This is a genomic window from Lysobacter solisilvae (assembly GCF_016613535.2).
Taxonomy (GTDB): Bacteria; Pseudomonadota; Gammaproteobacteria; order Xanthomonadales; family Xanthomonadaceae; genus Agrilutibacter; species Agrilutibacter solisilvae.
The window spans coordinates 2,558,811-2,616,481 of record NZ_CP071518.1; the positions used below are offsets into that span (position 1 = coordinate 2,558,811).

The following is a 57,671-nucleotide window of genomic DNA, read 5'->3' on the forward strand; positions in this document are numbered from 1 at the left end:
CAGGGCCTGCTGATCTGCGAAGTGGGCGAGGCCGAGCAGGCGCTGGTGGCGCTGCTGCCCGAACTGCCGATGGCCTGGGTGGAGTTCAAGGTGGGGCAGATGGGGATCTTCGTCGTCGAGCGCAGCGACCTGGTCGAGCATCACGAGAAGATCAAGGCGCTCGCCGACGCCCGCTGAGCCCGGGCGCGGCACGCCGCCGGCGCCCGCGACGCTGGATTTCATGCCGTCTCGTCATGAGTCCCGCGTCCCGGCGCTCCATCCGGGGGCGGGTTTTCCCGTATATTCCAGCGCCTTGCATCGTTAGCCGATTGCCCCCGTGCAGCCGGCGCCTTCCCAGGACCCCGCGTGGCCAGCAACACCTTCGGCAGGCTGTTCGCAGTGACGACCTTCGGCGAAAGCCATGGGCCGGCGATCGGCTGTGTCGTTGACGGGTGTCCGCCGGGCCTGGCCCTGTCGGCCGCGGATTTCGCCGCGGACCTGTCGCGGCGTGCCACCGGCAAGACCCGCCACACCTCCGCCCGGCACGAGGCCGACGAGGTCGAGATCCTCAGCGGCGTCTTCGAAGGCCTGACCACGGGCACCCCGATCGCGCTGCTGATCCGCAACACCGACGCGCGCAGCAAGGACTACGCGGCCATCGCCGCCCAGTTCCGGCCGGGCCACGCCGACTACACCTACTGGCAGAAGTACGGCACCCGCGATCCCCGTGGCGGCGGCCGCTCGAGTGCGCGCGAAACCACCATGCGCGTGGCCGCCGCGGTCATCGCCAGGAAGTGGCTGCGCGAGCGGCATGGCGTCGAAGTGCGGGGCTACATGTCGCAGATCGGCGACGTGGTCCCGCGCGACTGGAACCCGGACGCGATCGACTGGGCCACGGTGGAAGCCAACCCGTTCTTCTGGCCCGACGCCGGCCAGGTGCCCGAGCTGGAGCGCTTCATGGACGCGCTGCGCAAGTCCGGTGACTCGGTCGGCGCGCGCGTCGACGTGGTCGCCACGGGCGTGCCGCCGGGCTGGGGCGAGCCGATCTACGGCAAGCTCGACGGCGAGCTGGCGGCCGCGCTGATGTCGATCAATGCCGTCAAGGGCGTGGAGATCGGCGACGGATTCGCCGCCGTCGCCCAGAAGGGCAGCGTCCACCGCGACCAGATGACGCCGGCGGGCTTCCTGTCCAACCACGCCGGCGGCGTGCTGGGCGGCATCAGTACCGGCCAGGCGCTGCGCTGCTCGACCGCCTTCAAGCCGACCTCGAGCCTGCGCCTGCCGGTCGACGGGCTGGATACGCGGGGCCAGGTGGTCGAGATCGTCACCACCGGGCGCCATGACCCGTGCGTGGGCATCCGCGCCACGCCGATCTGCGAGGCCATGGTGGCGCTGGTGCTGATCGACCAGGCGCTGCGTCACCGCGCGCAGTGCGGCGACGTGGGCCCGGTGGAGCCGCGCATTCCGGCCGAGCCGGGAGTTTCCAGGCCGCGCCGCAAGGAGCCGGGCGCGTCACGTACGGACGCCACCGCCCGCAAGGGCCGGTCCGACGCCACAAGGAAGGTGAAACCCGCGGCTCCCGCCGCCTCCGCGCGCCCCGCGAAACCGCGCGGCAAACGATAGCGGCCGGCCGCGAAGTCCCCCGGATTGCCGCAGGGGGACGCTGTTGCCCGCGTGCCGCGCCGCCGTTCCATGAGGCGCCCCCCATCTCCAGCCGGCTTGCCGCACAATCGTGCCGCGCCCGCCGGCGCAACCCCCACAGGAAAATCCCGAGTCATGAGCAAGACCGCCTACAACGTTGCCGTCGTCGGTGCCACCGGCGCCGTCGGCGAGACCATGCTGAAGATCCTCGCCGAGCGCGACTTCCCCATCGCCAAGCTGCACGTGCTGGCCAGCGCGCGCTCGGCAGGCGGCAAGGTGGACTTCGGCGCGCGCCAGCTGGTCGTGCAGGACCTGGCCACGTTCGATCCCACCGGCGTGGATTTCGCACTGTTCTCCGCCGGCGGCAGCGTCTCGCGCGAATACGCGCCGAAGTTCGCCGCCGCGGGCGCCGTGGTGATCGACAACTCCTCGGTATTCCGGGGCGACGCGGACGTCCCGCTGGTGGTGTCCGAGGTCAACCCGGAAGCGGCGCGCAACCGTCCGCGCGGCATCATCGCCAACCCGAACTGCTCCACGATGCAGCTGATGGTCGCCCTGGCGCCCATCCACCGCGCGGTGGGCATCGAACGGATCAACATCGCGACCTACCAGTCGGTCTCGGGCACGGGCCGCAAGGCGCTGGAGGAACTGGGCCGCCAGACCGCGGCGCTGCTCAACTTCCAGGACCCGCAGCCGGAGGTGTACCCGGTGCAGATCGCCTTCAACGTCATCCCGCATGGCGGGGACTTCCTCGACAACGGCTACACCAGCGAGGAAATGAAGCTGGTGTGGGAGACGCGCAAGATCCTGGGCGACGACAACATCCAGGTGAATGCCACCGTCGTCCGCGTCCCCGTGTTCTATGGCCACTCCGAGGCCGTCCATATCGAGACCCGCGAGAAGATCACCGCGGCACAGGCGCGCGCGCTGCTGGAAAAGGCACCGGGCGTGGAAGTGGTGGACGAGCGCGTCGGCGGCGGGTATCCCACCCCGGTGACGCACGCCTCCGGGCGTGACCCGGCGTTCGTGGGGCGCATCCGCGAGGACATCTCGCATCCGCGCGGCCTCGACCTGTGGGTCGTCTCGGACAACATCCGCAAGGGCGCGGCCCTCAACGCAGTGCAGCTGGCCGAACTGGTCATCGCGCAGGGATGACCGGCGGACGGCCGGGATGCGCTGCATCCTGGCCGTTCAGCCCCATTGACGCGACCGGAAATCCGAAACAGGTCAGTCATTTGCGGAATGTTCATTGCAAGTTGCCTGCACTGGGGGATAGAGTCCCGGCCAAGGGGACAGGCATGAGACCGGTCGTGAAAGCAATCGCGGGCACCGTATTGGCACTGATGGCGGCCCTGGCCAGCTTCAGCGCAGCCGCGCTCGGGCTGGGGCAGATCGAAGTCAAGTCCAGCCTCGGCCAGCCACTGCTGGCCGAGATTCCCATCGTCACCAGCGATCCGACCGAGCTCGAGCAGCTCCAGGCGGTCCTCGCCTCACCGGAAACCTTTGCCCGCATCGGCATGCTGCCGCCGACCGGCGTCGTGGCCGACCTGCGGTTCACGCAGGCGCTGGATGCCCGCGGCAATCCCATCATCCGCGTCACCAGCGTCGCGCCCGTCACCGAGCCGTTGCTGACCTTCCTGGTCGAGGTCGACTGGGGGCAGGGGCGGCTGGTGCGCGAGTACTCGGCGCTCGTGGATACGCCGCGCACCGTGTCCGCGCCGCTGCAGCCGAGCATCCAGGCCCCGTCCGTGGAAGCGCCGGCGGTGATCGAACGCCCGGCCGCCGCGCCGCCGCCCGCCGCCGAGGACATCGCGGCCGAGGAACTGCCACCGGAAGAGGTGTCCGCCGACGGCGCCGCCCCCTCCGATGCGCCCGCCCCGAGCCCCGACGCGATCGCCGCCAGCCCCGACATCCCGCCGCCTCCGGTGGCCACCCCGGTGCCGTCGCCGGTGGCGCCGTCGCCGACGGAAGCCGGCGAGTTGCAGGTGCGCCCCGGCGACACGCTCTCCACCATCGCAGGCCGGGTGGGGCAGGGCGGCACGCTCGACCAGACCATGATCGCGCTGCTGCGGGCCAACCCCGAGGCGTTCATCGACGGCAACATCAATCGCCTGCGGGCCGGCGCCGTGCTCCGCGCGCCCGGTGGCGATGCGCTCAACGAACTCGATCCGCGCCAGGCCAGCGCGATCGTCAATGCACAGATGCAGGAGTGGCGCGACGCGCGCCGCGCCGTGCCGCAGCCGGCGCTGGACGCCGAGCCGGCCCGTCCTGCGGCCATCCGCAATACCGCGACGCCGGCCGCCGCCGGTGCGGCCGCACCGCGCGTCGCGGGTGCGCGGCTGGAAATCGTTCCGCCAGGCGCCAGCGATGCGACCCGGGCGGGTACACAGTCCGGCGTCAGCGCCGGTGGCGAGGGGGCGATGCTTCAGCAGGAACTGGTCCAGACGAAAGAGACGCTCGCCGCACGCGAGGCGGAAGCGCAGGAACTGAAGAGCCGCGTCGCGGAACTTGAGAAGCTGCGGCAGCAGCAGGACCAGCTGATCCAGATGAAGGACAGCGAGCTGGCCGCCGCGCAGCAGCGCCTGGCTCAGGCCCAGAGCGAGCAGACCCAGGCCAGCCTGATGCCCTGGGTGTTCGCCGGCGTCGCCGCGCTCGCGCTGGGGCTGCTGATGGCCTGGGTGATGCGCCGTCGCGACCAGTCGGCCCCGAAGTTCCGCAACCCGGCCACCGTGCCCGCACCCGCGCCGTCCATCGCGGACGCGTTCGGTCCGACCGTGGGTGCCGCCGCGGTGGCCGCCGAACCGGAGCGTGCACCCGAACCGGAACCGGAACCGGAACCGGAACTGGTCCTCGAACCCGATCCCGTCCAGCCGCCGCCGCCGGTGCGCAAGCCCGAGGCGCCGCGCACGGCCGTCCCGGCCTGGCACACCGGCAACACGCCAGCCCAACAGCGGCCGGACCCCGGCGCGCAGGCCGCGTACGAACGCATCGAGCTGGCCCAGGCCTATCTCGACGTGGGCGACATGGCGAGCGCACGCCAGCTGCTGGGCGAAGTGGTCATCAATGGCGACCATGCCGCCCGCCAGCAGGCGTCGCGCATGCTCCGCGAGCTCGAATGATCCGCGCCCGCCGGTCGAGTGACCGGCGAGCGTCCCCGTAGACAGACCGAGGTCCTGCCGCCGTCGCGGCGCGTTGCCCATGTCCAGCGATCCGCCCGCGGCTGCCGCCGGCCATTCCGACCCCACCGCCGGTCCGTCCGCCGCGCCGGCGCCGGTGCAGCGCTACGCCATGGGGATCGAGTACGACGGCTCGGAGTTCAGTGGCTGGCAGCGGCTCAGCAAGCACGGCGAGCCCGAACGGGAAGGCGAGATCACCCTGCAGGGCACCCTGGAGGCGGCCCTGTCCTTCGTGGCCGGCGTGCCGATCGAGACGATCTGTGCCGGTCGCACCGACGCGGGCGTCCACGCTAGCGGCCAGGTGGTCCACTTCGACAGCCCGGTCCGGCGCGATCCGCGGGGATGGGTGCTGGGCACGACCTCCAGGCTCCCGCCAGCGATGTGCGTGCGCTGGTGCGTCCCGGCCGCGGCGGATTTCCACGCGCGGTTCTCGGCCCGGGCACGGCGCTATCGCTATCGACTGCTCAACCATCCGGTGCGTCCGGCGCTCCAGCGCCAGTACCTGAGCTGGGAGCGCCGCCGCCTGGATGCCGACGCCATGCACCGTGCCGGCCAGGCGCTGCTCGGCGAAAACGACTTCTCCGCCTTCCGTACCGTGCACTGCCAGGCGCCCCATGCCCGGCGCGACCTGCAGTCCCTGCGGGTGTGGCGGGATGAGGACGTGGTGACGGTGGAGGTGCAGGCCAACGCCTTTCTTCACCACATGGTGCGCAACATTGTCGGAAGCTTGCTGGTGGTAGGGCGTGGGGAAGCGCCCGAGGCATGGATCGCCGAACTGCTGGCCGGCCGGGACCGGACTGTCGCCGGGCCCACCGCGCCACCCCAGGGGCTTATATTCCTGGGGCCGCTCTACCCCGATCAAACCTGTGCCCTGTCTGGACTGCCCAAGGACGTGAGCCTGTGAAGCCTGGTTTCTTTCGAACCCGAATCAAGATCTGCGGCATGACCCGACCCGGTGACGTGCGCCTGGCCAGCGAGCTGGGCGTGGACGGCGTGGGTTTCATCTTCGCCCGCCGCAGCCCGCGCCGCGTGGAACCCGAGGAAGCGCGCGCCATGCGCAACGCGATGGCGCCCTTCGTGGATGCCGTCGCCTTGTTCATGGACAACCCGCAGGCCGAGGTGCGCGAGATCATCCGCCATGTCCGGCCGACCCTGCTGCAGTTCCACGGCAGCGAGGAAGACAGCTTCTGCCGCAGCTTCGGCGTGCCCTACCTGCGGTCGGTCGCGATGGGCGAGCCGGGCGCGCCGAGCGACCAGGTGCTGCGCACGCGCTATCCCGGCGCCGCCGGCTTCCTGTTCGACAGCCATGTGCCCGGCGAGCAGGGCGGGACGGGGCAGCGCTTCGACTGGTCGAGGATTCCCCGTGACCTGGGCAAGCCCTGGCTGCTGGCCGGAGGCCTGACTCCGGAAAACGTGTTCGAGGCGATCTGCGGCACCCGCCCCTGGGGCGTGGACGTGGCCAGCGGCGTGGAGGTGGAACCCGGCGTCAAGGACGGCGACCTGATGCGCCGTTTCGTCGAGGAGACGCGGCGCGCCGACTGTCACAGCGAGTGATCCCCGGCAGGCCGCAGGCCACATGCGGATTGTTCACTTCGTCGCGGTGGCCGATGCGCCTTAGACTGGAGGGCCGCATCGCCGCCACGCGGCGGCTTCCACGGTAGTGCGCGCACCGATGTCTGCCCCGTCCTCTTCCGCTTCCGGAACCGCGCCCCACGCGGTCGCCGACTTCCACGCCTATCCCGACGCCGCCGGCCACTTCGGCCGGTTCGGCGGGCGCTTCGTCGCCGAAACCCTCATTGGGCCGCTCGACGAACTGGCCCGGGCCTATGACGCCGCCCGCGTCGACCCCGCCTTCATCGAAGCCTTCGATCGCGACCTGGCCCATTACGTCGGCCGCCCCAGCCCGATCTACCACGCGCAGCGCCTGAGCGCGCACGCAGGCGGCGCGCGCATCCTGCTCAAGCGCGAGGACCTGAACCACACGGGCGCGCACAAGATCAACAACACCATCGGCCAGGCGCTGCTCGCCAGCCGCATGGGGAAGAAGCGGATCATCGCCGAGACCGGCGCGGGCCAGCACGGGGTGGCCAGTGCCACCGTCGCCGCGCGCCTGGGACTGGAATGCGTGGTGTACATGGGCGCGACCGACATCGAGCGCCAGAAGATCAACGTGTACCGGATGAAGCTGCTGGGCGCGACCGTGGTGCCCGTCACCAGCGGGTCGGCGACCCTGAAGGACGCGCTCAACGAGGCGATGCGCGACTGGGTCACCCACGTGCAGGACACTTTCTACATCATCGGCACCGTGGCCGGGCCCGACCCGTACCCCCGCATGGTCCGCGACTTCAACGCGGTGGTCGGCCGCGAGGCGCGGGCGCAGATGCTGGCCGAGCATGGCCGCCTGCCGGATGCGGTGACCGCCTGCGTCGGCGGCGGCAGCAACGCGATCGGCATCTTCCACGCCTTCCTCAACGACCGCGACGTGCGCCTGGTCGGCGCCGAAGCGGCCGGCGAGGGCATCGCCAGCGGCCGCCATGCCGCCTCGCTCGCCGCCGGGCGCCCGGGCGTGCTGCATGGCAATCGCACCTACGTGCTGTGCGACGACGACGGCCAGATCATCGAGACCCATTCCGTGTCGGCCGGCCTGGACTATCCGGGCGTGGGTCCCGAGCACGCGTTCCTCAAGGACACCGGCCGCGCTCAGTACATCGGCGTGACCGACGAGGAGGCGCTCGCGGCCTTCCACCTGCTGGCGCGAACCGAGGGAATACTGCCGGCACTGGAGTCCAGCCACGCCATCGCCCAGGCCATCAAGCTGGCCCGCGACATGCCGCGCGACGGCATCGTGCTGTGCAACCTGTCCGGGCGTGGCGACAAGGACGTGCACACCATCGCCGGGCGCGAGGGCATCACGTTCTAGGGTGGTGCTCCAGGGCGAGCGTTCCGGGCGGCGCCGGCGGAACCTGCGGCCGCGACTGCCGCTCCCGCATCCGTCCATTCCCGGCGCCACGCCGGAAATGCCTTGAAAAGAGGCCTCCGCGGCGCGTGGCGAGGGCGCCGGCCGGGTCGCCTACATCCTCCATTCAACTTTGTGCTTGCAAGGAAATTTCGGAGCAGTCATAATTCCGCTCCTGATGCGGGGTGGAGCAGTCTGGCAGCTCGTCGGGCTCATAACCCGAAGGTCGCAGGTTCAAATCCTGCCCCCGCTACCAGCTTCGGCTGGGAAAGGCCTCCAAGGAGGCTTTTCTTTTTTGCCGGAAGGCTCGGGCTTTGCAGTGGTGTCGGCGACGGCACCGTTGCACCGAAATCCAGTGGTAACGGACAAGGGGCCCATCGGGCCCCTTGTTGTTTTTGCGTTCTGGATTTCACGTTTTTTCCACGCTTGCGTTTTTCCTGCGTTTCCATTTTCGCGATTGTTTTTTGCGCTTCGCTGCGCGGCTGCCATTCCGGCGCTGCATCCGTCGTCCGCCCGCTGGCGCAGCCCGAAAGAGAACAGATGACAGACAAGGCTCACGAAATCGCTGCGCTGCTGATCCCGACGGTTTCGTCGCTGGGATTGGAACTGCTCGGCGCCGAGTACCTGCCCTCGGCGGGCAGCGCGATGCTGCGCCTCTACATCGACGTGCCGGCCGACGCGTCGGGCCAGGCGCCGCGCGCCGTGACCATCGAGGACTGCGAAGCGGTCAGCCGGGAAGTATCGGCCCAGCTCGACGTCGAGGATCCGATCACCAGCCATTACACGCTGGAAGTCTCCTCGCCGGGCATCGACCGCCCGCTGTTCACCGCGGCCCAGTTCGCCCGGTTCACCGGGGAATCGGCCAAGGTCGCGCTGCGCCTGCCGCAGGAAGGCCGTCGCCGGTTCCAGGCGCGTATCGTGCGCGTGGACGGCAACGAGATCACGTTCGGCGTCGACGCCGCCGACGGCAAGGCGACCGAACTGGTCGTGCGCGCCGACAACATCGACAAGGCCCGGCTGGTTCCCGACTGGGCGGCCCTCGGCCTGAGCGCCGAAAAACCCAAGCCGGGCCGGGGCCCGCGCAAGGACAAGTCCAAATCCAACCACAAGCCGGCGGCCGACAAGCCGTCCCGTGCGGAGTAAGTAAAAGATGAGCAAGGAACTGTTGCTGGTCGTCGACGCGGTAGCCAACGAGAAGGGCGTGCCGCGTGAAGTGATCTTCGAGGCGATCGAGGCCGCGCTGGCGTCGGCGGCGAAGAAGCGCTACCACGAGCAGGATGTGCTGGTGCGCGTGGCGATCGACTCCAAGGACGGCAGCTATGAAACCTTCCGCCGCTGGGAAGTGGTGGCCGACGACGTGGTGATGGAGTCGCCCGACCGGCAGATCCGCATGATGGACGCCGTCGACGAGGCCGAAGGCGTCGAGCTGGGCGACTACATCGAAGAGCAGATCGAGAATCCCGAGTTCGGCCGCATCGCGGCGCAGGCCGCCAAGCAGGTCATCGTGCAGCGCGTGCGCGAGGCCGAGCGGGCGCAGGTCGTCGACGGCTGGAAGGACCGCGTCGGCGAACTGGTCACCGGCGTGGTCAAGCGCGCCGAGCGCGGCAACATCTACGTCGACCTGGGCGGCAATGCCGAGGCGATCATCCCCAAGGACAAGGGCATCCCGCGCGACGTCCTGCGCGCCGGCGACCGCGTCCGCGGTTACCTGTTCGACGTGCGCACCGAGCCGCGCGGCCCGCAGCTGTTCATCAGCCGCGCCGCCCCGGAATTCATGATGGAGCTGTTCAAGCTCGAAGTGCCGGAAGTCGGCCAGGGCCTGGTCTCGATCAAGGCCTGCGCGCGTGATCCGGGCGACCGGGCCAAGATCGCCGTCCAGGCGCACGACAACCGCACCGATCCGATCGGCGCCTGCATCGGCATGCGCGGCTCGCGCGTCCAGGCGGTGTCGAACGAACTCAATGGCGAGCGCGTGGACATCGTGCTCTGGTCGGACAACCCCGCGCAGTTCGTCATCAATGCGATGGCGCCGGCCGAGGTGCAGTCGATCATCGTCGACGAAGAGAAGCATTCGATGGACCTGGCTGTCGCCGAGGACCGTCTGGCCCAGGCGATCGGCAAGGGCGGCCAGAACGTGCGCCTGGCCAGCCGACTGTCGGGCTGGCAGCTCAACGTGATGACCCAGGACCAGGTGACCGCCAAGTCGGAGGCCGAGCAGACCACCGCCCGCCAGCTGTTCATGGACAAGCTGGAAGTCGACGAGGAAATCGCCGGCATCCTGGTGACCGAAGGCTTCAACACGGTCGAGGAAATCGCCTACGTGCCGGTCGGCGAACTGCTGGCCGTCGAGGGCTTCGACGAGGACATCGTCGAGGAACTGCGCTCGCGTGCCCGCGACGCCCTGCTCAACGAGGCCCTGGCCGCGGAAGAGGAGATCGACGAGCACCAGCCGGCCGCCGACCTGCTGGAACTGGACGGGATGACCGAGGAGCTGGCGTTCACGCTCGCCTCCCGCGGTGTGGTGACGCGCGACGACCTGGCCGACCTGGCCACGGACGAGCTCACCGACATCGAGGGCATGGACGAGGAACGCGCCCGCACGTTGATCATGGAAGCGCGCAAGCACTGGTTCGAATAAGCGGCGCGCCGGCGGGCCCGGCCCGCCACGCGTGGTTGTCCGGCAGGTCCACGCCCGCCCTACAATCGCAATACCACGCGCGGGATGCGTCCCGCGCCTCGAGGACACGGAAACCGAATGTCGCAGCAAACCACCATCCGCAAGCTCGCTGAACTGGTGAACACGCCGGTCGAGAAGTTGCTGGAGCAGCTGGCCGAGGCCGGCATGAGCTTCAGTGGCCCCGACCAGGTCGTGACCAGCATCGAGAAAGTCAAGCTGCTCGGCTTCCTCAAGCGTTCGCATGGCAAGGCCGAACAGCCCGAAGCCAGCGAAGCGACGAAGAAGATCACGCTCAACCGCAGCCGCAAGCAGGAGCTGACGGTGGGCGGCGGCAAGAACCGGACCACGGTCGACGTCGTCGTGCGCAAGAAGGTGACGCTGGTGAAGCCGGCCGACCAGTCCGACGGACCGGTGACCGACGAGCGTGCCGAGATCCTGCGCAAGCTGGAGGAATCCAAGCAGCGCAACCTGGCCGAGCAGCAGAAGCTCGCCGAGGTCGATCGCCGCCGCGCCGAGGAAGGCGAGCGTGCACGCCAGGAGGCCGAGGAACTGCGGCTCAAGGCCGAAGCCGAAGCCCGCGCCGCCGTGCAGGTCGTGGCCGCCGACGAGGATGCGCCCGCCGTGGTGCGCAAGCCCGCGCCGGCCCATGGCCACGGCCATGGCCATCCCAAGCATCCGGCTCCGGTCGCACCGCGCGCCGACGCCCACAACGCGCCCAAGCACAAGACGCGTGGTTCCCACGCCATGGTCGCCGGCGTCGAGGACGACGACGCGGCCAGCCGCTTCGCCGGCCAGCTGCACCTGAGCGCCTCCGAACGCGCCCGCCGCACCACCGGTGCCCGTGGCAAGCCCAAGCCGCGCCGCCACATGGAGCAGGCCCGTTCGGGCGGCGGCGCGCACGGGTTCTCCCGTCCGACCGCGCCGATCGTGCGCGAAGTGTCCATCGGCGAAACCATCACCGTGGCCGACCTCGCCGCCAAGCTCGCCCTCAAGGGCGGCGACGTGGTGAAGGCGCTGTTCAAGATGGGCGTGATGGCCACCATCACCCAGAGCGTCGACCACGACACCGCCGCGCTGGTGACCGAGGAACTCGGCCATACCGTCGTGCGTGCCAGCGAGAACTCCGCCGAGGACGCACTGCTGGCCCACGTCGAGGACTCGCAGAGCGACCGCGTCACGCGTCCCCCGGTCGTCACGATCATGGGCCACGTCGACCACGGCAAGACCTCGCTGCTCGACTACATCCGCCGCACCAAGGTCGCCACCGGCGAAGCCGGCGGCATCACCCAGCACATCGGCGCCTACCACGTCGAGACGCCCAAGGGCGTCATCAGCTTCCTCGACACCCCCGGCCACGCGGCGTTCTCGCAGATGCGTGCGCGCGGCGCGAAGCTCACCGACATCGTGGTGCTGGTGGTGGCCGCCGATGACGGCGTCATGCCGCAGACCCGCGAGGCCGTGCAGCACGCCAAGGCGGCCAAGGTGCCGCTCATCGTGGCGATCAACAAGATCGACAAGTCCGATGCCGACCCGCTGCGCGTGAAGAACGAGCTGCTGGCCGAGGACGTGGTCGCCGAGGATTTCGGCGGCGACACCCAGATGGTCGAGCTTTCGGCCAAGACCGGCGTCGGCGTGGACAACCTGCTGGACTCGATCCTGCTGCAGGCCGAAGTGCTCGAGCTCAAGGCCGTGCCGTCCGGCCGCGCCAGCGGCGTGGTCATCGAATCCTCGCTCGACAAGGGCCGCGGTCCCGTGGCCACCGTGCTGGTGCAGCAGGGCGAGCTCAAGAAGGGCGACTACCTGGTGTGCGGCGTGCAGTACGGCCGCGTGCGTGCGCTGTTCGACGAGACCGGTTCGCAGGTCGAAGGCGCCGGCCCGTCCATCCCGGTCCAGGTGCTCGGCCTGTCGGGCGTTCCCGACGCCGGCGACGATTTCGTGGTGGTCGAGGACGAACGCCTGGCCAAGGACGTCGCGCAGCAGCGCGACGCCAAGCGCCGCGAGTCGCGCCTGGTCGCCCAGGCGGGCAACCGCATGGAAGACATCATGGCCCAGATGGGCGAGGGTGCCGCCCAGCAGACGCTCAACCTGGTCGTGAAGGCCGACGTGCAGGGTTCCGTGCAGGCCCTGCGCGACGCACTGACCAGCCTGTCCACCGACGCGATCCGCATCAACGTGATCGGCGGCGGCGTGGGCGGCATCACCGAGTCCGACGCCACGCTGGCGGCCACCTCCAAGGCCACCGTCATCGGCTTCAACGTGCGTGCCGACGCCTCGGCCCGCCGGGTCATCGAAGGCAACGGCGTCGACCTGCGCTACTTCTCGATCATCTATGACGTGATCGACCAGGTGAAGCAGGTCGCGTCCGGCATCCTGGGCAAGGAGATCCGCGAGGAGATCATCGGCACCGCCGAGGTGCGCGACGTCTTCCGCAGCTCCAAGTTCGGCGCCGTCGCCGGCTGCATGGTGGTCGAAGGCGTGGTCAAGCGCAGCAAGCCCATCCGCGTGCTGCGCGACAACACCGTCGTCTTCGAGGGCGAGCTGGAATCGCTGCGCCGCTTCAAGGAGAACGTGGACGAAGTGCGCCAGGGCACCGAATGCGGCATCGGCGTGAAGGCGTACAACGACGTCAAGCCGGGCGACCAGATCGAGTGCTTCGAGCGCATCGAGGTCCAGCGCACGCTTTAAGGCAGAGGTGAGTGTGGAGGAGTGAGAAATGAGTGGAAGCACATCCGTTCTCTCTCTCCTCCACCTGCCGCCTGCAAGGTGATCCGGATGCACATGCATTCACTCGTTTCTCACTCCTGATCACTCATTTCTGACTCCATGCCCACCAAGTCCTTCCATCGCACCGACCGGGTTTCCGCGCAGCTCCGCCGCGAGCTGGGCACGATCGTGCATTCGGCCGTGCGCGAGCACGGCCTGCCGTCGGTGAGCGTGTCCGACGTGGAGATCACCCGCGACCTGGCCCACGCCAAGGTGTTCGTCACTGCCTTGCAGCAGGAGCGTTCGAAGGAAGCGGTCAAGGCCCTCAAGGCCCTGGCGCCCCAGTTGCGCTACGAACTGGGCCGCGCCGTGAAACTGCGCCACGTGCCGGAACTGCACTTCCACTACGACGATTCGGTGGACCGCGGCGAGCGCATCGAGAACCTCCTGCGCGACCAGCCGGACCGGCCGGTCGCGTCGTCCGCCGCGCCGGAACAGGACGCGGCGGATGATGAATCCGACGACGAGTCGCGGGACAGCTGATCCCGCCAGGCGATGGGCCCGCGCGTCGCGATGGCCCGGCCACGCATCCGATGAACAAGCGCCCCCGCACCGTCTTCCGCAAGCTCGACGGCCTGCTGCTGCTCGACAAGCCGCCGGGACTGAGTTCCAACCAGGCGCTGCAGCGCGTCCGCCACCTGTTCCGTGCCGACAAGGCCGGCCACACCGGCAGCCTGGACCCGCTCGCCACCGGGCTGTTGCCCGTGTGCTTCGGCGAGGCCACCAAGATTGCCGGCCTGCTGCTGGGTTCGCGCAAGGCCTACGAGACCACCGCGGTCCTGGGGCTCACCACCGACAGCGACGACGCCGATGGCGCGCCGCTGCTCCAGCGCGACGTGCCGCCCCTGGACCTGGACACCCTCGAGCGCGCCCTGGCGCCGCTGCGCGGGGACATCGCCCAGCGCGCGCCGATCTACAGCGCGCTCAAGCAGGGCGGGGAACCGCTGTACGCCCGCGCCCGCCGGGGTGAAGCCATCGAGGCCCCCATCCGCACCGTGACCGTGAACCGGCTGGAGGTCCTGGAACTGGCGGGCAACCAGGTGCGCCTCCACGTCGAGTGCGGTTCGGGCACCTACGTCCGCAGCCTGGTGCGCGACCTGGGCGAAGCCCTGGGCTGCGGCGCCCACGTGGCGACCCTGCGCCGGCTGTGGGTCGAACCGTTCCGGACGCCGACCATGTTCACCCTGGAGGCCCTCCAGGCCTTGCGGGAACAGGGCGAGCCCGTGCTCGACCGCTGCCTGCTGCCGCTGGAAGCCGGGCTGGTGGACTTTCCCCGCGTCGCCCTCGACCAGGCGCAGGCGCGGCGGCTGGGCCAGGGCCAGCGCGTCCCGCTGGCCGGTGAAGGCGCGCCGGGCCTGACCGCGATCTACGACCTGGATGGCCGCGCGCTGGGCCTGGGGGAGATCGACGCGGAGCGGGTCCTGCATCCCGGCCGCTTGTTCAGCTGGACCTCGCAGGAAGCCGCGGTCGCGCGCTGACGGCCCATCCGTCGCAAGCCGCAGCGGCCGGTCGCATTCGCTCAGGCGCGCTGCTACAATCCGCAGGCTTTTCAACCACTTCGGAAAGCAATTCCCTAAAGCAAGCGGCGGACCAGGCGGTGCGTCGGCAATTTCCTTTGCCGATACGCGTTCTGCGGGCCTCGCATCTCTACAAGGCACACACGATGTCGATCGACACCAGCAAGATCATTGAAGAACACAAGCGCGCCGCGGCCGATACCGGCTCCCCGGAAGTCCAGGTCGCCCTGCTCACCGCCCGCATCGAGCAGCTCACCGGCCACTTCAAGCTGCACAAGCAGGACCACCACAGCCGTCGTGGCCTGCTGCAGATGGTCAACCGCCGCCGCAGCCTGCTCGACTACCTCAAGCGCAAGGACAACGAGCGCTACAAGGCCCTGATCGAGAAGCTCGGTCTGCGCCGATAAACGAAACTCCGACCGCGGCGCAGCGATGCGCCGCGGTTTTTTTTGCAGGCGCCCGCGACAGAAGTTGAATTGCCGGCCACTCAAGGCCGCGCGGGCGGCTGGCGACGGCGAACCACCGGGCTTTAACTGCTTGGAGCGTATACAGATTCCCCCGTCGCACCCGCACCAGCAGCAGCCAACATCAATGGCGGATACCACCGCCGAACCGCACGGGCAGGGGCCCGGACGGAACGAATCAGAAAACAGGAATATCCAACGTGGCAAAAATTACCAAGACCTTCCAATACGGCAACCAGACCGTCACCCTTGAAACCGGCGAAGTCGCCCGCCAGGCCGGTGGCGCCGTCATGGTCACCGTCGACGGGACCGTCCTGCTGGTCACCGCCGTCGCCAACAAGACTGCCCGTGAAGGCCAGGATTTCTTCCCGCTCACGGTCGATTACCAGGAGAAGTTCTACGCCGGCGGCCGTATCCCGGGTGGCTTCTTCAAGCGTGAAGGCCGTCAGACCGAGAAGGAAACGCTGATCTCGCGCCTGATCGACCGTCCGATCCGTCCGCTGTTCCCGGAAGGCTTCCGCAACGAAGTCCAGATCATCGCCACCGTGATGTCGATGAACCCGGAAATCGACGGCGACATCCCCGCACTGCTGGGCGCGTCCGCCGCGCTGGCACTGTCGGGCGCACCGTTCGACGGTCCGATCGGCGCGGCCAAGGTCGGTTACAAGGACGGCCAGTACCTGCTGAACCCGACCGTGAGCGAACTGAAGGACTCCAAGCTGGAGCTCGTCGTCGCCGGTACCGCCAATGCGGTGCTGATGGTCGAATCCGAAGCCCAGGTGCTTTCGGAAGAAGTGATGCTCGGCGCCGTGATGTACGGCCACCAGCAGATGCAGGTCGCGATCAACGCCATCAACGAGCTGGTCGCCGAAGCCGGCAAGCCGAAGTGGAGCTGGACGGCCCCGGCCGCCAACGAGGCCATGGTCGGCGCGCTGAAGGCCGCCATCGGCGACCGCCTGGTGCAGGCGTTCGCGGTGCGCGACAAGCTCGAGCGCAGGGACGCCATCTCGGCGATCAAGAAGGACGTGCTGGCCTCGCTGGCCCCGCAGGCCGAAGCCAACGACTGGAAGCTTGCCGACCTGTCCAAGGAATTCGGCGAGTTCGAATACCAGACCATGCGCAACTCGGTGCTCAGCACCAAGGTCCGCATCGACGGCCGCGCGCTCGACACCGTCCGCCCGATCGCCTCCAAGGTGACCGTGCTGCCGCGCACCCACGGCTCCTCGCTGTTCACCCGCGGTGAGACGCAGGCGATCGTGGTGGTCACCCTAGGTACCGCGCGCGATGGCCAGATCATCGACGCCGTGTCCGGCGAGTACAAGGAACACTTCCTGTTCCATTACAACTTCCCCCCGTACTCGGTGGGCGAAGCCGGCCGCATGATGGGCCCGAAGCGTCGCGAAATCGGCCACGGCCGCCTCGCCAAGCGCGGCGTGCTCGCCGTCATGCCGACGATGGAAGAGTTCCCCTACACGATCCGCATCGTCTCGGAGATCACCGAGTCGAACGGTTCCTCGTCGATGGCTTCGGTCTGCGGCTCCTCGCTGGCGCTGATGGACGCGGGCGTGCCGGTCAAGGCACCGGTCGCCGGCATCGCGATGGGCCTGGTGAAGGAAGGCGACCAGTTCGTCGTCCTGTCCGACATCCTGGGTGACGAAGACCACCTGGGCGACATGGACTTCAAGGTGGCCGGTACCGCGGAAGGCATCTCGGCCCTGCAGATGGACATCAAGATCCAGGGCATCACCGAGGAGATCATGAAGGTCGCACTGGCGCAGGCCAAGGCCGGCCGTCTGCACATCCTCGGCGAGATGGCGCACGCGCTGACCGCGCCGCGTCCGGAACTGAGCGACTTCGCTCCGCGCCTGATCACGATCAAGATCCACCCCGACAAGATCCGCGAAGTGATCGGCAAGGGCGGTTCGGTGATCCAGGCGATCACCAAGGAAACCGGCACCCAGATCGACATCCAGGACGACGGCACGATCGTCATCGCCTCGGTCAACGCCGTCGCCGGCCAGGCCGCGAAGGCACGCATCGAGCAGATCACCTCGGACGTCGAGCCGGGCCGCATCTACGAAGGCAAGGTCGCCAAGATCATGGACTTCGGTGCGTTCGTCACCATCTCCCCCGGCAAGGATGGCCTGGTCCACGTGTCGCAGATCTCCAACGAGCGCGTCGAGAAGGTTTCCGACAAGCTCAAGGAAGGCGACCTGGTCAAGGTCAAGGTGCTGGAAGTCGACAAGCAGGGCCGCATCCGCCTGTCGATGAAGGCCGTCGAGGAAGGCGAGACGATTTCCGAGTAAGCAGGACGCCGGCGGCCGGCAATGCCGGCTGTCGCGCAATAAAAAAAGCGGGCCTTCGGGCCCGCTTTTTTTTGGCTGCAATCCCGCGCGCCGTCAGCGCTGCGTCACTGCGGCAGCGGCACCACCGACCAGTGAGTGTCGGCCACGGTCGTCGCGGCCTGCTGCGTGGCGGCGTTCGCCGATTTCCAGATCACGTTCTGGCCGTTGGCGGAATTGCGCCAGAACAGGTCGTAGCGGCGGTCACCGTCGTAGTCGCCCACGTCCACCACCGACCAGGCCAGGTTGGTCACCGCGGTCAGCACCTGCCGCTGGGCGGAGGTGCCCGACCGCCAGACCTCGTTGGCGCCGGTCGTCGTGTTGCGCCAGAGCACGTCGGCCTTGTTGTCGCCATTGAAGTCGCCGACGCCCGCAACCCGCCAGGCTTGGCTGGCCACCGTCGCGGTCGCCTGCTGGGTCGCCGAATTGGCCGACAGCCAGATGGCATTGGCCCCGGTGCTGGAGTTGCGCCAGAACAGGTCGGCCTTGCCGTCGCCGTTGAAATCGCCCGCGCCGACGATGCGCCAGCTCAGGCTGACGGCAGGCAGCACCACGCGGCCGGCCGGCACCGCCGAGCGCCACATTTCGTCGGCGCCCGTACTGGAATTGCGCCAGATGATGTCGGCGCGGCCATCGCCGTTGAAGTCGGCGGTCGCGGCCACGCGCCAGACCGCGGGCACCGATGGCGTGAGCTGCCGGGTCGTGGCACTGGCCGACTTCCAGATGTCGTTGGCGCCGGTGGACTGGTTGCGCCAGACCACGTCGGCGTTGCCATCGCCGCTGACTTCGCCCCGGCCGACGACGCGCCAGTTCGCATCGGCCACGGTCGTGAGCGCGACCTGGGTGGCGGCGTTGCCCGAGCGCCACAGCACGTTGGCGCCGGTCTGGCTGTTGCGCCAGAACAGGTCCGAGCGGCCGTCGCCGTTGTAGTCGGCCACCGCCCGCACCACGGTCGGCGCGGTCTGCACCGTGCACGTGCTGGAACAGGTGTCGTTGTTGGAGAGGTTGCCGTCATCGCAGCCCTCCAGGCCTTCCAGGGCGCCGTTGCCGCAGGTCGAGGCCGGGACCATGCCCGCGGCGCCGGCGTTGTTGCGGGGCGTCGGCAGGACGCTGATGAAGTCGTTGGCGCAGTTGTCGGTGTCGTCGCCCGCATCCAGCGTGCCCGCGCCACCGGCGATGTCCAGGCGCCTGCGCATGGCACGGCCGGACAACAGGCCGCCGCCAGTGGCGTTGAACGGCGTACCCACGCCACTGCTGGAACCGCCGTAACCGCCCCAGGCCACGCAGTCCACCGTACCGGCAAAGCAGATTTTGCCACCGCCCGAGAGGATCGCCGCGCTCATGGTCAGGTCGGCACTGAGGCCGAAGAAGCTCACGGCCTGCGGCGTGGCGATCAGGATGCGCGCCTGGTTGGCGCCATTGGGCACACTCGAGTTGAAGACGAACGCCCCAACCTGCGCACCGGCGGCGTTGAAGACGACCAGGTCGTGGCCGGAAACGAAGTTCTGCCCACCGGCGTACATCTGCAGCACCACGTACTGCGCGCTGGGGGAGGCCGCCGTTCCCGGGAAGACTTCGACGATCTTCATCAGGTGGAAGGTGGCCTGCGCCGGAGCGGACATAACGGCGGCAACGGCCAGCGCCATCGCCAATCCGGAACGGGACCGGGCGCGCGTGAGCAGGCGTCGAATGCGCGTGGACAACGAACCGATCGCCGAGTGCATCGCTGGTCGCAACTGCATGGGACACCTCGCTGGCTGCTGCCGGATCCGGTCCAGAACGCGCGGGAATGTCCCGGGGCGCGCTCGCGCAATCGATGCTGCGGTATCTACTCCTGTTCCCTGGACGGGTCAATTCGAGCATGTGTAATGGCACGGTCGAGCCAGCGCAGGCTGATGACCGCTGCTGCTCGCGCCTGGCCGGGGCGTGTCCAGCCGAGTTTGCCCACGGCGAGGGCGCGATCTACGCTGGGCTGGCGCAGGGGACGCAAGGTCGCGCGATCGGCACAGGGAGGACGGCCATGGAAGGGTTCGTGCAAGGGGAACGCACGCCGACGCGGAACGCGGGCATGCCATGCGTGCAGGCGATGGCGGCCGGACGCGTCGCGCGGCGATGCCTCTGGACACTGCTGGCCTGCGCGGTGCTGGCGGCCTGCGCGCGGGACGCGGAGGAGGGCTTCACCGCGGCACGCAGCGCCGACGGCCCGGGGTTCGTGTGGAACCGCAAGCCATCGCTGGAGAGTTGCCTCCACTCGGGCATGCCCTACGCCCGGTTCCGGCGCGAACTGCTTTCCCGTGGCTGGGAGCCGCAGCGCGATCCGCATTGCCGGGCCAACGTCGTGGGCGCCGATCCTTCACCCCTGTGCGTGCAGGCGCCCGACCTGTGCCACGTGTGCGAGCAGATGCCGGAGCTGAGCGTGTATGCGCGCGACGGCGTCGCGATGGTCTGGTTCCGGCATCCGGCCCATGACCTGGAACTGCAGGCCACCGCGTTCGGCGACGCCACCGACCGGGATCGCCTCGACGAGCGTTCCCGGTTCAAGCTGGTGGCGTGGGAGCTCGTCGGCAGCCGCTGAAGCGGTTCTACGGCCGCACGCTGACGCGCAGGCGCAGACTGGTCAGCGAGTCGTGCTCGCGGCCGGCGTCGGGATCGCGCCGCACCGTCAGCGGTACGTGCAGGACTTCGAACGCGCCGGTCCACCGCGCGCCGAAGTCGCGCGACAGGCCCAGCGCCAGCATGGGGAGCACGCCGCGCGCGACCAGGTGCGAACGGTCGCGGACGTCGTAGGTCAGGGCGTCGACCTGGACGTCCGGTTCGTTGCGCACCACGCCCGTGGTCACGTGCCAGGTCCAGCGTTCCCGGCTCCAGGCCACGGTCAGGTCGATGCCGTAGTGGTTGAGCCCGATCTGGTCGTGCGACGCCGCCTGGCAGCCGTAAGGATTCCGCACGGGATCCGGGTCGCCGGCCAGTCCGGCGGGGCAGGTGATGTCGCCCTTCGCCTTGCCGTGCTGTCCGAACGCGCGCATCGACACCGAGTAGGGCGCCTGGTCGAACAGGCGCCGGCCGATGCCGACCGCGAACAGGTCCTGCGCGCGCAGCCCGTCGATTTCCACCGGGGGCGTGTAGCCGACATCGGCGACCCAGCGGCCTGGCAGGCCGATCTGCGCGCGCAACCGGCCGAACACCGGCGACTTGTTGAGGTCCTCGGCCTTGAACCCGTTGAAGCCCACCTGCTGCTGTTCGGCGGACAGGTGCGGGATGTGGCCCAGTTCGCCCGCCAGCATCCATTGGCCGGGCGACAGGCGCGGCGTGGCGCCGAAAGCGGTCATCACCGTCGTGCCGCTGAAGTAGTGCATGGCCCAGGCTTCGGGCCGGTCCGAACCCAGGATCTCCTCTTCCCGGAAAACCTCCTGCGCAAGGGCCGGGGCGCACGCCGCCAGCAGGGCGATGGCCGGGATCGCTTGGCGCAGGTTGCGGACCAGGACAGACATGGCATCCCCTTCGTCCACGCGGTACGACGATGCTAGCAAGCCCGGCGGCGCCGGGATTTCATGCCACCGACGCATGCCACTGCCGCATGCCCCCGCCACTTGGCGGCGATTCGGCCGCGCCGCGCGGCCGTCAGTGCTCGCGGCGCTTGTGGAAATACACCTGCCCGGCGGCCCAGCGCAGCGGCGGCGAATGCAGTAACAGGTCGAAGGGCCAGTCGAACTGCAGCCGGTCGAAGGCCCAGCGCAACGCTCGCTTGGTCCGGAAGCGTGGCGCGACGTCGACCGCGACCTGGCCCGGGTCGGGGCCGCCTTCGCGCAGGTGCGCCGACACCGCGCGGCCCACCGACCAGCCGTGCTCCCAGGCGCTGTGGATCCCGCCGGCCGTTACAGGCGAGACGATGCCGGCCGCGTCGCCGGTGAGGATGGCGCCATCGCGCGCCAGCACGTCGACCGGCCCGCTGCAGGGGATCAGGCCGGCCCGCGCGTGTCCCGGGCGCAATCGCCGTGGCAGGCCGCCGGCCTCGCCGACGCGGAGCAGGAAGGCGTCGATGTCGGGGACGCGCGCGCGCTCCGGATCGTGCCGCAGCGCCAGCCCGGCCTGGACGCCGGTCGGGCTCTGCGCGATCCAGCCGATGTAGCCCGGCGCGTAGCGCTTGGAGAGGAAGCAGTGCAGGGCGCCCGGATCGGCCAGGCACGCGCCGGGAAATTCGTACTCGATGCCGTAGAGGAACTGCCGCACCTGGCCCAGGCCACAGCGCTGCGCCACGCGCGAACGCGCGCCGTCGGCGCCGACCAGGTAGCGGACGCGGCCCACGTTCGGCAGGTACCACCCGTCGCCCTCGCGACGGGCGTCGACGAAGGATTCGCCCAGGCGCAGCTGCGCCCCGTGGCGCACGATCTCATCGGCGAGCCAGCGCATCACGCCCGGCGTGTCGGTGGTGAGGAAGTAGTAGCCCGGCGCCGCCAGGGCGATCTGCTTCAGGCTGGGGGCGAACAACCGGACCTGCTCGATGCGGCGCGTCAGGTGCGCCGGCAACTGGTTGAGCAGGGTCTGCTCCGCGGCCTCCTTGACGATGATGCCGGTGGTGCGCAGTTTCGCGCCCGGGTCGAGCTTGCGTTCGAGCACACAGACCCGCAGGCCGCGCTGCGCGGCGGCGATCGCGCAGGCGGCGCCGGCGAAGCTGGCGCCGACCACGGCGATATCGAAGTCGAAGGGTTCGGTCGTCGCCATCTCGCGTCGCCATGCGGGTATGGACGCAGCATGGCAACGACGGGCGAAGCCGCCGCGGCGCCAGTGTGAAGCGGGTGCGAAGCGCGCGGGGTCGGACTACGGCGCGCTGCGCCATCAGCACGGCCCGGCTTCGGCCCTGGACACCAGAAAAACAAAAGGCGCCGAGGCGCCTTTTGTCTTTACGTAATCGCGCAGCTCAACTCAGCCGCGTGGCTCAGCCGCCGGAATGGCGACCGCCACCGGGACGGCCGCCACCACGGGGACCACCCGGGCGCGGACCACTCGGACGCGGGCCACCGCCGGGGCGCGGCGCGCCACCGGGCTTGCCGCCGGGGCGTCCGCCGGGACGCGCGCCACCGGGGCCACCCGCACGCGGACCACCCGGGCGAGGACCGCCCGGACGCGGGCCACCGGGGCCACCCGGACGCGGGGCACGCGGCTTGTCGCCGTACGGATTGAAGCCGCCGGTGCCGCCGCTGCCGGCGTGGTCGGACGGGAAGCTGGGCGCGTTGCCCGGATGGCCGTAGGGCTTGGGCGCTAGGCCCTGGCCACCACCGGCGCCACGCGGGCCGCGGTTGCCTTCGGACTGTCCCGAAACCGCCGCCGCCGGGACGGTCGCCACGGCCACGGCCACCGGGGCCGCCGCCGTAACCGCCGCCGGGCTGGCCATAGCCGCCACCGCCGCCGCCGGGCTGGCCGTAGCCACCGCCGCCCTGGCCGTAACCGCCACCACCACCACCGGCACGCCGGGGCGCCTTGTTGCCGCCGAACTTGTTGCCGCCGCCGCGGTTGTCCGGGTTGCGATGACCGCTGGGGCCGGTGTCGACGCCATCGGGCACGTACCAGGTGCGGAACGCGGCGGGATTGCCCTCGGGCAGGGCATTCGGGCCCTTTTCCTTGCGCTGCTTGAACGGCTTCTGCGACTGCTTGGCCGCCATCTCGCCGCTCACCGTCAGGCCGCCGTGCGGCTTCCTGCCGCCGCGGCCGCCGCGGCGGTCTTCGCGCACATGGTCGAAGCGGCGCAGCTCGCGGCCTTCATCGGCCGTGTTGTGGCCGCCGACGTAGCCGGCCGAGCGCGCGCGTCCGGTCAGGTCGATGGTCGACTTGGCGGCCTTGCGCTGGCCGATCACCGGCTGCAGCGTCAGCGCGGAGGGCGTGTCGCTCTCCAGGCCCAGCTTGCTGCGCATGGCCTCGACCTTGTCGGACGCCAGTTCCTGCGAATGGCCGCGCAGCAGTTCGCGCGGCAGGGAGACTTCGCCGTAGCGGATGCGCTTGAGGCGGCTCACCTGGCAGCCCTGGGATTCCCACAGGCGGCGCACTTCGCGATTGCGGCCTTCCTTCACCACGACGCGGAACCAGTCGTGCGAATCACTGCCGCCCACGCGCTCGATCTCGTCGAACTTGGCGGGGCCGTCTTCCAGCGCCACGCCACGGGCGAGGCGCTCGACGATGTTGTCGGGCACCACGTCCTGGCCTTCGGGGGCGCGCACGCGGCAGACGTACTCGCGCTCGACCTCGAAGGAGGGATGCATCAGCGCGTTGGCCAGCTCGCCGTCGGTGGTCAGCAGCAGCAGGCCGGTGGTGTTGATGTCCAGCCGGCCGATGCCGATCCAGCGCGCGCCCTTGAGCATCGGCAGCGCCTCGAACACCGTCGGACGGCCTTCGGGATCTTCGCGGGTGGTCACTTCGCCTTCGGGCTTGTTGTACATCAGCACGCGGGCCGGTTCGGTCAGCGCGGTGGCGACGAAGGTCTTGCCGTCGATCTCGATCTTGTCGCCGCCGGTGACGCTCATGCCCACCTGGGCGGTCTCGCCGTTGACCTTCACCAGGCCGTCGGCGATGCGCTGTTCCAGCGCGCGGCGCGAGCCCAGGCCGGCCTGTGCCAGCACCTTGTGCAGCCGTTCTTCCAGCTTGGGGGCTTCGGCGGATTCGGCGCCGGGGCGCTTGAGGGTGAGCTTGCGGCTCTTTTCTTCAGTCATTTGTCTCGTGCTCCGACGATGCCTGCTCCGCGAAGGAGGGTTGCGCGTCGTCATCTAGGGGAACGGTCGTCGTCTCGACGGCGTCGTCCTGCAGGCCGCGGTGGGCCGGCGGGAAGTCGTTCTGGTCGTCCGCGCGCTCGCCCGGCGCGGCATCGGGGTGGCCATCGCTGGCCGGGTCATCGAGGGCGTCGCCGGCGTCGTTGTCGCCGGCGTCGTCCTGGGTGTGTTCGGGAATGCTGTGGGTGGAGGCGGCGTCTTCGGCAGCCGTTTCGCGGCCGTCGGCAAAGTCGTCGTCGTTGCCGGCCGCTTCGGGCGCGGCGCGGTCTTCCGACGCGTCGTCGTGGCGGGAGTCCAGGTCGCCGGAATCCTCGTCGCCGATCGTGTCGTCGCCGTGCTCGTGATCGCCGTCCCCGTCGTCGCCGTCCTCGTCATCAGCCCGCGCTTCCACGCCCGGCGCGGCAATGCCGCCGGCGTCGATGGGGGCGGCGTCCATGACGTTGTCGAACTGGAACTGCGGTTCGAGTTCCCCGATGTCCTTGAGTTCGGACAGCGGCGGCAGTTCGTCCAGGCGCTTGAGGCCGAAATAGTCGAGGAACAGCTTGGTGGTGCCGAACAGCGCGGGCTTGCCCGGGACGTCGCGGTGGCCGACCACGCGGATCCACTCGCGCTCTTCCAGGGCCTGGATGATGTTGCTGCTCACCGCCACGCCGCGCACCTGCTCGATCTCGCCGCGGGTGATGGGCTGGCGATAGGCGATCAGGGCCAGCGTTTCCAGCGTGGCGCGGGTGTACTTGGTCTTGCGCTCGGTCCACATCCGCGCCACCCAGGCGTGGACATCGGCCTTGACCTGGTAGCGGAAGCCCGACGCCAGCTCGACCAGTTCCACGCCGCGCTCGGCGCAGGCGTCGCGCAGGGTTTCCAGCGCCAGCTCGACGCTGCCGTTGGGAGCGGGCTGCTCCTCCGGGAACAGGCCGTGCAGCTGCGCCAGCGTCAGCGGCTGGTTGGCCGCGAGCAGGGCGGCTTCCACGATGCGGGTGATCAGGTGTTGGTCCATGGAGTGTCGGTGCTTGCCTGGCCTGTTTCGCTCGTCATCCGCACGAAGGCGGGAAACCAGCGGCGTTGAGGTTGACGTGAATGCGGGAGAGTCTGGAAACGCGGTGGGGCGGGCAACGCGGGCGTCAGGCCCGCGTGTCGTCGTCGTTGGCCGCGGGTTCGTCGAACTCGCTGCTCAGCTCGATCTCGTCGGGGTCCTTCATCAGGGCCAGGGACTTGACGTAGATCGGCTGCAGCGGGCCTTCCTGGATGATCTCCACCAGCTGTTCCTTGGCCAACGTCAGCAGGCCCAGGAACGTGACGACCACGCCCAGCTTGCCCTCCTCGGCGGTGAACAGCGACTCGAAGCGGTGGAAGACGCCGTCCTTGAGCGACTCCAGCAGTTCGCCCATCCGCTGCCGCACGCTCAGCGCGTCACGCTTGATGGCGTGCTGGGTGAACAGCTCGGCACGCTTGAGGACGTCGTGCAGGGCCAGCAGCATTTCCTTCAGTTCCACCGGCGGCGGCAGCTTCACCGCGGCCCGGTCGGGCACGAAGGCGTTGGCCGGCGTGGTGTCGCGGTCCTGGCGAGGCAGGGCGTCGATGTCCTCGGCCGCCTTCTTGAAGCGCTCGTATTCCTGAAGGCGGCGGACCAGTTCAGCGCGCGGATCTTCTTCCAGGCCTTCCTCGGTCGGCGCGCGCGGCAGCAGCATGCGCGACTTGATCTCGGCCAGGATCGCGGCCATCACCAGGTACTCGGCGGCCAGCTCGAAACGCATTTCGTGCATGGCCTGGATGTAGTCGACGTACTGGCGCGTGATCTCCGCCACCGGGATGTCGAGGATGTCCAGGTTCTGGCGGCGGATCAGGTACAGCAGCAGGTCCAGCGGACCTTCGAAGGCTTCCAGGATGACTTCCAGCGCGTCCGGCGGGATGTACAGGTCCTGGGGGATCTGCAGCACCGGCTGGCCGAGCACCATCGCCAGCGGCATTTCCTGCTGCTGCGGGTGGTGGCCGTTCTGGTTGTTCGAGGTCGCGGCGGGCGCGATTTCTTCGGTCATTGAGAAGCCGGCCCCTCCGGGCCCTGGCATAGACGTGAACACCTGTCCCAGCGCGTCGGGCACACCCGGCGCGGCCTGGCCGTCCCCTCGCGCGGATCCGGAAATGGCCGGAAGGGGCGAGACAGCGGAGCACGCTCCGCCCGGCAAGACAGGCGTATTGCGACTGCAAAGCTTGAAGCGGGCCTGCAACGGAATCGGACAGGCGACCTCGCGGGGCGGGGCGGCGGGCGTCGGATGGGTTGCGGGCCGGGACGGTGGAGCGCAGCGACGCACCTGCATGTGCGTGTGGCGACGGTGTGGGGACCTGTCGCGACGGCCGCTGCTACCGGCCTGATGGCAATTGAGGCCTAGGGTACGGGGTGGGGCGGGGGCTGTCCAGCCGCCGGCCGGCGCTGTCGGCCCGGAGGGGCGAAAGTGGGACGCGACCGCCGGTTCTCCGGGGCTGTCTGGCCAGGCGGGGTGATCGGCGATCGGTGGCGGCCAGTCGTCCCGGAAACCCACCCGGGGCTCGTGGTTCAGATCGCAGCGCCGTAGCCCGGGGCATCCAACAGGGCTCTCCGAACAGATCGCCACGCCTTCCCCCCGCGTGCGCTTCGCTTACACGGGCTTCTTTGCTCTCACGTAAGCCAGCCCGTCGCGCGAACCGTAGACCCGGAGGGCGTCCGGCATGGATGCCGGACGTTTTCCGCCGCGCCATGGATGGCGCGTCGGAAAATCCCGGCGTCAATCATGCGGCCGGTTAGAAGTGGACTTCCCCGCACTTTCTTTGGTTACCTTTCTTGATGAGCGCCTTTGGCGCTCACCCCTACGGGGCCGGCTTCGCCGTTCGCACTTCGTGCGTGTGCGAGCAAAGAAAGTAACCCGCCGCCAGGCGGAAGCCTTGGAACTGGCCTGTCCACTCTTTTGCATTTGATGTTGACCAACGCGGCGATCGTTGGCCCCCATCCCAACCTTCCCCCGCGAAGCGGGGGAAGGGGCCGAAGCGCCGCGACCGTCGGCCCCATCCCAACCTTCCCCCGCGCAGCGGGGGAAGGGGCTGATGCGCGGCGATCGTTGGCCCCCATCCCAACCGTCCCGGCCAGCAGGCACAGCCTGCTGGCGTTCGATGACGCGCGGACCAGTGGTCCGCAAGCGCGTCCTCTCACCCCCCGCGCAGCGGGGGAAGGGGCTGATTCGCGGCGATCGGCGGCCCCCATCCCAACCTTCCCCCGCAAAGCGGGGGAAGGAGCTGATCCGCGGGGCGGCAGAAGGCCATCTCCGGCGCTTCCGCTAGACTGCCGTCCCTCCCGAACAGCTGGACGCCGCGCGCATGTGGTACCTGATCGAAGGTTATGACGGCACCGACGTCCTGGACCGCCGGCTGGCGGCGCGGCCTCAGCACCTGGCGCGGCTCACCGCGCTGCGCGACGCCGGTCGCCTGCTGCTGGCCGGACCCTGCCCGGCGATCGACGCCGAGGATCCGGGCCCCGCGGGCTTCAGTGGCAGCCTGATCGTGGCCGAGTTCGTCTCGCTGGAAGAGGCCCGGGCCTGGGCCGACGCCGATCCCTACGTGGCGGCGGGCGTGTACAGCCGGGTCGAGGTGCGTCCGTTCCGGCGCGTGCTGCCGTGACCCTGCCGCGCGAGCAGCGGCCCGCGGCGATCCGCGCCGCGCTCGAAGCGGCGCTGGCCCCGGTCCAGCTGGAGGTGCGCGACGACAGCCACCGCCACGCCGGCCATGAGGGCGCCAGGGACGGGCGCGGCCACTTCCATGTGGACATCGTCAGCGCGGCCTTCGCCGGTCAGGGCTCCGTCGCCCGCCACCGGGCCGTGTACGCCGCGTTGGGCAGTCTGATGACCACCGACATCCACGCGCTGGCCATCCGCGCCCGGACCCCGCAGGAAGCGGCGGCCGACTGAGGCGTCCGGGGCCTCCCGCGCCCGGCGCCGCGGGCGCTGGCGCCGGTTTCACGGCCCGCTATACTCGCCGGTAGTTTCGGTTTCCCGGCCGAAAGTCGCCCATGTAGTTCAAAGACTTAGGCGAATTTTCTAACCTGATCCAGCACCACGGCCGCTCCCCTGACGGAGCGCGGCCCAAGGCAACCGCGTCGCATGCGTCTTTCCACGATCAAGCTCTCCGGCTTCAAATCCTTCGTCGACCCGACCACCCTGCACCTGCCGACCAACATGACCGGCGTGGTGGGACCGAACGGCTGTGGCAAGTCCAACATCATCGACGCCGTCCGCTGGGTGATGGGCGAGAGTTCGGCCAGCCGCCTGCGCGGCGACTCGCTGACCGATGTCATCTTCGCCGGCTCCTCGGCCCGCAAGCCCGTCTCGCAGGCCCAGGTCGAGCTGATCTTCGACAACTCCGATCACACGATCACCGGCGAGTTCGCCGCGTTCAACGAAATCTCGGTCAAGCGTGTGGTGTCCCGCGACGGCCAGAGCCAGTACTACCTCAACGGCGCCAAGTGCCGCCGTCGCGACATCACCGACCTGTTCCTCGGCACCGGCCTGGGGCCGCGCAGCTACTCGATCATCGAGCAGGGCATGATCAGCCAGATCATCGAGGCCAAGCCCGAGGACCTGCGCGTCTACCTGGAAGAGGCCGCCGGCATCTCCAAGTACAAGGAGCGCCGCAAGGAAACCGAAACGCGCATCCGCCACACGCGCGAGAACCTGGATCGCCTGCGCGACCTGCGCGACGAAGTGGGCAAGCAGCTCGAGCACCTGCGGCGCCAGGCGCGCCAGGCCGAGCAGTACCAGACCATGCAGGCCGAGCGGAAGGTCAAGGACGCCGAGTGGAAGGCGCTGGAACACCGCGCCCTCGACCAGAAGCTGCAGGCCCAGCGCGAGAAGCTCAGCCAGCAGGAAACCCGCCTGCAGCAGCTGATTGCCGAACAGCGCGAGGCCGAACGCGAGATCGAGACCGGCCGCGTGCGCCGCGAGGAAGCGGCCGAGAACCTCAACAAGGCCCAGGCCGCCAGCTACGAGGTCGGCGGCACCCTGGCGCGGATCGAGCAGCAGATCCAGCACCAGCGCGAGATGTCCAGCCGCCTGCAGCGCGCCCGCGACGAGGCGCAGACCCAGCTGGCCGAGATCGCCCACCACATCGGCAGCGACCAGTCGCGCCTGGATGTGCTGATGGCCGCGGTGGAGGAAGCCCAGCCGCGCCTGGAGGAACTGCGCGCGGACGACACCGCCCGCCAGGACGCCCTGCGCGATGCCGAATCCCGCCTCACCGACTGGCAGCAGCGCTGGGACGCGCATACCCGCGCCCAGGCCGAGGCCGCGCGCGCCGCCGACGTCGAACGCACGCGCATCGAACACCTTGACCGGCAGTCGCTGGAAGCCGACCGCCGCCGCGAATCGCTCACCGCCGAGCGCGCCGGCCTGGACCTGGCCGCGCTCACCGATACCTTCGCCGGGCTGCAGGAGCAGCATGACGCGCAGAAGGAATCGCTCGACACGCTGACCACCGAACTGGAGACGCGCAAGCAGACGCTGACCCAGCTGCAGGACCAGCAGCGCGCCGCGCAGACCGACCTCGCCGAAGTCCGCAAGCAGGCGCAGGGCGCCCGCGGCCGCCTGTCCTCGCTGGAAACGCTGCAGCACGCGGCGCTGGGCCAAGAGCAGGGCGCCGCCAGCCAATGGCTGCGCCAGCGCGGCCTGGACAACGCCGCGCGCGTGGGCGAGAAGCTGGTCGTCGAGCCCGGCTGGGAAAACGCCGTGGAAGGCGCGCTGGGCCAGCTGATCGAAGGCGTGCTGGTCGATTCGCCCGAGACCCTGGTCGATGCGATCGGTGAACTCGGCGAAGGCCGCCTGTCGCTGGTCGATCCGGCCAGCGAGCCGGTGGATTTCGCGCCCACCTCGCTGGCGGCGCGAGTGCAGGGGCCGCTCGCGCTGCGCCGCATCCTCGCCAGGCTGCACGTCGCCGAATCGCTCACGCAGGCACGCGAACTGCTGCCCCAGCTGGGCGACGGCGAGTCCGTCATCACCCGCGAGGGCGAACGCCTGGGCGCCGGCTGGGTGCGCGTGCTGCGCTCCGGCGCGGCCAAGCAGGGTGCGCTGCTGCGCGAGCGCGAGATCCAGGCGCTGCGCGCCCAGATCGAAGAGCTGCAGGAGCGCGAACAGGAACTCGAACGCAGCATCACCACCTGGCGCGACCGCCTGCTGGCGGCCGAGCAGCACCGCGAAGACGCGCAGCGCGGCCTGTACATGGCCCATCGCAGCGTGTCCGAACTCGCCGGCCAGCTGCAGAGCCAGCAGGGCAAGCTCGAATCGGCGCGCGGCCGGATCGAGCGCATCGATGCCGAACTGGCGCAGCTGGGCGCCTCGCTGGGCGGTGCACGCGACCAGGCCAGCGAAGCGCGAGGCCGCCAGGAAGAGGCGGTCATGCGCATGGCCGAACTGGAAGACGCACGCCGGGCGCTGGACGCCGAGCGTCGCGACCTCCACGAAGCGCGCGACCAGGCCCGCACGCTGGCCCGCGAATCGCGCGATGCCGCGCACGCCCTGGCCCTGACCCTGGAAACCCAGCGCACGCAGGTGGCCGGCCTGGTCCAGGCCCTGGAACGCATGGGCGGCCAGCGCGGCCAGCTCGACTCGCGCCTGGGCGAACTGATGGAACAGCTGGCCCAGGGCGACGAACCCGTCCATGGCCTGGAAGAGCAGCGCCAGGTGGCACTGGAACAGCGCGTCGTCGTCGAGCAGGCCCTGACCGCCGCGCGCACCGCGGTGGACGGCATCGACAACGACCTGCGCCAGTTCGAACAGACCCGCCACACGCGCGACGAGCAGGCCATTGCCCAGCGCGAGGCCATCGGCCAGCGCCGCCTGGAACAGCAGGCCCTGCTGCTCAAGGCCGAGACGCTGAGCCAGGCGATCATCGAGGCCGGCTTCGTCATCGAGGACGTCGTCAATTCGCTACCCGACGACGCCGATACCTCGGCGTGGGAAAAAAATCGTCAACGACCTCGACGGCCGCCTGCGCCGCCTGGAACCGGTCAACCTGGCCGCGATCGCCGAGCACGCCGAAGCCGCCCAGCGCAAGGAATACCTGGACGCGCAGGACGCCGACCTGTCGACCGCGCTGGACACGCTGGAAGAGGCGATCCGCAAGATCGACCGCGAGACCCGCGGCCGCTTCAAGGACACCTTCGACCGCGTCAACTCGGGCGTGCAGGAGCTGTATCCCCGCCTGTTCGGCGGTGGCCATGCCTACCTGGAACTCACCGGCGAGGACCTGCTCGATACCGGCGTGGCGATCATGGCCCGTCCCCCCGGGCAAGCGCGTGTCCAACATCTCGCTGCTGTCCGGCGGCGAGAAGGCGATGACCGCCGTCGCGCTGGTGTTCGCGATCTTCCGCCTCAATCCGGCGCCGTTCTGCCTCCTCGACGAGGTCGACGCGCCGCTGGACGAAGCCAACGTGGGCCGCTTCACGGCCATGGTCAGCGAGATGAGCGAAGCGGTGCAGTTCCTGTTCGTCACCCACAACAAGGCGACGATGGAAGCCGCGCACCAGTTGTCCGGCGTGACCATGCGCGAACCGGGCGTCAGCCGCCTGGTGTCGGTGGATCTGGCCGAAGCCACGCGCCTGGCCGGCGCTGCATAAAGGAGTTTCTGCACGATGTCGGACGTGACCCTGCTGCGGGTGGGCATCCTGATTGCCGGCTTGATCCTGGTCGGCGCGATCATCTTCTTTGGTCGCCCCCGCAAGCCGGGGCAGGGCAAGCGGGTGCCGCGCGCGGGCTTCGCCGACGGCGGCGCGCGCGCCGAGCCGTACTTCCCGGGTGATGCGCCGACGGCGCCCGCCACCGATGAAGGCCTGTCGACCACGGCCACGCAGGCCGAGCTGGCGCTGGATGCCGATGCCGACGCCCAGGGCGAACACGCGCAGGCGGACGCCGCGGCCAGCGACGTGGGCAAGCGCAACGACATGGCCTTCGAGAAGATCATCACCCTGTACCTGGCCGCCCGCGCCGGGTCGAAGCTGCACGGTCCGGACATCGTCGTCGCGGCGGAAAAGGCCGGCCTGGTCTACGGCCACATGGGCGTGTTCCACCGCCTGATCGACAACCACCACGAACGCGGCCCGGTGTTCAGCGTGGCCAACATCATGAAGCCGGGCAGCTTCGAAATGGCCACGATCCAGTCGATGGAAACGCCGGCGATCGCCTTCTTCCTCACCCTGCCGTCGCCGGTGCCGGCGCTCGACGCCTGGGAAACCATGCTGCCCACCGCGCAGCGCATGGCCGAACTGCTGGACGGCGTGGTGCTGGACGAATCGCGCAACGCCCTGGGCCGCCAGCGCATCGCCCACATCCGCGACGAACTGCGCGCGTGGGACCGCCAGCACGAGATGCCGCCGCTGACGAAGCCGGCGCGCTGGTAGGCAGGTGTCGGGCGTCATATGGATGGTCTTACTCTCTTTGAAAGGCGTGTCCTTGACGCTTGTTTAGCCGGCGATGATTCGCGGCTTGACGTGCTGCGCATGCAAGCTGCCTCCGCGATGGTTGCGGAACGAGAGCACACCGGGGTGGGCGCTTACATCACACTCAAAGTGCCTGACGGAACCCCCGCCTTGTGTGCCGGCTCAATCATCCTTGGTGACGTAAATCTTGATGTGGCTGGCGTGGCCAACGGTGTCGCGACCCTCTTGTATGTAACCAGCGGCAAACTCGATTTCATCGAGTTCGCGACCTATGACGATGACTGGCCGGAAGATCCGAGTCTCGTCAGCGTTGGGTATCTGCAGTGGGTGCCGAGTAGTTCGGGCGCTTTCTCGGGTGTTCCAGTCAAAGAACGCGATCCAGAGACACTTGCCTGGCAGCTTCAAGAGCGGGAGGCGTAGCATGTCGCCTAACAATTCATTCAAGCCGAAGCCGCTTCGCAGCTCGGACCAATTCAAGAACCATGATCAAAGCTGCTGAGACAAGAATCTTGCGTGCCCTACTGCGGCAACTCGACGCCCGGTCAACCAGCGTCTTGCAGTCACGCTGGCTGATCATTTTGATGTGGCCCGTGACAGCGGCCGTATTTCTGGTCTTGTTTCAACTGGAGCCCACAATTGGCTCTGTCGGCATCGCCATAGGTTCAATGCTGGTAGGGGCAGCAGTGGCTACCGTTGCGATTTATCGAGGCGCTTTTGAGCAGTGGGCGGTAGTTCGGCGCTTCCTCGACCAGGAAGCAATCCGGAGCCGCCTGCGCGAGCTTGAGGCCTGACAATTCGTCCAAGCCGACGCCGCCTTCGCTGCGCAGCTTCACTCAGGCGTTAGGCGTGCATAGAAGACCCCATGACTTTTGAAGACCTGAAGTTCGGCCTCTTCATGGCCTTCGGCGCCCTGGTTGCGGTGGGGTATGTCGTCACCAAAGTTCGCCCGCACGTCGACCTGTATCGCTCCGGAGAGCCACGTCGCGCCACTTGGCGCACCCGTCGGCCGGCATGGGTGAAGATTGGCCTGTCGCATGTGGGTTCGCGCCAGACTGCGGTCAACTTTGCGCGCTTTTCGCTGATTGCGGCATTCGTATGGGCGATTCCCGCGGCCTATATTGCGTTCACCCACCCCTTTGCCTTCCTGCCCAGTGTCCTGCTTCTGGTGGCCGCGGGATGGTATCGACTTTGCGTCCGATGGGTTGATCGCCATGACGCCTGGCCGGATGGGACCTGACAATGCATTCATGCCGGATCCGCTTCGCGGCCCGGCTTGATTCTGGCGATGGGCCGAAGGGGTAATCACGTGGAAGGTCCGGCAAGAGCTGATTTGTTTGCCCGCCTTGTATGTCTCCTCGTCGGAGCCATCTTCGCCTGCGGTTCGGCCTATGGCTTTTCGTTGCCGCGTCCTGGCGCGCTGCCATGGGTGTTGGGCATCGGCGCGGCGGTCAACCTTGTTGCGGGTATATTCGGGCCACGACGCCTTCGGGTATGGCTCGCATCGTGGCTGCCCTGGGCCTAGCCTGACTACTCGGCCCGAAAATCCAGCCATGCCGACCATGAGGCCTCACTTGAACAATCCCTCGCTGCTTCCGTCGATTCCACCGCGCGCATGGCTCCATGCCGCCGCGCTCCTGGCGCTGGCGACCCTGGCGTTGGCGTTTTTTTTGGGCCATGGCTTCGCCGCGGACATGTTCCTCTGGGGCAATGCCTTCGTTGCGGGCGCGATATTCGTTCTGTTCGGCCTTGGCGTCTGGGGTCTTCTTACCCTTGCTCCATTCGCACGCCGGCCTGCATGGCTTGAGCCTCGACAGGCGATGGCATTGTCCGTTGCTTGTTTTCTCGTTCAATCAGCATTGGCCGGCGCACTGACGATGGCCGGCGTGTGGCCACATTCCAGGCTTTGGTTCCTGGGCGCCCTGCCGTTCGTCTGGAGCGGTTGAGGCCTATAAATTCATTCAGGTCGACAGCCAAATCGCTCGGCGGCTTGATTCGGGCGTTCCGTCCGGACGCGCGCGCACAGGCGGACTCGCCGGCACCGGACTGACTTTGTCTGGCTACGTTCTCCGGACCACTCTGCGTCCGGTCGAATCCCCCCGGCCCGCTGCCCCGGACTTACGCACTCCGGGCACGCAGGGCAGAATGCAGGCATTCGACCCGCGCGGACGCCGCGCGCAGGACCGCTCGTGAGCCCCAGTTCCCAGTCGCCCGCCACCCGTATCGACGCGCTGCGCCAGCAGATCGAGGACGCGAACTACCGCTACTACGTCCTCGACGATCCCAGCCTGCCCGATAGTGATTACGACCGGCTCCTGCGCGAGCTGCAGTCGCTGGAGGCCTCCCACCCGGAACTGGCGCGCGAGGACTCGCCGACCCAGCGCGTCGGCAACGCCCCTTCGGCGAAGTTTTCGGAGGTTCGGCACGGCGTGCCCATGCTCTCGCTGGCCAACGCCTTCGCGCCGGAGGAGATCGACGAGTTCGTGGCCCGCATCGGCAAGGAGACGGGCGAGTTCTCCCCGGTGTTCTCCGCCGAACCCAAGCTGGACGGACTGGCCATCAGCCTGCGCTACGAGGACGGCGCGTTCGTGCGCGGCGCGACGCGGGGCGACGGCGCCACCGGCGAGGACGTCACCGCCAACCTGCGCACCGTGCGCGCCATTCCGCTGAAGCTGCGCGGCCATGCGCCGCCCGTGCTGGAAGTGCGCGGCGAGGTCTACATGCCCAAGGCCGCCTTCGAGCGCTACAACGACTGGGCGCGCGAGCGGGGTGAGAAGACCCTGGCCAATCCGCGCAACGGCGCGGCCGGTTCCCTGCGCCAGCTGGACCCGCGCATAACCGCGCAGCGCCCGCTGAGCTTCTTCGCCTATTCGCTGGGCGAAGTGGCCGGCATGGACCTGCCACCCACGCACTCGCGCACGCTGGCGCTGCTGCGCGATTTCGGCCTGCCGGTCTGTCCGGAAGTGACCACGGCGCAGGGCGCGGCCGGACTGCTGGAATATTTCGAGGCGATCGGGCGCAAGCGCGACAGCCTGCCGTACGACATCGACGGCGTCGTCTACAAGCTCGACCGCTACGACCAGCAACGCGCGATGGGCTTCGTCTCCCGCGCGCCGCGCTGGGCCATCGCCCACAAGTATCCGGCGCAGGAAGAGGCGACCACGGTCGAGGCGATCGAAGTCAGCGTCGGGCGCACCGGCGCGGTGACGCCCTTCGCGGTGTTCACGCCGACGCACGTGGGCGGCGTGACCGTCACCAAGGCCACGCTGCACAACGCCGACCAGGTCGCGCGCCTGGACGTGCGCCAGGGCGACGTCGTCATCATCCGTCGCGCCGGCGACGTGATCCCGGAAGTCGTGCGGGTGATCGAGGAACGCCGCCCCACCGATGCGCGCGGCGAGCCGCTGCATCCGCCCTTCACCATGCCGGCGCAGTGCCCGGCCTGCGGGTCGGCGGTGGAGCGCGAGGAGGGCGAGGTGGTCGCGCGCTGCACCGGCGGCCTGTACTGCCCGGCGCAGCGCATCCAGGCGCTGTTCCACTTCGCTTCCCGGCGCGCGATGGACATCGAAGGCCTGGGCGAGCGCTTCATCGCGGCGCTGGTGGAGTCCGGCCAGGTGCGCACCGTCGCCGATCTCTACACGCTCACGCTCGACGACTTCCTGCGCATGAAGCGCGAGGCCGACGCGCGCGAAGGGGTCACGCCCGAGACGGTCAAGGCGGGCAAGGTCGCCACGCGCTGGGCGGAGAACCTGGTCCAGGCGATCGACGCCAGCCGCAGCACCTCGCTCGAGCGCCTGCTGTACGCGCTGGGCATCCGCGATGTCGGCGAGTCCACGGCCAAGACGCTGGCCCGGCACTTCGGCGGGCTCGACCCGATCATGGCCGCGGACGTGGAAACGCTGCGATCCGTGCCCGATATCGGGCCGATCGTCGCTGCACGCATCGCCCACTTCTTCGAACAGCCGCACAACCGCGAGGTCATCGCGGCCCTGCGCGCCAACGGCGTCCACTGGACGGAAGGCGCGCCGCAGCGCGCCAGCGAAGGACCGCTGTCGGGCAAGACCGTGGTGCTCACCGGCGGTCTGTCGGCGATGTCGCGCGACGAAGCCGGCGCTCGCCTGGAGGCGCTGGGCGCGAAGGTCTCGAGCAGCGTGTCGAAGAAGACCTCGCTGGTGGTGGCCGGCGAGGCCGCGGGCTCCAAGCTGGCCAAGGCGCAGGAGCTGGGCATCGAGATCTGGGACGAGGCGGCCTTGCTGGCCTTCCTGGGCGAGCACGCTCCGGGCGGGCAGGGCTGATGCAGGACTGGCGACCCGGCGCGGCCTTCGATGTCCTGCACCTGCGTGCGCGGCTCAATGCGGCCGTGCGGAATTTCTTCGCGCAGCGCGATGTGACCGAAGTCGAGACGCCGGTGCTGTCCCGCGCGGGCAACACCGACCCGAACATCGCCTCGTTCTCGCTGGAATTCAGCGGCCGCACCGACGGTGCACCGCGTACGCGCTGGTTGCGCACCTCGCCAGAATTTGCGCTCAAGCGCCTGCTCGCGGCCGGGTTCGGCGACTGCTACGAGCTGGGCCGCGTGTTCCGCGATGGCGAGGCCGGCGGCCGGCACAACCCCGAATTCACGATGCTGGAGTGGTATCGCGTCGGCTGGGACCATCGCCGGCTGATCGGCGAGACAGCCGACCTGGTCAACGCCGCGCTCGCGCTGGTCGATCGCCAGGCCACGCTGGTCGAGGTCGACTACCACACGCTGTACCGGCGCGAGCTGGGCGTGGACCCGGCCACGGCGGGCATCGAGGAGCTGCGCGCGGCGCTGGGCGAGGTGGTGATCGATCCGGCGGGCCTGACCCGCGACGACTGGCTCGACCTGCTGATGACGCACCGGCTGCAGCCCTCGTTCCCGCACGACCAGATGCTGGCGGTGTACGACTATCCGGCCTCGCAGTGCGCGCTGGCGCGGCTGCGGCCGGGCTCGCCGCCGGTGGCCGAGCGCTTCGAGCTTTACCTGGGGCCGCTGGAACTGGCCAACGGGTACCACGAGCTGGCCGATGCCGCCGAACAACGGCAGCGCTTCGAACGCGACGGTGTGCTGCGTCGCGAACGCGGCCACGCCCAGCCGCCGATCGACGAGGCGCTGATCGCCGCGCTGGGCCGCGACTTTCCCGCCTGTGCCGGCGTGGCGCTGGGCATGGACCGCCTGATGATGGCGCTGCTGGGCACCGGCCGCATCGCCGACGTGCTGGCCTTCGACTTCGCGCGCGCTTGACCCTTGCGTTGCCGGTGCGCGCGCCGGCCCCACCTTTCATCGGTCGCCCTGCGGCCACCGCTTAGAATCCCCCCATGACCGACACCTTCGATTTCGACCGCTACGACCGCATCCGTCCCATCCGCTGGACCGGCGACGCCCTGGAACTGCTCGACCAGCGCAAGCTGCCGTTTACGGTCGAGTACGTGCGCTGCGAAACCAGCGACGAGGTCGCCCAGGCGATCCACGCGCTCACCGTGCGTGGCGCACCGGCGATCGGCATCGCGGCGGCGTGGGGCGTGGTGCTGGCGGCGCGCGGGGTCCAGGCCGACGACGGTGCACAGGCCGCGGAGCGGCTGCAGGCGCCGATGCAGCGCCTGCACGACGCGCGTCCCACCGCGGTCAACCTGGCCTGGGCGCTGGCGCGGATGCGGCGCGTGATGGCCGCGGCCGGCGCCGACTGGCGCGAGGTGATCGAGCGCGAAGCCAAGGCCATCGCCGACGAGGACCTGGCGGCGAACCGCCGCATGGGCGCGCTCGGCGCCGCCCTGATCGAACCCGAAAGCGGCGTGCTGACCCATTGCAACACCGGCTCGCTGGCGACCGCGGGCTTCGGCACGGCGCTGGGCGTGATCCGCGCCGGCTTCGCGCAGGGCCGCATCAACCGCGTGTATGCCGGCGAAACCCGCCCGTGGTTGCAGGGCGCCCGCCTGACCGTGTGGGAGCTGCAGCAGGACGGCATCTCCCCGATCCTGATCGCCGACTCGGCGGCCTCGCACCTGATGAAGACCGGCGCCGTGCAGTGGGTGGTGGTCGGTGCCGACCGCATCTGCGCCAATGGCGACACGGCCAACAAGATCGGCACCTACCAGCTGGCGATCGCGGCCCGCCACCACGGGGTGAAGTTCATGGTCGCCGCGCCGTCCTCGACCGTGGACATGGCCACGGCTTCCGGCGAGGCCATCCACATCGAGGAACGCGATCCGGGCGAAATGTTCGCCCTGGGCGGCGTGCGCACGGCGGCGGAGGATGTCGGCGCCTGGAACCCCGTGTTCGATGTCACGCCGCACACGCTTATCGACGCCATCGTGACCGAGCTGGGCGTGATCGAACGCCCGGACGAGGCGGCGATGCGGGCCGCGTTCGGCGGCTGAAGGGCGGACCCGCGCGCGTCGATCCCGCCGCATAGGGCGGGTCTTGACCCGCCGCCTTGGTGGTAATCGGACTTCATGCTTGCGCGGTGCGGGGGTATGGCGAAGGCGGGTCGAGACCCGCCTTATATGTCGCCTTTCCGCAGCGCGCGGCGGCGCGTTTGGCCTCGGCCGCGGCTTCAAAGGCACCTTGCGCGATCGACGCCATCGTGACCGAGCTGGGCGTGATCGAACGCCCGGACGACGCGGCGATGCGGGCCGCGTTCGGCGGCTGATCCGCCCCCCCTTGCCGTAGCCCTCCACGCCCTGCGCTCGTGCGGCAGGAGCTCCAATGTGTCGCCTCGGAGCGGGTCGAGCGGAGGTGTCAGGCACTCCGCGCGGAGCTCGCCGGACCTCGTGAAGACCCGCGCGGGGTTCGAGCGGAGCCCGGAGGCTCCTCGCGAACCCCTGGCGGGGCTTCGCGGGGAGGGGTTGCCGCCTTCGAGCGGAGCTGGTGGCGTGTGCGCACGGGGCCCGGCGGCCCCCGGCCGGGGCGTCGGGGCTCCTCGCGGGGTTGTCCGGGCGGCGCTGGACCCTCGCCGAGGTGACACGTTGGAGCTCCTGCCGCCCGCGCGCAGGCGACGGGAGGTACGCGGGCATGGGCGGACACCGCCCTCGCGCGCACGGACTGACCCACGACACGGATCCCGGGGACTCCCGCACGCCCGTTTTCCGGGACCCGGATCGGCGCCGCCCGGGCGCGGATTCACGTTCCGGACGCCCACATCCGGCACGACCTGCGCCCATGGCCGAAAAACAGCACTTAAGTGCTTGTTTATGCGTGGAAATCGAGGTGCGTCGGCACCCCCTTCCGTGATACGATTTCACGTCTTTTGAAGCCGCCCCGAGCGAGCCGCAGGACGTGCCCGCCCGGGCATGGCTTTGCCTGCAGCCCGCCCGCCCAGTACTCCAGCACACGGAACCCGAATGGCAGAACTCGCCAAGGAAATCATCCCGGTCAATCTCGAAGACGAGATGCGCCGCAGCTACCTGGATTACGCGATGAGCGTGATCGTGGGGCGCGCGCTTCCGGATGTCCGCGACGGCCTCAAGCCCGTCCATCGTCGCGTGCTCTACGCGATGCACGAACTGGGCGCGCACAGCAACAAGCCGTACTACAAGTCGGCGCGTATCGTCGGTGACGTCATCGGTAAGTTCCACCCGCACGGCGACAACGCCGTGTACGACACCCTGGTCCGCATGGCGCAGCCGTTCTCGCTGCGCTACCTGCTGGTCGACGGACAGGGCAACTTCGGCTCCATCGACGGCGACTCGCCCGCCGCCATGCGTTACACCGAGGCGCGCATGTCGCGCCTGTCGCATGAGCTGATGGCCGACATCGACAAGGAAACCGTCGACTTCCAGCCCAACTACGACGAGAAGGAACTCGAACCCACCGTCATGCCCACGCGGGTGCCGAACCTGCTGGTGAACGGCTCGGCGGGCATCGCGGTCGGCATGGCCACCAACATCCCGCCGCACAACCTCAACGAGGTGGTCGACGCGACCATCGCGCTGATCGACGATCCCGCGATCGACATCGACGGCCTGATGCAATACATCCCCGGCCCGGACTTCCCGACCGCGGGCATCATCAACGGCGTCGGCGGCATCCAGCTGGCGTACCGCACCGGCCGCGGCCGCGTGCGCATGCGCGCCAAGGCCGACATCGAAGTCAACGAGGACACCGGCCGCGAAGCCATCGCGGTGACCGAGATCCCGTACATGGTCAACAAGGCCCGGCTGATCGAGAAGATCGCCGAGCTGGTGAAGGAGAAGAAGCTCGAGGGCATCAGCGAGCTGCGCGACGAGTCCGACAAGGACGGCATGCGCATCTTCATCGAGATCAAGCGCGGCGAGTCGGCCGAAGTGGTGCTCAACAACCTCTATCAGCAGACGCAGATGGAGTCGGTGTTCGGCATCAACATGGTGGCCCTGGTCGACGGCCGCCCGCAGCTGCTCAACCTCAAGCAGATCCTCGAAGCCTTCGTGCGCCACCGCCGCGAAGTGGTGACCCGCCGCACCATCTTCGACCTGCGCAAGGCCCGCGCCCGCGCGCACATCCTGGAAGGCCTCACCGTCGCGCTGGCCAACATCGACGAGATGATCGAACTGATCAAGACGTCGGCCAACCCGAACGAGGCGCGCGAGCGGATGCTGGCGCGCACCTGGGAGCCCGGCCTGGTCGGCGCGCTGCTGGCCGCCACCGGCGCCGAGGCCTCGCGTCCGGACGACCTGCCCGACGGCGTCGGCCTGGTCGACGGCCGCTACCAGCTCACCGAGGTCCAGGCCCAGCAGATCCTGGAAATGCGCCTGCACCGCCTGACCGGGCTGGAGCAGGAGAAGCTCACCGAGGAATACAAGCTGCTGCTGGAAGCCATCCGCGGCCTGATCGAGATCCTCGAGGATCCGAACGTGCTGATGGAGGTGATCCGCACCGAGCTGCGCAATTTGAAGGAAGAGTTCGGCGACGCGCGCCGCAGCGAGATCCGCGCCAGCGAGGAAGACCTCGACATCCTGGACCTGATCGCGCCGGAAGACGTCGTGGTGACCCTCTCGCACTCCGGTTACGCCAAGCGCCAGCCGGTCAGTGCCTACCGCGCGCAGAAGCGTGGCGGCCGGGGCCGCAGTGCGGCCTCGACCAAGGACGAGGACTTCATCGACAAGCTGTGGCTGGTCAACACCCACGACACGCTGCTGACCTTCACCAGCGCCGGCCGCGTGTTCTGGCTGTCGGTCCACCAGCTGCCCGACGCCGGCCCGAATGCGCGCGGCCGTCCGATCATCAACTGGATCCCGCTGGAAGCCGGCGAGCAGGTCCAGGCGGTGGTGCCGGTCCGCGAGTACGCCGAAGGCAAGTACGTGTTCTTCGCCACCCGCAACGGCACGGTCAAGAAGACCCCGCTGACCGAGTTCGCGTTCCGCCTGCAGAAGGGCAAGATCGCGATCAACCTCGACGAAGGCGATGCCCTGGTCAACGCCGAGCTCACCAACGGCGCCCGCGACATCATGCTGTTCGCCAGCAACGGCAAGGCCGTGCGCTTCGCCGAGACCGAAGTCCGCTCGATGGGCCGTACCGCCACCGGCGTGCGCGGCATCCGCCTGGCCGAGGGCGAGGGCGACGGGGAAGGGGACGCGGCGCCCACCGGCGCCAAGGTCGTCAGCCTGATCGTCGTCGACGGCGACGGCGACATCCTGACCGCCAGCGAACGCGGCTACGGCAAGCGCACCCCGGTCGAGGAATACCCGCGCAAGGGCCGTGGCACGCAGGGCGTGATCGCGCTGAAGACCACCGAGCGCAACGGCCTGCTGGTCGGCGCGGTCCAGCTGTCCGACCACCACGAGGTGCTGCTGATTTCCGACGGCGGCACGCTGGTGCGCACGCGGGCGGCGGAGATCTCGCAGGTCAGCCGCAACACCCAGGGCGTCACTCTGATGCGCCTGGCGGCCGACGAATGCCTGCAGGCGATCGAACGCCTGGATGCCTCGCTGGACGACGAGGGCGAGGCCGGCGACGGCGAGATCGGCGTGCCGGTCACGGGCGCCAGTGTCGATCCGGCGCAGGCCGAATCGATCACCGTGTCCGGTTCCGACGACTAACCTCGTTTCCCGCTGTAATCCGACCCGTGCGATCCAGAAAGACGCCGCCTTCGGGCGGCGTTTTTTTTTGGATTTTCCCGGTCAGGCGACACCTCCGGCGACATCGGGCCGGGGTGCCGCCGGGCCGTGCACGCCAGGACGAACCCCAGGGCACAGCCGCACGCGGCTACTTGATAAACGCCAGTTCACTGACCCCGGTTCCTTTCCCGACCTTCGCCGTTGTGCGCAGGCGGACCCGTTCTATACGCTGTGGCAAACCTGGGGAGTGTCGCAATGAAGCGCCTGCAGTATCCGGAAGGATTCGTATCCGCCCGCCATTCGCGCGGGCGATTTTTCATGGGTTGGCTGTTCGCCGCCACCCTGGCGGTCCTGGCGGTCGTGGGTTGCAAGCGCGACGCCGACGGCCAGCTCCCCGAGGTCACCGGCGAGAAGATCGCCGCCAAGCGCGAAGCGGTGAAGGGTTTCGCGCTGGTGGCGGCCTATCCCGACCAGGACGACGACGAGCTGGCGCTGGCGCTGGAGTTCAGCCGACCGCTGGTGGGGACGCAGGAGTTCGACGCCCTGATCGCGGTCACCGACAAGCAGGGCGCGCCGGTCAAGGGCAGCTGGGTGCTCGATGACGAGGGCGAAGACGAAGGCAAGGTCCTGCGCTTCCCGCACGTGGAGGCCAGCCGGGACTACATCGTGATCCTGCGCGCCGGGCTGACGGCGGCCGATGGCACCCGCCTGGGCAAGGAGGAGCGGCGCAGCGTCTACACCGGGCCGCTCGACCCGGTGGTCGGCTTCGCTTCGCAGGGCAGCGTGCTGCCGGCGCGCGAGAGCCGCGGCCTGCCGGTGGTGTCGGTGAACGTGGCCGAAGTCGACGTCGAGTTCCTCAAGGTCAAGGAAAAGGAACTGCCGCGTTTCTTCGCCGAGTTCCAGCGCGGCGGCCGCCGCAGCAACTGGGACCTGGAACGCGACTACTCGTGGGAGGAGGACGGCGAGGAGCATCAACGCACCCCGCTGTCGCGGCTGGCCGAGCCGGTGTACGTCAACCGGTTCGTGCTGGGCGGAAAGAAGAACGAGCGCGTGCTGACCTACCTGCCGCTGCAGGACATCGAGGAGCTGCAGGAACCCGGCCTGTACTTCGCCGTGATGAAGCGTGCCGGCACGTTCAAGGGGGAGCTGGAGACGGCGTTTTTCACCGTCAGCGACCTGGGCCTGCACACGCGGGCCTACAAGGACAAGCTGTTCGTGCACGCCGCCTCGCTCGAGGGCGGCGGCGCGATTTCCGGGGTCGAACTGCGCATCCTCAATGCCGACGGCGAGCCGGTCCTCAAGGCCGAGACCAACCGCAACGGCAACGCGATGCTCGACTACAAGCTCGATGCCTCGCATGTGCTGATCGCCAGCCGCGGCAGCGACGTGTCGATGCTGCCGTTCAACCAGCCCGCCCTGGACCTGTCGGAATTCGACGTGGCCGGACGCGAGCAGGCCTGGTTCGACGTGTTCGCCTCGTCCGGACGCGACCTCTACCGCCCCGGCGAGACCGTGCGCCTGTCCGCGCTGCTGCGCGACCAGGACGGGCAACCGCTGACCGGCAGCGGGAAGGGCAAGGGCCTGCAGCCCGTGTTCGTGCGCTACGTGCAGCCCGACGGCAAGACGTTCCTTGAAACCCAGCTGCAGCCCGATGCGCAGGGCTACGTGCGCCACCAGCAGGTGATCCCGGCCGATGCCGCCACCGGACGCTGGCGGGTCGAGTTCCGCACCGATCCGGCGAGCAAGGACGCCGTGCAGGGCATGACCCTGCGGGTGGAGGAGTTCCTGCCCGAGCGCATGAAGCTCGATCTTTCCGCGCAGGACGTGATCAGGCCCGGCGAGCCGCTGCGCCTGGTGGCGACCGGCGCCTACCTCTACGGCGCCCCGGCCGCGTCCAACCGCTTCACCGCCAAGCTGACCGTGTCCGTCGAGCAGCATCCGGTGGAAGCCCTGCCGGGCTGGTTCTTCGGTGATCCGACCGTGGAACTGCCCAAGGAAGCCAAGGACGTCATCGATACCTCGCTGGACGAGAACGGCAAGCTGACGCAGGACGTCGCGCTGCCGGCCGAGGCCAAGCCGGTCAGTCCCATCGCCGCGATCGTGGCCGGCAGCGTGTTCGAAAGCGGCGGGCGCAGCGTCAACCGCAGCCTCAAGCGCGTGTTGTGGCCGGCCGACGCGCTGGCCGCGGTCCGCCCGCTGTTCGACGACAAGGAAGGCAGCGACGCCAACGCCACCGTTTCCTTCGAGATCGGCCGCTTCGGCGCCGACGCGCGCGCGCGTCCGGGCAAGGGGCTGCGGGTCACCCTCATCCGCGAACACCGCGACTACCACTGGAACTGGAACGACGACGGCGGGTGGGACTACGACTTCAACCGCCGCTTCGAGGACATCGAGACGCGCGTGGTGGACATCGGCACCGCCGCCACGAAAGTCAGCTTCCCGGTGGAGTGGGGCGAATACCGCGTCGACGTCTTCGATCCCGCCACCCGCCTCACCACGCGCTACCCGTTCCGGGCCGGCTGGAGCTGGGGCGACGAGAACCGCGGGCTGGACGCGCGGCCGGACAAGGTCAAGCTGGCGCTGGACAAGACCGCCTACCGCGCCGGCGACACGCTCAAGGTCACCCTGACCCCGCCGCACGAGGGCAAGGGACTGCTGATGGTCGAGAGCGACCGCATGATCTTCGTGCAGGACATCGAGGCCAAGGCCGGCAGCACGTTCGAGATCCCGGTGACCAAGGACTGGGAACGTCACGACGTCTACATCACCGCGCTGGTCTTCCGCGGCGGCACCTCGCCGAGCAAGATCACGCCGGCGCGCGCCGTCGGCGTGGCCCACGTGGTCATGGACCGCGGCGACCGCACGGTGTCGATCGGCGTGGCGGCGCCCAAGCTCATGCGTCCGGAACGCGACCTGCCGGTGACGGTGAGCGCGCCGGCACTGGCCGGGCAGGACGCCTACGTCACCGTGTCCGCGGTCGACGTGGGCATCCTCAACATCACCCGGTTCCCGGTGCCCGACGCGGCTGCGCATTTCTTCGCGCAGCGCCGGCTGGGCGTGGACGCGTACGACGTCTATGCGCGCGTGATCGAGAGCTTTGACGGCGCCACGGCGCGCATCCGCTTCGGTGGCGACCTGGCGCCGCTCGCGCTGCCGCAGGCCCGCCGGCCGACGTCGCGCGTGCAGACCGTCGACCTGTTCAGCGGTCCGGTGAAGCTCGATGCGAAGGGGCTGGTGCGGGTCAAGCTCAAGGTGCCCGATTTCAACGGCACCCTGCGCGTGTCGGCGCTGGTGTTCTCGGGCAACAAGTACGGCAGCAAGGCCGCCGAGACCATCGTGCGCGCGCCGGTGCTGGCCGAAGCCAGCATGCCGCGAGTGCTCGCGCCCGGCGATCGCAGCAGTGTCACCCTGGACGTCCAGAACTTCACCGGCAAGGCCGGCGACTTCAAGGTGTCCGTGGAGGGCATCGGTCCGCTGGCCGTGACCGAGGGCGTGCGCACCGCGAAGCTGGCGGCGGAAGGCAAGACCACCTACACCTTCCCGTTGCTGGCCAAGGAGGGCTACAGCACGGCCCAGGTCCGCGTCCGGGTGGACGGCAACGGCTTCAAGGTCGATCGCCGCTACGACCTGCCGGTGCGACCGGCCTGGCCGCAGGTGATGCGCACGCGGACCAAGGTGCTCGACGCGCTCGGCCCGGTCGCGCTGGATCGCGACATCGCCGATGGCCTGATGGCCGATTCGGTGCGCGCGCGGATGGTGGTCAGCGCATTGCCGCCGATCCCCTTCGCCGCGGCACTGGAGGACGCGCTGAAGTATCCCTATGGCTGCGCCGAGCAGACGACCAGCAAGGGTTTTGCCGCGCTGCTGCTGGACGAGCCGACGGGCCGGATGCTGGGCGTGCCCGGCCTGGGCGACAAGCAGCGCCGCGAACGCATGGAAGGCGCGTTCGGCCGGCTGGCCGCCATGCAGATCAGCTCCGGCCACTTCTCGATGTGGGGCGATGGCGATTACGTCAACCAGTCGCTGACGCCCTACATCGTCGAGTTCCTGCTCGACGCGCGCGACGCGGGCTTTGCCGTGCCCGAAAGCATGCTGCAGAAGTCGCTCAAGGCCTTGAACGAGGACCTGCTGGCCGGTGGCGCGCCGTTCTACGGCTACGACCATCGCGATCACCTCAAGTTCGCCTACCAGGCCCACGCCGGCTACGTGCTGTCGCGCGTCAACCGGGCGCCGCTGGGCACCCTGCGCGCGCTCTACGACAACAGCCGCAAGGAGAGCCTCACCGGCCTGCCGCTGGTGCACCTGGGGCTGGCCCTGTCGCTGCAGGGCGACCGCAACCGCGGCGCCAAGGCCATCGCCGCCGGATTCGCGAAGGACACCAAGGACCGTCCGCAGTACCTGGGCGACTACGGCACCCGCCTGCGTGACGACGCGCTGATGATCGCGCTCGTGCACGAGCGCAAGCTGGCCAAGCCCGAGTACGACGCCCGCGTGGTTGCGCTGGGCCGCGAACTGGACAACCGCCGCAAGGAGCGCTGGTTCTGGCTGAGCACGCAGGAACAGGTCGCCCTGGCGCGCCTGGGCAAGGCGCTGATGGCCGACCAGTCCAAGCGCATCTCGGGGCAGTGGAAGGTGGGCGATGACAGCACGCCGGTGACGGATGTGCGGCTGACCGGCCGGCAGTTCGACCACGCGACGCTGTCGCGCGGCGTCAGCTTCGATCCGCAGGGCGAGCCGCCGCTGTACGCGAGCCTGGAAGTGGCGGGCGTGCCGCGCTCGGCGCCCGAGCCGGACAATTCGGTCATCACCGTGACCCGCAAGTACTACCGCACCGATGGCACCGACTGGAGCGGCGGCGCGCTGGAGGAGGGCGACAGCCTGATCGTGCAGCTGACGATCAAGAGCAGCGTCGACATGCCCGACGCGCTGGTGACCGAGCTGCTGCCGGCGGGCCTGGAGATCGAGAACTTCAACCTGGGCGACGCCAAGCAGTGGGCCGGCGTGGTCGTGGACGGCATCGAGATGGCCGACCGCGACGAGGCGGCCGAAGTGCGCCATGAGGAATACCGCGACGACCGGTACGTGGCCGCCCTCAAGCTCAGCACGTACGACACCGCCAAGCTGTTCTACCTCGTCCGCGCGGTGACGCCGGGTACGTACACCGTTCCGCCCTCGCTGGTGGAAGACATGTACCGCCCCGACATGCGCGGCGTCGGCAAGGCCGCGCCGGCCACGCTGACGGTGAAGCAACCGGGCAAGTGAAGTCCCCAGGCGCCGGTGGCGGGACGTCCGCCACCGGTCGCCGGGCCAGATTGAAGCCCGGCAGTCGCAGGTCAAAGGCGTTCCAGCACCACCATGAAAGTTCCGCGCCACGCTCCCGGCCTACACGCACCCGACCTTGCCGCGTCCGCCCACGCTTCGCCTGGCAAGCGCAGCGATGCCTCGCGCGCACTGCTCGCCGGCATGCTCGGCCTGCTGCTGACGCTGGTTGCATTGATGTTGCTGGACCTCGCATTCCCGTTGCCGCTGCCCAGCGCGAGCGACGGCGCCGTGGTGCTCGCCCGCAACGGGACGCCGCTGCGGTCATTCGCCGACCGGGGCGGCATCTGGCGCTATCCGGTCACCGTCGAGCAGGTGTCGCCCCTGTATCGCGACGCGCTGCTGAACTACGAAGACCGCTGGTTCTGGCGCCACGCCGGTGTGAATCCGATGGCGCTGGTGCGTGCGTCCGCGCAGCGGCTGCAGCACGGGCGCATCGTGTCCGGCGGTTCGACGCTGACCATGCAGGTGGCCCGCATCCTGGACCCGCACCAGCGCACGGCGGCCGGCAAGCTCAAGCAGATCGCGCGCGCCCTGCAGCTGGAAGTGCACTTGGACAAGCGCGAGATCCTCGCGCTCTATCTCAACCGCGCCCCGTTCGGCGGCACGGTGGAAGGCGTGGAAGCGGCCAGCTGGGCCTACCTGGGCAAATCCGCCACGCAGTTGTCGCACGCTGAAGCGGCGTTGCTGGCGGTGCTGCCGCAGTCGCCCAGCCGGCTGCGCCCGGACCGGCATCCGGAGCGTGCCCGCGTCGCGCGGGACAAGGTGCTCGACCGCATGCAGGCGCTGGGCGTGTGGTCGCCCGCCGAAGTGGCCGATGCGCGCGTGGAAGCGGTGGTGGCCCGTTCGCTGCAGCCGCCGCTGCATGCCTCGCTGCTCGCGCAGCGCCTGCGCAGCGGCGCGCCGAAGTCGCCCCGCATCGTCTCCACGCTCGACATCGACCTGCAGCGCACGCTGGAGGACCGCGTCGCCGCCTATTTTTCCGATCTCCCGGCGCGCACGTCCGCCGCCATGCTGGTGGTGGACAACGCGACGATGGAGGCGCGCGCGTACGTCGGGTCGGTCGCGTTCGCCGACCAGGACCGGCTGGGCCACGTCGACATGGTCAAGGCCTGGCGCTCGCCGGGTTCCACGCTCAAGCCCTTCCTGTACGGGCTGGCGCTGGACGATGGCCTGATCCATTCCGAGAGCCTGCTTGTGGATGCGCCGCAGGCGTTCGGCGACTACCGGCCCGGCAATTTCGACATGGCGTTCAACGGCCCGGTGAGCGCCGCGCAGGCGCTGCGCCTGTCCTTGAACGTGCCCGCGGTCGACCTGCTCGAGCGCGTCGGGCCCTCGCGTTTCGCCGCGCGGCTGGCCAATGCGGGCATCGACCTCAAATGGCCGGAAGGCGCGCAGCCCAACCTGGCGATGATCCTCGGCGGCACCGGTGCGCGGCTGGAAGACCTGGTAGGCGCCCATGCCTCGCTCAACCGCGACGGCGTGGCCGGACGCGTGCGATATCGCCCGGATGCACCGCGCATCGACCGGCGGCTGCTGTCGCCGGGCGCCGCCTGGATCATCCGCGAAACGCTCGAGGCCAATCCGCGTCCGGGCGCCGCCGTGCAGACCTTCGACCAGGGCGGTCGCCCGCGCGTGGCCTGGAAGACGGGCACGAGCTACGGCTTCCGCGATGCCTGGGCGCTGGGCGGCACCCGGCGCTACACGGTCGGCGTGTGGGTGGGGCGGCCGGACGGGACGCCGCTGCCGGGCCAGTACGGCGCGGTCACGGCGCTGCCCCTGCTGTTCGAGGTGATCGACAGCCTGCCCACGCAGGCGCGCGATGGCGCGGCTCGGCCGCCGCCGCCCGGCGTGGAGCAGATCGAGGTGTGCTGGCCGCTGGGCTTGCCGCCCGATCCCGCGTTTCCGGAGCTGTGCCGCCGCCGCATGGAGGCCTGGACGCTGGATGGCGTGGTGCCGCCGACCTTCGCCGAACGTGATGCGCGGCTGTGGAGCGCGGGACTGGAGCGTTTCGAGGTCGATGCGCGCACGGGCCTGCGGCTGGCGGCGGAGTGCGCGGGTGCGCACGAGCGCCGATCACGGCAGGTGGCCCGCTGGCCGGCGCTGGCCTCGCCCTGGCTGTCGTCGGAGACCCGGCTCGCCGCGCGCCTGCCGGCGTTGTCGCCCGACTGTGCGCCCGACGGCCGCGATGCGCTGGAAGAGCTGCGCATCGAGGGCATCGCCGACAACGCCACGCTCGCCCGTCCGCCCAACAGCACGCAGCCACTCAGGCTTTCGATCCGCGCGCTGGGCAGCGAAGCCCGGATCCGCTGGCTGCTCGACGGCCGGCTGGTGGCCGAATCGCGCGGCGGTGCGAGCATCGCGCACGACTTCAGCCAGCCGGGCATGCACGCGCTGACGGCGCTCGCCGACAGCGGTGCATGGTCGCGCGTGCGCTTCCGCGTCCTGGAGTAGCGCCGCCGCGCGGCGGGCGGCCGTGCGATCAGCCCAGTTCTTCGAGCATGTGCTCGGCCGAGGACACGCGGAACTCCCCGGGCGATTCGACGAACAGCTTCTTCACCACGCCGTCCTGCGCATACAGCGCATAGCGCTTGGAGCGGATGCCCATGCCGTAGCCGCTGGCGTCCAGCTCCAGGCCCATCGCGCGGGTGAAGTCGGCATTGCCGTCGGCGAGCATGATCAGCCCCTCCGGCACGCCCTGGCTCTGGCCCCAGGCCTGCATCACGAAGGGATCGTTGACCGACACGCAGGCCACGCTGATGCCGCGGGCGAGGAACTGGTCGAAATGCTGGACGAAGCCGGGCAGGTGGCGCTCGGAGCAGGTGGGCGTGAAGGCGCCGGGCACCGCGAACAGCACGACGTTCTTGCCGTCGAAGAGCGTGCGCGTGTCGATGGTCTGCACGCCGTCGAGGATATGCGTGAGCGCGACTTCGGGGATGCGGTCGCCGGCCTGGATGGTCATGGGGGGTACTCGTGGGGGAATGGCGCAGTCTAGACGTCCACCGGGGTAAGGTGCCGTCAAGTTCCACAGGTGGACGCCCGCAACGCCCCGGTCGCCCGGTGGTCGCGAACGGCGCCCGGGCTCCGGCAAGCGGTTCCGGGCGCCGCGCTGATCCGGCGCTCGCGGACGATGGAGTAACCTGCTCGCCCCGCGCGCCGACCTTCCGGCCTGCCGAGCGGCTTCCTTCCCGCCGCCTCAACCCGGCTACTTTCACTGGCTAGTTCTTCAAGCAGACCGCAGATGGAATTCAAGGACTACTACGACATCCTGGGCGTCGAGGCCGGCGCCGGCGACGCCGAGATCAAGAGCGCTTACCGGCGCCTGGCGCGCAAATACCACCCCGACGTCAGCAAGGAGGCTGGCGCCGAAGACAAGTTCAAGGCGGTCAACGAGGCCTACGAAGCGCTGCGCGATCCGCAGAAGCGCGCCGCCTACGACCAGTTGCGTGCGCGCGGCTACCGGCCCGGCGACGACGTGCAACCGCCGCCGGGGGGATTCGGTGGCGGTTATGGCAGCCCGGGCTTCGAGGAGATCTTCGCCGGCGGCGGCGCGGGCGGCGGCTTCAGCGACTTCTTCGAACAGCTCTTCGGCCGCGGCCGCGGTGGCGGCGGTCCCGGCGCCGGCATAGGGGGCGCTCCGCGCGGCGACACGCGCGCCAAGCTGGCCGTGTCGCTGGAGTCGGTCTACGCCGGCAGCGCGGCGCGCATTTCGGTTGGCAATCGCACGCTCGACGTCCGCATCCCGAAGGGCGTGCGCCCGGGGCAGGTGATCCGGCTGGCCGGGCAGGGCACCGGCGGGCGCGGCGACCTGCTGCTGGAGATCGAGTACGCCGCCCATCCGCAGTTCGAGGTCGACGGCCGCAATGTCATCTACGTGCTGCCGGTGGCGCCCTGGGAAGCGGCGCTGGGTGGCACGGTGAGCGTGCCGACGCTGGGCGGCCCGGTCGAACTCAAGATCCCGCCCGCCTCGGAAAGCGGACGCAAGCTGCGCCTGCGCGGGCGTGGCCTGCCCGGCGCGAGCCCCGGCGACCAGATCGTGGAACTGGAGATCCTGGCCCCGCTGCCGCATTCGACCGAACAGAAGGCGGCCTACGAAGCCATGCGCGACGCGTTCGCGGGCGACTGGCGACGGGCCTGACCGGGCGCGCCGACCGGGGGGCGCGGCATCCGCGAACCCCATCGACCCTTGAAACGAAAAGAGCCGGGCAAGCCCGGCTCTTTTTTCAGGCGTGGCCCGCCGGGTTCAGGCCTGCATGTACTTGACGATCACGTCGGCCAGGTCGCTCTCGCTGAAGGGCTTGGTGATGTAGGCCTTCGCGCCCTGGCGCATGCCCCAGACGCGATCGGTGTCCTGGTCCTTGGTGGTCACCAGGATCACCGGGATGTGCTGGGTCGTCGGATCCTTGCTGATCGAACGCGTGGCCTGGAAGCCGTTGAGGTTGGGCATGACCACGTCCATCAGGACCAAGTCGGGCAGTTCGCGCTTGCACACTTCCACGCCCGCGGCGCCGTCCTCGGCGGTGATGGCCTCGTGGCCGAGTTTTTCGACGATGCGGCGGATGCCCATCAGCTGCGAGGGCGAATCGTCGACGATCAGGATGCGGGCCATTGAGGTTTCCCAGGATGCTCAGGCGGATTGTAGCCGGGCCTGCTGCCGCCGCAAGGCCGCCTTACAGGCGTACCAGCGTGCGGCCGAGCGAACCGCCGGCAAGCATGGTGGCGAAGACCTCGGGCAGCTCTGCCAGGCCGACCTCGCGGGTGCAGATGCGCTCCAGGTGCCGGGGCTTCCAGTCGTCGGCCAGGTGCTGCCAGACCTGTTCGCGGATATCCCGGGCGGTGCCGGCCGAGGCGACACCCAGCAATGAGACGCCGCGGATGATGAAGGGCATCACCGTGGTGGCCAGTTCGGGCGTGGCGGCCAGCCCCGCGGTGGCGACATTGCCGTAGGGCGCGGTCTGCGCAAGCAGGCTGGCCAGCATCGGGCCGCCGACGTTGTCCAGCCCGCCGCCGAAGCGGACCGATTCCATCGGGCGCGCGGTGGCCAGCGCCTCGCGACCGAGCACCTCGCTTGCGCCGATTTCCTTCAGGTACGGCGCCTGCGCGGTCTTGCCGCTGATGGCATGCACCTGGAAGCCGGCGCGGCTGAAGATGTCCACGGCGAGCGAGCCCACGCCACCGGTGGCGCCGGTGACGGCCAGCGGGCCGAGCCCGGGCTGCTGCCGGTTGTCGAGCATGCGCAGCCACGCCAGCGCCGCGGTGAAGCCCGCGGTGCCCAGGATCATGCTTTCGCGCAGGGTCAGGCCGGTGGGCAGCCGGATTGCCCACTGCGCGGGCAGCCGCGCGTACTCACCGAAACCTCCGTCGCGCGTCTCGCTCAGGCCGCAGCCGGTGACCAGTACGGCGTCGCCTTCGCGGAATGCGGGGTCGGTCGAGGCGACCACGTGCCCGGCGACGTCGATGCCGCCGACCAGCGGGAACTGGCGCAGGATCTTGCCCTGGCCGGTGCCGGCGAGCGCGTCCTTGAAGTTCACGGAGGAGTAGGCGGACTTGATGACGATCTCGCCCGGCGACAGGTCGTCGACGCTGACCGGCTCGATGCCGCTGCGATACCCCTGGGCGTCGTTGTGGATACGGAAGGCGTTGAAGGTCGTGGTCATGGGCGCGGGAGGGGAAGTGGTGGGGGAGTCAGCGGAGAGGCAAGCATCGGGGCGGCAAGCGGCGGGGCGGCGAGCTCAGGGGCGGCAAGCTCAGGGCGTGGACTGACGGGCGGTGATCCATTTGTCTCGCGCATCGGCATGCAGAAAACGACGCAGGCCTGGCGTTGGTGGGCTCAGGACGCGCCGGCGTGCGTCGCAGGTCCTGCATCGCCCGGCGTGTCCTCGTGGTCATTGGCCGCGTCGGTGGGCTCGCCCTCCAGAGGCGGCGGCGTGCCCTGGTCGGGCGCGCTCTTGTCGGGCGTGCTCTTGTCGGGCGTACCCTGGTGGACCACGTGGATCCGCCCATCCTCGACGCGCCAATGCAGGCCGTTCTGCGTCGTGACCACGAACAGCGGCTGCCCGTACTGCAGGTTGAGGAAGACATGGAACATCGTCGGTGTCGCCGAGGTCAGGTGCGTCACGCCGAGCCCGTCGGCCCCGGCCGGGGATGGAATGTCGAGGTCGACGACCGGGCAGCTGCGCGTCTGCGAGTACTGCGACAGCTGGGTCTGGCCGTCGTGGGAGTAGCGGAACATGTGGAAGCCACCCAGCGGCGCTTCGCTGTTGTCCTTCCAGGCCGACATGACGAAGACCAGGATCTCGTCCACGCCTTCCTCTTCCGACTCGATCACCACGACGTTGGGCGTGTGGTTGGTGCAGACCGACAGGTCCGGTGTCGCCAATGCCGAGTCGCGCGCCGTGATCAGGCGCAGTTCCCGCTCGGTGGCCGGCTCCATGGGCGACAGGCGGCGGGCATGGGTCGCCTTGACCGCGTCGATGTCCAGGTCACCCGCCGCGAAGGCGAGCAGCCGTCCGGCGTCCTGCGTGAAGTAGCGCACCTCGACCGAGTTCTCGCGCGCGTAGGTGAGCCATCCGCGCCCCTCGCCCGGGACCGACTCGAACGCGCCGGCCGCCAGCAGCGCATCCGTGGTGCGCCACGCCGCGACGTCGTGCAGGCGGATCAGGCGGCCGACGAACTCGGCCATGCTGACGTCGAGCTGGTATTTCTCGGGAATCTCGCAGGCGATGCGGCGCGCATCGTCGTCCGCGTCGGGCGGCAGGCGCCGCGCCTGCTCGCAGTCGTGGCGGGCGGGCAGCGGATCGCCGTCAGGCGCCTTCGCCGCGTGGCCGGGTGACGCCGTCAGGCAGAGCGCCAGCAGCAAGGCCAGGCGTGGAAGCAGCGGGACGAAGGCGGGCGTGGGCATGATCGGGCTCCTGTTGGTCAGCGCAGGTCGCCGCGACGCTTCGCGTCCAGCCACTTGTCCGCGTTGGCCGGCTGGTAGCCGCGCATCCAGGCCACCAGTGCATCGATGTCCTCGCCGTGCCACAGGTCGCGGCGTTGTTCGGGATGCAGGAAACGTTCGGCCACCATCCGGTCGAGCATCGCGATCAGCGGGCTGTAGAAGCCTTCCACGTCCAGGAACGCGCAGGGCTTGTCGGCTATCCCCAGCTGGCGCCAGGTGAGCATCTCGAACATCTCGTCGAGTGTGCCGAAGCCGCCGGGCAGGGCGACGAAGGCGTCGGCCAGGTCGAACATGCGCGCCTTGCGTTCATGCATGTTGTCCACCACTTCCAGCCGCGTCAGCCCGCGGTGGGCGACTTCCCATTCCACCAGCTGGCCGGGGATCACGCCGATCACTTCACCGCCGGCGGCCAGCACCGCGTCGGCCACGATGCCCATCAGGCCGACATTGCCGCCGCCGTAGACCAGCGCCAGCTGCTCGCTGGCCAGTCGCTGGCCCAGCGCGACGGCGCGTTGCGCATAGACCGGCTTGCTGCCGGCATTGGAACCGCAATAGACACAGACTGAACGCATGCAGGCCTCAGGTGGATTCAGGAGCTGGATTCAGGGGATGCATCCAGGAAATGGCATGGGGCGACGGCTTCAGGTCGTGGCTTCAAGCAGGAAGATGCCGGACATGCGGCGCCCGGCCTCCATGCGCGCCCTGGGCTGGAAGCGCGCCAGCAGCTTCCACAACCACGCCGCGCGCATGGTGCGCTTGAGGCGGAACGACTCGTCCCAGCTCGAGCGGAACTCGACTTCGCGCCAGCCGAACGGCGCGAAGAACGCCGTGCTTTCCGCCGGTGCGAACCGGAACGGCGCATTGCCTTCGCGCAGCTTGGGCAGCCACTTGCGTTCCAGGTACTGCAGCAGCATCGGCGAGGCGATGTCCGACAGCCACCATTTCGCCTGGGCGACGTCGTGCAGGTCGCGGGCGAGGGCGGCGACGTCGTCGGGCTCCAGGTAGACCAGCAGGCCCTCGGTGATCACCAGCACGGGGCCGTGGCGCGCGGCGTCGGCGAAGATCTCGCGGCGGCGGTCGGCGTCGCGCAGGTCGGCGGTGATGAATTCGAGCGGGCAGCGCGGCGACTGTCCGGCCATGTTCTGGCGGAAGTAATCGACCATGTCCGGCATGTCGACGTGCATCCAGCGCAGGTCCGCTGGCAGGTCGAGACGATAGGGGCGCGCGTCCAGGCCGGCGGCGAGGTTGAGCACGGTGCGGGCGCCCTGGCGCACGCAGCGCAGGATGATCTCGTCCATGACCGCGGTGCGCACCACCAGCGGCCAGCTCATCGAATTGCCGCTGGGCATCGCGTCGACGATCGCCTGGCCGCGTTCGCCGCCCAGACGGCGCGCGAACGGGTCGCGGAACAGGGCGTCCGGCCGTTCGCTCTCCATCGCCCGGTAGATCGCCACCCACAGGGCGGTGTCGGACACGTTGCGTATGGGGTTGGCGGGACTCATCGCGGCATCCTGGCGTGGCGTGGGACGGGGCGGGGGGCTTGGTGCTGCGCCGGGCCGGCCATGCCGCCGCCCGAAACGAGAACGGCGCACCGAAGTGCGCCGTCCCAATGTACCGCTGTTTGCCACCGGCCGATCAGTTGGCCTTGTGGATGGACCGCTTGTGCACGGCCATCGCCGCGTCGTGGACGGCCTCCGACAGGCTGGGGTGCGCGTGGCAGATCCGGGCCAAGTCGTCGGCCGAACCGCTGAACTCCATCGTCAGCACGCCTTCGTGCACCAGTTCGGAGACGTTGGCGCCCACCAGGTGCATGCCCAGCACGCGATCGGTTTCCTCGTGCGCGAGCACCTTCACGAAACCGGCCGGCTCGGCCATGGCCACCGCGCGGCCCACGGCGGCGAACGGGAAGCTGCCGGCCTTGTAGGGAATGCCCTCGGCTTTGAGCTGCTCCTCGGTCTTGCCGACCCAGGCGATTTCCGGCTCGGTGTAGATGACCCACGGGATGGTGTCGAGGTTGACGTGGCCCGGCAGGCCCGCGATCAGTTCGGCCACCGCGATGCCTTCCTCGAAGCCCTTGTGCGCCAGCATCGGGCCGCGCACGCAGTCGCCCACGGCCCACACGCCGTCGACGCCGGTGTGGCAGTGCTCGTCGACCTCGATCATGCCGCGCGCGTCGACCTTGACGCGGGTGCCGTCGGCCAGCAGGTTCTTCGTCGCGGCGCGGCGGCCCACGGCCACCAGCAGCTTGTCGACGACGATGGTCTGCTCGCCCTTGGCGTCGGTGTAGGTCACATGCACGCCGTCCTTCTTGACGTCGGTCTTGCTGACCTTGGCCCCCAGGCGGATGTCGAGATTCTGCTTCTTGAACTCGCGGGCCGAGACCTTGGCCACCTCGGCGTCGGCCGCGGCCAGGAAGTTCGGCAGCGCCTCGAGCACGACCACTTCCGAACCCAGGCGGTTCCACACGCTGCCCAGTTCCAGCCCGATCACGCCGGCGCCGATCACGCCCAGGCGCTTGGGCACGGCTTCGAAGTCCAGCGCGCCGACGTTGTCGACGATGTGCTCGCCGAACTTCGCGAAGGGCAGTTCGATCGAATCCGAGCCCGCCGCGATGATCACGTTGGTGCCCTTGAGCTCGAC

The 57,671-nt window shown here is 69.4% G+C and carries 40 protein-coding genes, 1 tRNA gene and 3 pseudogenes (2 of these 44 cut by a window edge); 31 read left to right on the forward strand and 13 right to left on the reverse strand.

Going from position 1 to position 57,671, the window contains the following annotated elements; translation table 11 throughout:
• The 15 genes and pseudogenes from prmB to pnp form a co-directional block, all read left to right on the forward strand.
• Positions 1-177: the 3' end of a 50S ribosomal protein L3 N(5)-glutamine methyltransferase gene (gene prmB / locus I8J32_RS11370; RefSeq protein WP_245156513.1), read on the forward strand. 747 nt of this gene lie to the left of the window's left edge; only the last 177 of its 924 coding nucleotides appear in the window; the start codon falls outside the window, past its left edge; its stop codon occupies positions 175-177.
• Between the two features lie 168 nt (positions 178-345).
• A pseudogene (gene aroC, locus I8J32_RS11375) lies at positions 346-1,461 on the forward strand (chorismate synthase); the annotation flags it as partial.
• A gap of 294 nt (positions 1,462-1,755) precedes the next feature.
• Positions 1,756-2,775 carry an aspartate-semialdehyde dehydrogenase gene (locus tag I8J32_RS11380; RefSeq protein WP_200612174.1) on the forward strand — a complete coding sequence of 340 codons (1,020 nt, stop codon included), beginning with the start codon at positions 1,756-1,758 and terminating at the stop codon, positions 2,773-2,775.
• A gap of 101 nt (positions 2,776-2,876) precedes the next feature.
• Positions 2,877-4,739, forward strand: a complete 1,863-nt coding sequence (locus I8J32_RS11385; protein WP_245156318.1) for a FimV/HubP family polar landmark protein — start codon at positions 2,877-2,879, stop codon at positions 4,737-4,739.
• A 169-nt stretch (positions 4,740-4,908) separates the two neighbouring features.
• The gene (truA, locus tag I8J32_RS11390; protein WP_245156514.1) at positions 4,909-5,700 is read left to right on the forward strand and encodes a tRNA pseudouridine(38-40) synthase TruA; all 792 of its coding nucleotides are present in this window, start codon (positions 4,909-4,911) and stop codon (positions 5,698-5,700) included.
• On the forward strand, positions 5,697-6,350 hold the full coding sequence (locus tag I8J32_RS11395; RefSeq protein WP_200612179.1) for a phosphoribosylanthranilate isomerase: 654 nt from the start codon (positions 5,697-5,699) through the stop codon (positions 6,348-6,350). Before truA ends, I8J32_RS11395 begins: the two co-directional genes overlap by 4 nt.
• Positions 6,351-6,468: 118 nt before the next feature.
• Positions 6,469-7,716 (forward strand): tryptophan synthase subunit beta, encoded by a 1,248-nt coding sequence (trpB, locus tag I8J32_RS11400; RefSeq protein ID WP_200612181.1) that lies wholly within the window; start codon positions 6,469-6,471, stop codon positions 7,714-7,716.
• 215 nt (positions 7,717-7,931) lie between these two features.
• Positions 7,932-8,008, forward strand: a tRNA-Met gene (locus I8J32_RS11405).
• 284 nt (positions 8,009-8,292) lie between these two features.
• Positions 8,293-8,895 carry a ribosome maturation factor RimP gene (rimP, locus tag I8J32_RS11410; RefSeq protein ID WP_200612183.1) on the forward strand — a complete coding sequence of 201 codons (603 nt, stop codon included), beginning with the start codon at positions 8,293-8,295 and terminating at the stop codon, positions 8,893-8,895.
• A gap of 7 nt (positions 8,896-8,902) precedes the next feature.
• Positions 8,903-10,390, forward strand: a complete 1,488-nt coding sequence (gene nusA, locus I8J32_RS11415; RefSeq protein ID WP_200612186.1) for a transcription termination factor NusA — start codon at positions 8,903-8,905, stop codon at positions 10,388-10,390.
• A gap of 117 nt (positions 10,391-10,507) precedes the next feature.
• Positions 10,508-13,114, forward strand: coding sequence for a translation initiation factor IF-2 (gene infB, locus I8J32_RS11420; RefSeq protein ID WP_200612189.1), 2,607 nt, complete (start codon positions 10,508-10,510; stop codon positions 13,112-13,114).
• Between the two features lie 138 nt (positions 13,115-13,252).
• Complete coding sequence (rbfA, locus tag I8J32_RS11425; protein WP_200612192.1) at positions 13,253-13,675, forward strand: 30S ribosome-binding factor RbfA; 423 nt, start codon at positions 13,253-13,255, stop codon at positions 13,673-13,675.
• Positions 13,676-13,725: 50 nt separating this feature from the next.
• Positions 13,726-14,670 (forward strand): tRNA pseudouridine(55) synthase TruB, encoded by a 945-nt coding sequence (gene truB / locus I8J32_RS11430; protein ID WP_200612194.1) that lies wholly within the window; start codon positions 13,726-13,728, stop codon positions 14,668-14,670.
• Positions 14,671-14,855: 185 nt separating this feature from the next.
• Entirely contained in the window at positions 14,856-15,116 is a 261-nt protein-coding gene (gene rpsO, locus I8J32_RS11435; protein WP_200612195.1) for a 30S ribosomal protein S15, read from the forward strand.
• A 257-nt stretch (positions 15,117-15,373) separates the two neighbouring features.
• Positions 15,374-17,479 (forward strand): polyribonucleotide nucleotidyltransferase, encoded by a 2,106-nt coding sequence (pnp, locus tag I8J32_RS11440; RefSeq protein WP_200612196.1) that lies wholly within the window; start codon positions 15,374-15,376, stop codon positions 17,477-17,479.
• Between the two features lie 104 nt (positions 17,480-17,583).
• Here the strand turns inward: pnp and I8J32_RS11445 are convergent, their stop codons facing one another.
• Complete coding sequence (locus I8J32_RS11445) at positions 17,584-19,257, reverse strand: FG-GAP-like repeat-containing protein (protein WP_200612197.1); 1,674 nt, start codon at positions 19,255-19,257, stop codon at positions 17,584-17,586.
• A gap of 326 nt (positions 19,258-19,583) precedes the next feature.
• Here I8J32_RS11445 and I8J32_RS11450 point away from each other — a divergent pair, with 326 nt between their 5' ends.
• The gene (locus I8J32_RS11450) at positions 19,584-20,090 is read left to right on the forward strand and encodes a hypothetical protein (RefSeq protein WP_200612198.1); all 507 of its coding nucleotides are present in this window, start codon (positions 19,584-19,586) and stop codon (positions 20,088-20,090) included.
• Between the two features lie 7 nt (positions 20,091-20,097).
• Here I8J32_RS11450 and I8J32_RS11455 read toward each other — a convergent pair whose 3' ends face one another.
• The 5 genes and pseudogenes from I8J32_RS11455 to I8J32_RS11475 all read right to left on the reverse strand — a co-directional run bounded on the left by I8J32_RS11455 (position 20,098) and on the right by I8J32_RS11475 (position 26,309).
• Positions 20,098-21,006 carry a hypothetical protein gene (locus I8J32_RS11455; protein ID WP_200612199.1) on the reverse strand — a complete coding sequence of 303 codons (909 nt, stop codon included), beginning with the start codon at positions 21,004-21,006 and terminating at the stop codon, positions 20,098-20,100.
• 130 nt (positions 21,007-21,136) lie between these two features.
• Complete coding sequence (locus I8J32_RS11460; protein ID WP_200612200.1) at positions 21,137-22,237, reverse strand: NAD(P)/FAD-dependent oxidoreductase; 1,101 nt, start codon at positions 22,235-22,237, stop codon at positions 21,137-21,139.
• 214 nt (positions 22,238-22,451) lie between these two features.
• A pseudogene (locus I8J32_RS11465) lies at positions 22,452-24,216 on the reverse strand (pseudouridine synthase).
• Positions 24,209-25,270, reverse strand: a complete 1,062-nt coding sequence (gene scpB / locus I8J32_RS11470; protein WP_200612207.1) for an SMC-Scp complex subunit ScpB — start codon at positions 25,268-25,270, stop codon at positions 24,209-24,211. The pseudogene I8J32_RS11465 and the gene scpB overlap by 8 nt, the downstream one beginning before the upstream one ends.
• Before the next feature lie 124 nt (positions 25,271-25,394).
• Entirely contained in the window at positions 25,395-26,309 is a 915-nt protein-coding gene (locus I8J32_RS11475; RefSeq protein ID WP_200612210.1) for a segregation and condensation protein A, read from the reverse strand.
• A 1,309-nt stretch (positions 26,310-27,618) separates the two neighbouring features.
• Here I8J32_RS11475 and I8J32_RS11480 point away from each other — a divergent pair.
• The 14 genes and pseudogenes from I8J32_RS11480 to pbpC all read left to right on the forward strand — a co-directional run bounded on the left by I8J32_RS11480 (position 27,619) and on the right by pbpC (position 50,545).
• Entirely contained in the window at positions 27,619-27,918 is a 300-nt protein-coding gene (locus tag I8J32_RS11480; protein WP_200612212.1) for a YciI family protein, read from the forward strand.
• A complete protein-coding gene (locus I8J32_RS11485; RefSeq protein ID WP_407060964.1) occupies positions 27,915-28,205 on the forward strand; it encodes a BolA family protein in 291 nt (96 codons plus the stop codon). Before I8J32_RS11480 ends, I8J32_RS11485 begins: the two co-directional genes overlap by 4 nt.
• Before the next feature lie 192 nt (positions 28,206-28,397).
• Positions 28,398-31,903, forward strand: a pseudogene (gene smc, locus I8J32_RS11490) (chromosome segregation protein SMC).
• A gap of 15 nt (positions 31,904-31,918) precedes the next feature.
• The gene (zipA, locus tag I8J32_RS11495) at positions 31,919-32,683 is read left to right on the forward strand and encodes a cell division protein ZipA (protein WP_200612215.1); all 765 of its coding nucleotides are present in this window, start codon (positions 31,919-31,921) and stop codon (positions 32,681-32,683) included.
• Positions 32,684-32,701: 18 nt separating this feature from the next.
• A complete protein-coding gene (locus I8J32_RS11500) occupies positions 32,702-33,142 on the forward strand; it encodes a hypothetical protein (RefSeq protein ID WP_200612218.1) in 441 nt (146 codons plus the stop codon).
• A 62-nt stretch (positions 33,143-33,204) separates the two neighbouring features.
• Positions 33,205-33,513: a hypothetical protein gene (locus tag I8J32_RS11505; protein WP_200612219.1), complete on the forward strand. Its 309-nt coding sequence runs from the start codon at positions 33,205-33,207 to the stop codon at positions 33,511-33,513.
• A gap of 71 nt (positions 33,514-33,584) precedes the next feature.
• A complete protein-coding gene (locus tag I8J32_RS11510) occupies positions 33,585-33,959 on the forward strand; it encodes a hypothetical protein (protein WP_200612221.1) in 375 nt (124 codons plus the stop codon).
• A 334-nt stretch (positions 33,960-34,293) separates the two neighbouring features.
• The gene (locus I8J32_RS11515) at positions 34,294-34,665 is read left to right on the forward strand and encodes a hypothetical protein (RefSeq protein ID WP_200612223.1); all 372 of its coding nucleotides are present in this window, start codon (positions 34,294-34,296) and stop codon (positions 34,663-34,665) included.
• Between the two features lie 243 nt (positions 34,666-34,908).
• Entirely contained in the window at positions 34,909-37,014 is a 2,106-nt protein-coding gene (gene ligA / locus I8J32_RS11520; protein WP_245156319.1) for an NAD-dependent DNA ligase LigA, read from the forward strand.
• Entirely contained in the window at positions 37,014-37,985 is a 972-nt protein-coding gene (epmA, locus tag I8J32_RS11525; protein WP_200612225.1) for an EF-P lysine aminoacylase EpmA, read from the forward strand. The genes ligA and epmA overlap by 1 nt, the downstream gene beginning before the upstream one ends.
• 74 nt (positions 37,986-38,059) lie before the next feature.
• Entirely contained in the window at positions 38,060-39,118 is a 1,059-nt protein-coding gene (mtnA, locus tag I8J32_RS11530) for an S-methyl-5-thioribose-1-phosphate isomerase (protein WP_200612227.1), read from the forward strand.
• Positions 39,119-40,081: 963 nt separating this feature from the next.
• Positions 40,082-42,754: a DNA gyrase subunit A gene (gene gyrA, locus I8J32_RS11535; RefSeq protein WP_200612229.1), complete on the forward strand. Its 2,673-nt coding sequence runs from the start codon at positions 40,082-40,084 to the stop codon at positions 42,752-42,754.
• A gap of 336 nt (positions 42,755-43,090) precedes the next feature.
• Entirely contained in the window at positions 43,091-48,034 is a 4,944-nt protein-coding gene (locus tag I8J32_RS11540; RefSeq protein ID WP_207526887.1) for an alpha-2-macroglobulin family protein, read from the forward strand.
• Positions 48,035-48,235: 201 nt separating this feature from the next.
• The gene (gene pbpC / locus I8J32_RS11545) at positions 48,236-50,545 is read left to right on the forward strand and encodes a penicillin-binding protein 1C (RefSeq protein ID WP_200613141.1); all 2,310 of its coding nucleotides are present in this window, start codon (positions 48,236-48,238) and stop codon (positions 50,543-50,545) included.
• Positions 50,546-50,573: 28 nt separating this feature from the next.
• Here pbpC and I8J32_RS11550 read toward each other — a convergent pair whose 3' ends face one another.
• The gene (locus I8J32_RS11550) at positions 50,574-51,053 is read right to left on the reverse strand and encodes a peroxiredoxin (RefSeq protein ID WP_200612231.1); all 480 of its coding nucleotides are present in this window, start codon (positions 51,051-51,053) and stop codon (positions 50,574-50,576) included.
• Between the two features lie 279 nt (positions 51,054-51,332).
• On the opposite strand from I8J32_RS11550, the gene I8J32_RS11555 reads away from it, so the two are divergent.
• A complete protein-coding gene (locus tag I8J32_RS11555; protein WP_200612233.1) occupies positions 51,333-52,229 on the forward strand; it encodes a DnaJ C-terminal domain-containing protein in 897 nt (298 codons plus the stop codon).
• Between the two features lie 105 nt (positions 52,230-52,334).
• Here the strand turns inward: I8J32_RS11555 and I8J32_RS11560 are convergent, their stop codons facing one another.
• The 6 genes from I8J32_RS11560 to lpdA form a co-directional block, all read right to left on the reverse strand.
• The gene (locus I8J32_RS11560) at positions 52,335-52,700 is read right to left on the reverse strand and encodes a response regulator (protein WP_200612236.1); all 366 of its coding nucleotides are present in this window, start codon (positions 52,698-52,700) and stop codon (positions 52,335-52,337) included.
• Between the two features lie 61 nt (positions 52,701-52,761).
• The gene (locus I8J32_RS11565) at positions 52,762-53,748 is read right to left on the reverse strand and encodes a YhdH/YhfP family quinone oxidoreductase (RefSeq protein WP_200612238.1); all 987 of its coding nucleotides are present in this window, start codon (positions 53,746-53,748) and stop codon (positions 52,762-52,764) included.
• 173 nt (positions 53,749-53,921) lie between these two features.
• Positions 53,922-54,992, reverse strand: a complete 1,071-nt coding sequence (locus I8J32_RS11570; RefSeq protein ID WP_200612239.1) for a hypothetical protein — start codon at positions 54,990-54,992, stop codon at positions 53,922-53,924.
• Between the two features lie 17 nt (positions 54,993-55,009).
• The gene (locus tag I8J32_RS11575) at positions 55,010-55,603 is read right to left on the reverse strand and encodes an LOG family protein (protein ID WP_200612240.1); all 594 of its coding nucleotides are present in this window, start codon (positions 55,601-55,603) and stop codon (positions 55,010-55,012) included.
• Positions 55,604-55,672: 69 nt separating this feature from the next.
• The gene (locus I8J32_RS11580) at positions 55,673-56,533 is read right to left on the reverse strand and encodes a class I SAM-dependent methyltransferase (protein WP_200612241.1); all 861 of its coding nucleotides are present in this window, start codon (positions 56,531-56,533) and stop codon (positions 55,673-55,675) included.
• A gap of 133 nt (positions 56,534-56,666) precedes the next feature.
• Positions 56,667-57,671: the 3' portion of a dihydrolipoyl dehydrogenase gene (gene lpdA / locus I8J32_RS11585; RefSeq protein WP_200612242.1), read on the reverse strand. 423 nt of this gene lie beyond the right edge of the window; 1,005 of the gene's 1,428 nt are visible here — the last part of the coding sequence; its start codon lies off the right edge, out of view; it ends in the stop codon at positions 56,667-56,669.

Coding starts and splice junctions, on each gene's coding strand:
- I8J32_RS11510 (WP_200612221.1), top strand. CDS start 33,585: ATGACTTTTGAAGACCTGAAGTTCGGCCTCTTCATGGCCTTCGGCGCC.
- I8J32_RS11460 (WP_200612200.1), bottom strand. CDS start 22,237: ATGGCGACGACCGAACCCTTCGACTTCGATATCGCCGTGGTCGGCGCC.
- I8J32_RS11480 (WP_200612212.1), top strand. CDS start 27,619: ATGTGGTACCTGATCGAAGGTTATGACGGCACCGACGTCCTGGACCGC.
- I8J32_RS11570 (WP_200612239.1), bottom strand. CDS start 54,992: ATGCCCACGCCCGCCTTCGTCCCGCTGCTTCCACGCCTGGCCTTGCTG.
- zipA (WP_200612215.1), top strand. CDS start 31,919: ATGTCGGACGTGACCCTGCTGCGGGTGGGCATCCTGATTGCCGGCTTG.
- I8J32_RS11505 (WP_200612219.1), top strand. CDS start 33,205: ATGATCAAAGCTGCTGAGACAAGAATCTTGCGTGCCCTACTGCGGCAA.
- gyrA (WP_200612229.1), top strand. CDS start 40,082: ATGGCAGAACTCGCCAAGGAAATCATCCCGGTCAATCTCGAAGACGAG.
- pbpC (WP_200613141.1), top strand. CDS start 48,236: ATGCTCGGCCTGCTGCTGACGCTGGTTGCATTGATGTTGCTGGACCTC.
- nusA (WP_200612186.1), top strand. CDS start 8,903: ATGAGCAAGGAACTGTTGCTGGTCGTCGACGCGGTAGCCAACGAGAAG.
- I8J32_RS11565 (WP_200612238.1), bottom strand. CDS start 53,748: ATGACCACGACCTTCAACGCCTTCCGTATCCACAACGACGCCCAGGGG.
- infB (WP_200612189.1), top strand. CDS start 10,508: ATGTCGCAGCAAACCACCATCCGCAAGCTCGCTGAACTGGTGAACACG.
- rbfA (WP_200612192.1), top strand. CDS start 13,253: ATGCCCACCAAGTCCTTCCATCGCACCGACCGGGTTTCCGCGCAGCTC.
- I8J32_RS11580 (WP_200612241.1), bottom strand. CDS start 56,533: ATGAGTCCCGCCAACCCCATACGCAACGTGTCCGACACCGCCCTGTGG.
- I8J32_RS11380 (WP_200612174.1), top strand. CDS start 1,756: ATGAGCAAGACCGCCTACAACGTTGCCGTCGTCGGTGCCACCGGCGCC.
- scpB (WP_200612207.1), bottom strand. CDS start 25,270: ATGGACCAACACCTGATCACCCGCATCGTGGAAGCCGCCCTGCTCGCG.
- I8J32_RS11560 (WP_200612236.1), bottom strand. CDS start 52,700: ATGGCCCGCATCCTGATCGTCGACGATTCGCCCTCGCAGCTGATGGGC.
- I8J32_RS11540 (WP_207526887.1), top strand. CDS start 43,091: ATGGGTTGGCTGTTCGCCGCCACCCTGGCGGTCCTGGCGGTCGTGGGT.
- I8J32_RS11575 (WP_200612240.1), bottom strand. CDS start 55,603: ATGCGTTCAGTCTGTGTCTATTGCGGTTCCAATGCCGGCAGCAAGCCG.
- I8J32_RS11450 (WP_200612198.1), top strand. CDS start 19,584: ATGCCATGCGTGCAGGCGATGGCGGCCGGACGCGTCGCGCGGCGATGC.
- rpsO (WP_200612195.1), top strand. CDS start 14,856: ATGTCGATCGACACCAGCAAGATCATTGAAGAACACAAGCGCGCCGCG.
- I8J32_RS11455 (WP_200612199.1), bottom strand. CDS start 21,006: ATGTCTGTCCTGGTCCGCAACCTGCGCCAAGCGATCCCGGCCATCGCC.
- rimP (WP_200612183.1), top strand. CDS start 8,293: ATGACAGACAAGGCTCACGAAATCGCTGCGCTGCTGATCCCGACGGTT.
- I8J32_RS11500 (WP_200612218.1), top strand. CDS start 32,702: ATGGATGGTCTTACTCTCTTTGAAAGGCGTGTCCTTGACGCTTGTTTA.
- I8J32_RS11555 (WP_200612233.1), top strand. CDS start 51,333: ATGGAATTCAAGGACTACTACGACATCCTGGGCGTCGAGGCCGGCGCC.
- trpB (WP_200612181.1), top strand. CDS start 6,469: ATGTCTGCCCCGTCCTCTTCCGCTTCCGGAACCGCGCCCCACGCGGTC.
- epmA (WP_200612225.1), top strand. CDS start 37,014: ATGCAGGACTGGCGACCCGGCGCGGCCTTCGATGTCCTGCACCTGCGT.
- mtnA (WP_200612227.1), top strand. CDS start 38,060: ATGACCGACACCTTCGATTTCGACCGCTACGACCGCATCCGTCCCATC.
- truA (WP_245156514.1), top strand. CDS start 4,909: ATGGGGATCGAGTACGACGGCTCGGAGTTCAGTGGCTGGCAGCGGCTC.
- I8J32_RS11475 (WP_200612210.1), bottom strand. CDS start 26,309: ATGACCGAAGAAATCGCGCCCGCCGCGACCTCGAACAACCAGAACGGC.
- truB (WP_200612194.1), top strand. CDS start 13,726: ATGAACAAGCGCCCCCGCACCGTCTTCCGCAAGCTCGACGGCCTGCTG.
- I8J32_RS11445 (WP_200612197.1), bottom strand. CDS start 19,257: ATGCAGTTGCGACCAGCGATGCACTCGGCGATCGGTTCGTTGTCCACG.
- I8J32_RS11550 (WP_200612231.1), bottom strand. CDS start 51,053: ATGACCATCCAGGCCGGCGACCGCATCCCCGAAGTCGCGCTCACGCAT.